General features: G+C 69.1%; 44 protein-coding genes and 1 riboswitch (1 of these 45 running past the window's edge). Of the genes, 28 read left to right on the top strand and 16 right to left on the bottom strand.

The window, feature by feature from the left end; genetic code table 11:
- Positions 1-766 (bottom strand): cytochrome ubiquinol oxidase subunit I (locus DID96_RS08675; protein ID WP_148094500.1); only part of this gene is annotated, 766 nt, incomplete at its 3' end.
- A gap of 451 nt (positions 767-1,217) precedes the next feature.
- On the opposite strand from DID96_RS08675, the gene fdhD reads away from it, so the two are divergent.
- The 5 genes from fdhD (at position 1,218) to moaD (ending at position 5,579) form a co-directional block, all read left to right on the top strand.
- The gene (gene fdhD, locus DID96_RS08680) at positions 1,218-2,072 is read left to right on the top strand and encodes a formate dehydrogenase accessory sulfurtransferase FdhD (protein ID WP_124598952.1); all 855 of its coding nucleotides are present in this window, start codon (positions 1,218-1,220) and stop codon (positions 2,070-2,072) included.
- Between the two features lie 6 nt (positions 2,073-2,078).
- Entirely contained in the window at positions 2,079-3,293 is a 1,215-nt protein-coding gene (gene glp, locus DID96_RS08685; RefSeq protein WP_124598953.1) for a gephyrin-like molybdotransferase Glp, read from the top strand.
- Positions 3,294-3,552: 259 nt separating this feature from the next.
- Positions 3,553-4,659, top strand: a complete 1,107-nt coding sequence (gene moaA, locus DID96_RS08690; protein WP_124598954.1) for a GTP 3',8-cyclase MoaA — start codon at positions 3,553-3,555, stop codon at positions 4,657-4,659.
- A gap of 56 nt (positions 4,660-4,715) precedes the next feature.
- Complete coding sequence (locus tag DID96_RS08695; protein ID WP_124598955.1) at positions 4,716-5,282, top strand: molybdenum cofactor biosynthesis protein MoaE; 567 nt, start codon at positions 4,716-4,718, stop codon at positions 5,280-5,282.
- A 39-nt stretch (positions 5,283-5,321) separates the two neighbouring features.
- Complete coding sequence (gene moaD / locus DID96_RS08700; protein ID WP_124598956.1) at positions 5,322-5,579, top strand: molybdopterin converting factor subunit 1; 258 nt, start codon at positions 5,322-5,324, stop codon at positions 5,577-5,579.
- A gap of 72 nt (positions 5,580-5,651) precedes the next feature.
- Here moaD and DID96_RS08705 read toward each other — a convergent pair whose 3' ends face one another.
- The 4 genes from DID96_RS08705 to DID96_RS08715 all read right to left on the bottom strand — a co-directional run bounded on the left by DID96_RS08705 (position 5,652) and on the right by DID96_RS08715 (position 10,398).
- Positions 5,652-7,076, bottom strand: a complete 1,425-nt coding sequence (locus DID96_RS08705; RefSeq protein ID WP_124598957.1) for a PLP-dependent aminotransferase family protein — start codon at positions 7,074-7,076, stop codon at positions 5,652-5,654.
- A 370-nt stretch (positions 7,077-7,446) separates the two neighbouring features.
- Positions 7,447-8,427: an NADPH:quinone oxidoreductase family protein gene (locus tag DID96_RS08710; protein WP_124598958.1), complete on the bottom strand. Its 981-nt coding sequence runs from the start codon at positions 8,425-8,427 to the stop codon at positions 7,447-7,449.
- On the bottom strand, positions 8,424-8,582 hold the full coding sequence (locus DID96_RS38215) for a hypothetical protein (RefSeq protein WP_185732202.1): 159 nt from the start codon (positions 8,580-8,582) through the stop codon (positions 8,424-8,426). The genes DID96_RS08710 and DID96_RS38215 overlap by 4 nt, the downstream gene beginning before the upstream one ends.
- On the bottom strand, positions 8,569-10,398 hold the full coding sequence (locus tag DID96_RS08715) for an acyl-CoA dehydrogenase (RefSeq protein ID WP_124598959.1): 1,830 nt from the start codon (positions 10,396-10,398) through the stop codon (positions 8,569-8,571). Before DID96_RS08715 ends, DID96_RS38215 begins: the two co-directional genes overlap by 14 nt.
- 528 nt (positions 10,399-10,926) lie before the next feature.
- Here DID96_RS08715 and DID96_RS08720 point away from each other — a divergent pair.
- From DID96_RS08720 to DID96_RS08775, 12 genes are all read left to right on the top strand, one after another.
- On the top strand, positions 10,927-12,258 hold the full coding sequence (locus DID96_RS08720) for an SWIM zinc finger domain-containing protein (protein WP_260463829.1): 1,332 nt from the start codon (positions 10,927-10,929) through the stop codon (positions 12,256-12,258).
- A complete protein-coding gene (locus DID96_RS08725; protein ID WP_124598960.1) occupies positions 12,258-13,838 on the top strand; it encodes a DUF5691 domain-containing protein in 1,581 nt (526 codons plus the stop codon). The genes DID96_RS08720 and DID96_RS08725 overlap by 1 nt, the downstream gene beginning before the upstream one ends.
- Entirely contained in the window at positions 13,835-14,926 is a 1,092-nt protein-coding gene (locus DID96_RS08730; RefSeq protein WP_124598961.1) for an AAA family ATPase, read from the top strand. The genes DID96_RS08725 and DID96_RS08730 overlap by 4 nt, the downstream gene beginning before the upstream one ends.
- Entirely contained in the window at positions 14,926-17,259 is a 2,334-nt protein-coding gene (locus tag DID96_RS08735) for a DUF5682 family protein (RefSeq protein WP_221624576.1), read from the top strand. The genes DID96_RS08730 and DID96_RS08735 overlap by 1 nt, the downstream gene beginning before the upstream one ends.
- A gap of 1 nt (position 17,260) precedes the next feature.
- Positions 17,261-18,421, top strand: a complete 1,161-nt coding sequence (locus DID96_RS08740; protein ID WP_124598962.1) for a VWA domain-containing protein — start codon at positions 17,261-17,263, stop codon at positions 18,419-18,421.
- Positions 18,422-19,179: 758 nt separating this feature from the next.
- Positions 19,180-20,208 (top strand): substrate-binding domain-containing protein, encoded by a 1,029-nt coding sequence (locus DID96_RS08745; protein ID WP_124598963.1) that lies wholly within the window; start codon positions 19,180-19,182, stop codon positions 20,206-20,208.
- 75 nt (positions 20,209-20,283) lie between these two features.
- On the top strand, positions 20,284-21,312 hold the full coding sequence (locus tag DID96_RS08750; protein ID WP_124598964.1) for an ABC transporter substrate-binding protein: 1,029 nt from the start codon (positions 20,284-20,286) through the stop codon (positions 21,310-21,312).
- A 16-nt stretch (positions 21,313-21,328) separates the two neighbouring features.
- Complete coding sequence (locus DID96_RS08755; RefSeq protein WP_124598965.1) at positions 21,329-22,153, top strand: ABC transporter permease; 825 nt, start codon at positions 21,329-21,331, stop codon at positions 22,151-22,153.
- A gap of 10 nt (positions 22,154-22,163) precedes the next feature.
- Positions 22,164-23,060, top strand: a complete 897-nt coding sequence (locus tag DID96_RS08760) for an ABC transporter permease (RefSeq protein ID WP_124598966.1) — start codon at positions 22,164-22,166, stop codon at positions 23,058-23,060.
- 12 nt (positions 23,061-23,072) lie between these two features.
- Positions 23,073-24,104 carry an ABC transporter ATP-binding protein gene (locus DID96_RS08765; RefSeq protein ID WP_124598967.1) on the top strand — a complete coding sequence of 344 codons (1,032 nt, stop codon included), beginning with the start codon at positions 23,073-23,075 and terminating at the stop codon, positions 24,102-24,104.
- 39 nt (positions 24,105-24,143) lie between these two features.
- Positions 24,144-24,968 carry a phosphodiesterase gene (locus tag DID96_RS08770; protein ID WP_124598968.1) on the top strand — a complete coding sequence of 275 codons (825 nt, stop codon included), beginning with the start codon at positions 24,144-24,146 and terminating at the stop codon, positions 24,966-24,968.
- A 161-nt stretch (positions 24,969-25,129) separates the two neighbouring features.
- Positions 25,130-26,335 (top strand): MFS transporter, encoded by a 1,206-nt coding sequence (locus DID96_RS08775; protein ID WP_124598969.1) that lies wholly within the window; start codon positions 25,130-25,132, stop codon positions 26,333-26,335.
- 22 nt (positions 26,336-26,357) lie between these two features.
- Here the strand turns inward: DID96_RS08775 and DID96_RS08780 are convergent, their stop codons facing one another.
- Positions 26,358-27,512, bottom strand: a complete 1,155-nt coding sequence (locus tag DID96_RS08780; RefSeq protein ID WP_124598970.1) for an EamA family transporter — start codon at positions 27,510-27,512, stop codon at positions 26,358-26,360.
- A 539-nt stretch (positions 27,513-28,051) separates the two neighbouring features.
- Here DID96_RS08780 and DID96_RS08785 point away from each other — a divergent pair.
- Positions 28,052-29,767 (top strand): methyl-accepting chemotaxis protein, encoded by a 1,716-nt coding sequence (locus tag DID96_RS08785; protein WP_124598971.1) that lies wholly within the window; start codon positions 28,052-28,054, stop codon positions 29,765-29,767.
- A gap of 128 nt (positions 29,768-29,895) precedes the next feature.
- Here DID96_RS08785 and DID96_RS08790 read toward each other — a convergent pair whose 3' ends face one another.
- The 3 genes from DID96_RS08790 to DID96_RS08800 form a co-directional block, all read right to left on the bottom strand.
- Positions 29,896-30,684: a molybdopterin-dependent oxidoreductase gene (locus DID96_RS08790; RefSeq protein ID WP_124598972.1), complete on the bottom strand. Its 789-nt coding sequence runs from the start codon at positions 30,682-30,684 to the stop codon at positions 29,896-29,898.
- Positions 30,685-30,707: 23 nt separating this feature from the next.
- A complete protein-coding gene (locus tag DID96_RS08795) occupies positions 30,708-31,340 on the bottom strand; it encodes a cytochrome b/b6 domain-containing protein (RefSeq protein ID WP_124598973.1) in 633 nt (210 codons plus the stop codon).
- Between the two features lie 136 nt (positions 31,341-31,476).
- Positions 31,477-31,779, bottom strand: a complete 303-nt coding sequence (locus DID96_RS08800; RefSeq protein ID WP_124598974.1) for a pentapeptide MXKDX repeat protein — start codon at positions 31,777-31,779, stop codon at positions 31,477-31,479.
- 187 nt (positions 31,780-31,966) lie between these two features.
- Positions 31,967-32,084: riboswitch (TPP riboswitch) on the top strand.
- Positions 32,085-32,165: 81 nt separating this feature from the next.
- Here DID96_RS08800 and thiC point away from each other — a divergent pair.
- From thiC to DID96_RS08825, 5 genes are all read left to right on the top strand, one after another.
- Positions 32,166-34,097 carry a phosphomethylpyrimidine synthase ThiC gene (gene thiC, locus DID96_RS08805; protein ID WP_124598975.1) on the top strand — a complete coding sequence of 644 codons (1,932 nt, stop codon included), beginning with the start codon at positions 32,166-32,168 and terminating at the stop codon, positions 34,095-34,097.
- Between the two features lie 235 nt (positions 34,098-34,332).
- The gene (locus tag DID96_RS08810; RefSeq protein WP_124599115.1) at positions 34,333-34,551 is read left to right on the top strand and encodes a glycine zipper 2TM domain-containing protein; all 219 of its coding nucleotides are present in this window, start codon (positions 34,333-34,335) and stop codon (positions 34,549-34,551) included.
- A 188-nt stretch (positions 34,552-34,739) separates the two neighbouring features.
- Positions 34,740-35,006, top strand: a complete 267-nt coding sequence (locus tag DID96_RS08815) for a hypothetical protein (protein ID WP_124598976.1) — start codon at positions 34,740-34,742, stop codon at positions 35,004-35,006.
- A gap of 144 nt (positions 35,007-35,150) precedes the next feature.
- Complete coding sequence (locus tag DID96_RS08820; protein WP_124598977.1) at positions 35,151-36,077, top strand: DMT family transporter; 927 nt, start codon at positions 35,151-35,153, stop codon at positions 36,075-36,077.
- 185 nt (positions 36,078-36,262) lie between these two features.
- The gene (locus DID96_RS08825; RefSeq protein ID WP_124598978.1) at positions 36,263-37,543 is read left to right on the top strand and encodes an EAL domain-containing protein; all 1,281 of its coding nucleotides are present in this window, start codon (positions 36,263-36,265) and stop codon (positions 37,541-37,543) included.
- Positions 37,544-37,576: 33 nt separating this feature from the next.
- Here the strand turns inward: DID96_RS08825 and arfB are convergent, their stop codons facing one another.
- The 4 genes from arfB to recC are packed head-to-tail and all read right to left on the bottom strand — an operon-like array spanning position 37,577 to position 47,302.
- Positions 37,577-37,981: an alternative ribosome rescue aminoacyl-tRNA hydrolase ArfB gene (gene arfB, locus DID96_RS08830; protein WP_124598979.1), complete on the bottom strand. Its 405-nt coding sequence runs from the start codon at positions 37,979-37,981 to the stop codon at positions 37,577-37,579.
- Entirely contained in the window at positions 37,978-40,233 is a 2,256-nt protein-coding gene (locus tag DID96_RS08835; protein WP_124598980.1) for an AAA family ATPase, read from the bottom strand. Before DID96_RS08835 ends, arfB begins: the two co-directional genes overlap by 4 nt.
- A complete protein-coding gene (gene recB / locus DID96_RS08840) occupies positions 40,230-43,967 on the bottom strand; it encodes an exodeoxyribonuclease V subunit beta (RefSeq protein ID WP_124598981.1) in 3,738 nt (1,245 codons plus the stop codon). Before recB ends, DID96_RS08835 begins: the two co-directional genes overlap by 4 nt.
- Complete coding sequence (recC, locus tag DID96_RS08845) at positions 43,964-47,302, bottom strand: exodeoxyribonuclease V subunit gamma (protein ID WP_124598982.1); 3,339 nt, start codon at positions 47,300-47,302, stop codon at positions 43,964-43,966. The genes recB and recC overlap by 4 nt, the downstream gene beginning before the upstream one ends.
- A 204-nt stretch (positions 47,303-47,506) precedes the next feature.
- On the opposite strand from recC, the gene DID96_RS08850 reads away from it, so the two are divergent.
- Together DID96_RS08850 and DID96_RS08855 are read left to right on the top strand one after the other, a co-directional pair.
- Positions 47,507-49,846 (top strand): FUSC family membrane protein, encoded by a 2,340-nt coding sequence (locus tag DID96_RS08850; protein ID WP_124598983.1) that lies wholly within the window; start codon positions 47,507-47,509, stop codon positions 49,844-49,846.
- A gap of 261 nt (positions 49,847-50,107) precedes the next feature.
- Complete coding sequence (locus DID96_RS08855) at positions 50,108-51,475, top strand: amino acid permease (protein ID WP_124598984.1); 1,368 nt, start codon at positions 50,108-50,110, stop codon at positions 51,473-51,475.
- A gap of 174 nt (positions 51,476-51,649) precedes the next feature.
- Here DID96_RS08855 and DID96_RS38220 read toward each other — a convergent pair whose 3' ends face one another.
- Complete coding sequence (locus tag DID96_RS38220) at positions 51,650-51,814, bottom strand: hypothetical protein (RefSeq protein WP_185732203.1); 165 nt, start codon at positions 51,812-51,814, stop codon at positions 51,650-51,652.
- A gap of 254 nt (positions 51,815-52,068) precedes the next feature.
- Between DID96_RS38220 and DID96_RS08860 the strand changes: the two genes are divergently transcribed.
- The 3 genes from DID96_RS08860 (at position 52,069) to DID96_RS08870 (ending at position 55,631) form a co-directional block, all read left to right on the top strand.
- Entirely contained in the window at positions 52,069-53,112 is a 1,044-nt protein-coding gene (locus DID96_RS08860) for a Fe(3+) ABC transporter substrate-binding protein (RefSeq protein ID WP_124598985.1), read from the top strand.
- Between the two features lie 61 nt (positions 53,113-53,173).
- The gene (locus DID96_RS08865; RefSeq protein ID WP_124599116.1) at positions 53,174-54,835 is read left to right on the top strand and encodes an iron ABC transporter permease; all 1,662 of its coding nucleotides are present in this window, start codon (positions 53,174-53,176) and stop codon (positions 54,833-54,835) included.
- A 4-nt stretch (positions 54,836-54,839) separates the two neighbouring features.
- Positions 54,840-55,631, top strand: a complete 792-nt coding sequence (locus DID96_RS08870; protein WP_124598986.1) for an ABC transporter ATP-binding protein — start codon at positions 54,840-54,842, stop codon at positions 55,629-55,631.
- 59 nt (positions 55,632-55,690) lie between these two features.
- Here DID96_RS08870 and DID96_RS08875 read toward each other — a convergent pair whose 3' ends face one another.
- Together DID96_RS08875 and DID96_RS08880 are read right to left on the bottom strand one after the other, a co-directional pair.
- Positions 55,691-56,161 (bottom strand): Lrp/AsnC family transcriptional regulator, encoded by a 471-nt coding sequence (locus DID96_RS08875; RefSeq protein ID WP_124598987.1) that lies wholly within the window; start codon positions 56,159-56,161, stop codon positions 55,691-55,693.
- Positions 56,162-56,418: 257 nt separating this feature from the next.
- Positions 56,419-57,671 carry the 3' portion of a mechanosensitive ion channel family protein gene (locus DID96_RS08880; RefSeq protein ID WP_260463830.1) on the bottom strand. It continues 1,237 nt past the right edge of the window, so the window shows 1,253 of its 2,490 coding nt (coding positions 1,238-2,490); the start codon falls outside the window, past its right edge — the gene reads right to left on this strand; its stop codon occupies positions 56,419-56,421.

The following is a 57,671-nucleotide window of genomic DNA, read 5'->3' on the forward strand; positions in this document are numbered from 1 at the left end:
TCGCCGCGATCTTCACTGGCTGGTATTCGCGCGTGTTGAGGCCGTGCGCGTCGCCGACGACGATCTGCACCGGCGCGAGCAGCAGCAACATCCACAGCGCCATCGAGAACGTGCGCTTGACGGGCTCGTCGCGGCGGCCCTTCAACAGATGCCATGCGCCGCACGCGGCGACGATGAAACCCGCGACGATGAACGCGGCAATGGTCATATGCACGAGCCGGTACGGAAACGACGGATTGAAGATCACCTTGAACCAGTCGACCGGGACAACGATGCCGTTCTGGATCGCGAAGCCCTGCGGCGTCTGCATGAAGCTGTTCGATGCGAGAATCCAGAACGTCGAGATCAGCGTGCCGACCGCGACCATCAGCGTCGCGAAAAAGTGCGCGCGCGGGCTCACGCGGTTCCAGCCGAACAGCATCACGCCGAGGAACCCGGCCTCGAGGAAGAATGCCGTCAATACTTCATACGTCAGCAATGGCCCCGTGATGTTGCCGGCGATGCGGGAAAACCCGCTCCAGTTGGTGCCGAACTCGTAGGCCATCACGACGCCGGAGACGACGCCCATCCCGAAGCCGACCGCGAAGATCTTCGACCAGAACTGGAACATCGATTTGTAGGCGGCGTCGCCCGTGGCGAGCCAGCGCCATTCGAGCACCGCGAGAAAGCTCGCCATGCCGATGCTGATCGCGGGGAACACGATATGAAAGGACACCGTGAACGCGAACTGCAATCGCGCCAGGTGAAAGGCGTCGAAGATTTCCATGACCGATATGTGCCCGTGATAGTGGAGACGTGCGTCCGATGCGGACCATCCCGCGACGGTCCGGCAGCCGCGTGGCGCGGCCCCGGCGACACGCGCATACATCGCATCCGGCATCGAAGCGTGATCGACGATAGCGCGATTCGAACGTCGCTCGCAATCAAACGCTGGCACCCGCGAACTGTGCTCGTGGCGCCCCGTTCGATGTGTACATCGAAACCGCGCGGGCGGCCGCCGCGGCCGTCAGCTGTACTGCTTTTCCGGTCGCCGCGCTGTGCACGCACATCGCGCGCGATCGCCCGTACCCTGTTGCCTGGTTCGGGTTCGCGGCAATCGGCGCAGGTCATCGACGCTCGTCGCCGCTCCCGTCATTCGCCGGCATAGCGCATCTGCTTCGGCATCTGCTGCGGCATCTGTTGTTGCGATGCACGCCGGCATCATCGCGAGGACACTCATGCAGCCACGCCCCATGCTGACCGAGCCGACCGGCAGCGTTGCGCGCGACGTCACGCGCCATCGTCCGGACGGGCTCGAACGGGTGGTCGACCGCGTCGTCGACGAATGCCCGGTCGCGCTCGTATTCAACGACATCTCGCATGCGGTGATGATGGCGACGCCGATCGATCTCGACGAATTCGGCGTCGGCTTCGCGCTCAGCGAAGGCATCGTCGAACGCGCGTCGGACATCTACGACATCGAAAGCGAATTCACGGCCAACTGCGCGGCCAACGGCGCGGTGGTGCGCCTCACCGTATCGCAGCGCGCGTTCGTCGCGCTGAAGGGCCGCCGCCGTGCGCTCGCCGGCCGCACCGGCTGCGGCGTGTGCGGGATCGAAAGCATCGCGCAGCTCGACCTGCATCCCGCGCGCATCCGTCATGCCGGCGCGGCGGCCGGGATCGGCGCGGAAGCGGTCGCGCACGCCGCGCGTGCGCTGCCCGCGCATCAGGCGCTGATGCGCGACACGGGCGGCATTCACGCGGCCGCGTGGTGCAACCGCGACGGTACGGTCGTCGAAGTTTTCGAGGACGTCGGCCGGCACAACGCGCTCGACAAGCTGATCGGCCGCCTCGCACGCGCCGGAACGGATACGCGCACGGGCTTCGTGTTCCTGTCGAGCCGCGCGAGCTACGAACTGGTTCGCAAGGCCGCGCGCGTCGATATCCCGATGATCGCGACGATCTCCGCGCCGACGGCGCTTGCGATCGACGTCGCGCGCGAAGCCGGCATCCGCCTGCTCGGCTTTTGCCGCGGCAGCGGTTTCGTCGAATACGTCGACGGCGTCGACGCCCCTGCAACCGTGGACGGATAACCGGCAATGATGCGCTCCATCGATTTCGACACCGCACAGCAGCACTTCGCGCACGCCTTCGCGCGATCGTTCGTCCGAACCTCCGTCCCGGTCGCCGATGCGGCGGGCCACATCCTCGCCGCGCCGTTGACCGCCGTGCTCGACCAGCCGCCCACCGACCAGAGCGCGATGGACGGCTATGCGGTACGCCACGCCGATCTCGCGAGCGGCGAGCCGTTGCGCATCGCGCAGCGCTGCTACGCGGGCGACGTGCCGCTGCCGCTCGATCCGCGCTGCGCGGCGCGCCTGTTCACCGGCAGCCTGATCCCGCCTGGCGCGGATACGGTGATCATGCAGGAGCACGCACGGGAGCAGGACGGGTACGTGAGCTTCGACGCGAGCACGCGTGCCGGCACGCACATCCGCCGGCGCGGCGAGGAACTGCGCGCGGGCGACGTGATGATGGCGGCAGGCACCCGCCTGCACGCCGCGCACGTCGGCATCGCGGCCGCGCAAGGCATCGCCCGGGTCGACGTGCACGCCGCGCTGCGTATCGGCATCCTGACGACCGGCGACGAGCTCGTCGCGTGCGGCGAGCCGCGGACGCCGCAGCAGATCTACAACAGCAACGCACCGATGCTGGCCGCGCTCGTCGCGGGCACCGGCGCCGTCGTCGCGCGGGCAGCGCACGCACGCGATACGCGGCACGCGGTCGACCACGCGCTGCGCGACCTGATCGCGCACTGCGACCTGCTCGTCTGCGTCGGCGGTGCGTCCGTCGGCGACAAGGATCTCCTGCGCCCGGTGCTCGCCGAGCTCGGCGCGTCGTTCGTGCTGTCCGGCGTTCGCATGAAACCCGGCAAGCCGGTCGCGCTCGCGCGGCTCGACGGCAAGCCGGTCGTGCTGCTGCCCGGCAACCCGGGCGCCGCGCTGACGACGTTCGCGCTGTTCGTGACGCCGCTGATCCGCTGCCTGCAGGGGCGCGACGAGCGCCTGCCGATCGCGCCGTCGCTGCCGTTCGACGCCGACATCGAGCCGGACGACACGCGCGACCGCTTCTTGCGGGTGCGCTGCCGCGTCGCAGCGAACGGGCAGCCCGTGCTCGACACGCTGCGGCAGCAAGGCGCCGGAACGCTGCAGTCGCTCGCGGACGCGAGCGGCGTCGTCCGGCTGCCCGCAGGCCGCGCGATTGCGCGCGGCGACGCGCTGCCGTACTACGATTTCGCGCGATGGCTCGCGTGACGGCGGCCGCACGCGTGGCCATGCTGCGGCGCGGCGCGATGCCGGCCGCTGCGTTGCACGGTTTTCGCGGTTCGCGCACCGCGTGCCGCGAACGAACTGTATTCCTGCAAATCGGCCGGGATTGTGCCTCTGCTTCGGCCACCCGGCGATCTATCCTCCGGCAAGGAGCCTGCCTCGGCCTGCGCCCGTCCCGTCCGCACGACCCGCGCACCGTCGGGCGCTCCGCTTTTCTCAACCTGCGCAGGCCAACGGAACGATCGTGAACGTCATCGATTTCGTCACGCCGACCGAAACCGCATCGAATCGCGGCGCGGCGGCAGTCGCCCTACCCGGCATCGCCGACATGCTCGAGCGTCCGCTGCGCGATCTGCGGCTGTCCGTGATCGATCGCTGCAATTTCCGCTGCACGTACTGCATGCCGCGCGACAGCTTCGACAGCGATCACGCGTTCATGCCGCCATCCGCACGCCTTTCGTTCGATGAACTGAGCAAAATCGCGCGCGCGTTCGTCGCGCTCGGCGTCGAGAAAATCCGCATCACCGGCGGCGAACCGCTGTTGCGGCGCGGGCTCGAAGCGCTGATCGAATCGCTCGCGTCGCTGACGACCGTGAGCGGCAAGCCTGTCGAAATCGCGTTGACGACGAACGGCTCGCTGCTCGCGGCGAAGGCGCGCACGCTGCGCGACGCCGGCCTCGCCCGCGTGACGGTGAGCCTCGACGCGATCGACGATGCGGTATTCCGCCGGATCAGCGACGTCGACCTCCCCGTGTCCCGCGTGCTGGACGGCATCGACGCCGCGCAAGCAGCGGGGCTCGCGCCCGTCAAGGTCAATGCGGTGATCGAGCGCGGCGTCAACGACAGCCAGCTGCTGCCGCTCGTGCGCGCGTTCCGGCACACGGGCGTGGCGCTGCGCTTCATCGAATACATGGACGTCGGCGGCGCGCAGTCATGGTCGGCCGACAAGGTGGTCACGGCCGCGCAGATGCGCGACACGATCGCCGCCGCGTATCCGCTGCTGCCGATCGACGATGCCGAACTGCACGCGGGCACCGCGATCCGCTATCGCCATGCTGACGGTGCAGGCGAAGTCGGTTTCATCGCCAGCGTGTCCCATCCGTTCTGCGGCACGTGCACGCGCGCCCGCGTGTCCGCCGACGGCCAGCTTTACACCTGCCTGTTCGCGACGCACGGCACCGATCTGAGGCCGTGGCTCGCCGACACCGTGCCGCTCGATCCGTTGAGCGCCGCGATCCGCGATCGCTGGCTGCGCCGCGACGACCGCTACTCGGCGTTGCGCGCGGCCCGGCCCGCGCGGCGGCCGGGGAAAGCGTATCCGACCGTGCGCATGTCGCTCGTCGGCGGCTGACACGCTGCCGAAGGATGCCGAGCGATGCAGGAAGCGCCGCCCTCTGGAGAACAATCATGACGTCATCGATCGATTCGCCCGCCGTACCGGACGACCCCGCGCATGCCGATCAACGCTGCGCCGACGACAGCACCGCGCGGCCCGTTCATGCGCCGCCGGCGATCGCCGCAGGCTTCGAGGTGCGCGTCCAGTACCCGCCGATCGACGTCGACGCGGAGATCATGCCGATCGCGCGCAACCCGCGCGTCGGCGCGGTCGTGAACTTCCTCGGCGTCGTGCGCCAGACCGGCGATTTCGACGACGTCGTCGCGCTCGAGATCGAGCACTATCCGGGCATGACCGAACGGTCGCTGTGGAGCATCGTCGAGGAAGCGTCCGCGCGCTGGACGCTCGAAGCGGTCAGGATCGTTCACAGGATCGGCCGGATCGCGCTCGGCGAGCCGGTCGTGCTGGTGGTCGTCGCCGCGCCGCATCGCGCATCGGCGTTCGACGCGTGCGAGTTCCTGATGGATTTCCTGAAGACCCATGCACCGTTCTGGAAAAAGGAAATCCGGCACGACGGCACGGCCGAATGGGTCGAGGCCAAGGCGCGCGACGATCACGCGATGCGACGGTGGGGCTGATACGCCCGCCGCCCTTTTTCCTTCCGGCAACGAGCCACCATGAGACTGACGATCAAGTACTTTGCGAGCATTCGCGAACAACTCCGCATCGACGAGGAAACCGTCGAGATCGATGCGACCGAACTCACCGTCGACGCGTTGCGCGACACGCTCGCCACGCGCGACGAGCGAACCGCCGACGCGCTGCACCGGGATCGCCCGGTGCGCGTCGCCGTCAACCACGAGATGGTGAACGGCACGTTCGTCGTGCACGAGGACAGCGAGATCGCGTTCTTCCCGCCCGTCACCGGCGGTTGAGCGACGCCGCGTTTCACGGTGTTCGTGGTGCGGTGTGCGATGCGCGCCGTGACGCGCATCGCCTTCCACCGTTCAGCGCGCGCAGATCGCCGCGAGCTTGCCGACGGTGATCACCGCCTGCTCGATCTGGCTCGACCACGGGCTGCTGTAGTTCAGCCGGATGAAATTCCGGTAGCTGTCGGAGATCGAGAACATATAGCCGGGTCCGATCGTGATCCCCTGCTCGAGCGCGAGCTGATACAGCCGCATCGCATCGACCTTCGCCGGCAATTCGATCCACAGCACGTAGCCGCCGGCCGGGCTCGAAATGCGCGTCCCCTCGGGGAAGAAGCGCGACACGATCGCGCGCATCAGGTTCGCCTGCTGCGCATACGCCTTGCGGATCCTGCGCAGGTGATGCTCGTAGCCGTCGCGCTCGAGATATTCCGCGATCGCGAGCTGCGGCAGCGACGGCGTCGCCAGCGTGTTCAGGAATTTCAGCTTTTCGACCTGGTCGCGGTAGCGGCCCGGCAATGCCCAGCCGATCCGGTACGCGGCGGTCAGGCTCTTCGAGAACGACGAGCAATGCAGCACGAGCCCCTTCCTGTCATAGGACTTCAGCGTGCTCGGATGCGAATCGCCGAAATACAGTTCGTTGTACACGCCATTCTCGATGATCGGCAGATCGGTCTTCGCTGCGAACTCGACCAGCTCGCGCTTACGCTCGTCCGGCATCTGGAAGCCGAGCGGGTTCTGGAAGTTCGGCATCACCATGCACGCGGCAATCGGCTGCGATTTCGCGATCGCCGCGAGCGCCGCGATGTCGATCCCGTACTCCGGATGCGTCGACACCTCGATCGCCTTCATCCCGAGACGCTCGATCGCATGCAGCATCGCGTAGAAGGTCGGCGACTCGACGGCGACCACGTCGCCGGGTTTCGCGACCGCCTGCAGGCACAGGTTGATCGCCTCCGTCGCGCCGACCGTGATGATGATCTCGTTCGGATCGACCGACATGCCGTTTTCCAGGTAGCGGCGCGCGATCTGGCGCACGAGCCGCGGATGGCCGGGCGGCAGCCCGTCCGTCACGCCCCACAGCGACTTGTCGCGGCCGGCCGCGTACGCATAGCGGTTCAGCTTCTCGAACGGAAACAGGCTCGGGTCCGGATACGGCGAGCCGAGCGGCACCGCGTCGTCGACGCCGATCGAACGCAGCGTCGACAGCACGAGGCGGCTCACGTCGACCGATGACGAAATCGCGATCGGCTTCGACGGGCGCAGGTCGCGCACCTGCCCGTTGCCGTCGTCGCGGCGCAGGTTGACGAAGTAGCCCGACTGCGGCCGGCTTTCGAGCAGGCCGCGGCTTTCGAGCAGCAGGTACGCGTGCAGGACCGTCGTGATGCTGAGCCGATGCTGCTGGCTCGCCTGCCGCACCGACGGAATCCGGTCGCCGTGCCGGTACACGCCCTGCCGGACCAGCCGCTCGATGTCGTCCGCAAGCTTTTCGTAGAGTTTCATCGTGCGCTCCCTGCCGCGGCGAGCGGTCGATGCGTGGCGATCCTTCCGTTCGGTTTTGCCTGTTCCATCATGGTGGGCTCTCGTGAAGATGCATCCGCAAGCCCGATCTCGCGGGACCTGCGGCGCTGTGCTTTAGATGATGGAAGAGTAAAAGCAGAACAGTCGGCCGCGAGCACACACATTCATCGTGCGTGCAAGAGTACAGTTTAGGCAAACGGCCGAGGTGTGTCCGAACTGTATGTCTTATGAAATACCCGGTGGGGTCGGATGAGGGGCCGGACGACTGGCGCGAGATGCGTCGGATGCGACGCGACAAAAAACAAAAACCGCGAGACGTCGCCGGCTCGCGGTTTCCGGGATCCGGCCGGCATCACGCGTCCGGCAGCACCACCACCTTGCCCTTGACCTGCCGGTTCGCGATCCGGGCGATCGCGTCCGCCGCGCCGGCGAGCGGCACGCGCTCGGTAATCACGGGGCGCACCTTGCCGGCCGCGAACCATTCCGCGAGCAGGCGCAGGTTGGCCGCATGCTGTGCCGGATCGCGGCGCACCGCGTCGCCCCAGAACACGCCGAGGATGTCGCGCTCCTTCAGCAGCGCGAGGTTCAGGGCAATCTTCGGAATCTCGCCGGCGGCGAACCCGACCACGAGGTAGCGGCCGCGCCATGCGGTCGCGCGCAGCGCCGTCTCGGTGTACGCGCCTCCGACCGGGTCGTAGACCACGTCGGCGCCGCGCCCGCCGGTCAGCTCGTCGACGCGGCGCCGCAAGTCTTCAGTCGCATAGTCGATCGTCTCGTCCGCACCCGCGGCGCGACAGAGTTCGAGCTTGTCGCCGCTCGATGCCGCCGCGATCACGCGCGCGCCGAGCGCCTTCGCGATCTCGATCGCCGCGAGCCCGACGCCGCCCGCCGCGCCCAGCACGAGCAGCGTCTCGCCCGCTTGCAGGCGCGCGCGCTGCTGCAGCGCGTGCAGCGACGTGCCATAGGTCAGCACGAACGCGGCGCCCTCGTCGAACGCCATGCCCGGCGGCAGCGCGGCGATCTGGCGCGCGTCGGCGACACACTGCTCGGCGAACCCGCCGTGTCCGGTCGATGCAATCACGGCAGCGCCGGGCTGCCATGCCGTCACGCCGTCGCCGACGGCGTCGATCACGCCCGCGAATTCCGCGCCCGGTGAAAACGGCAGCGCCGGTTTCATCTGGTACAGGCCCTGGACGATCAGCGCATCGGGAAAATTGAGCGCGGCCGCCTTCACGCGGATCCGCACCTGTCCCGCGGCCGGCTCCGGGACGGCGACGTCCTCGATCCGCAATTGGTCGATCGGACCGAAAGCGGTACATAACAAGGCTTTCATACGATGGTTTCTCCTTGTGCGGCATCACGAGCCGCGTCCTGTTCCTGCAACTGGCGCAACGGAATCCTGGCGCTGCCCGGCTTCGGCAGCGCATCCACGAAATCGACGAAATCGACGACGTCGACGACGCGCGGCGCCGGCTCAGAACCACGCATCGCGCATGTCGAGCGGCGTCGCATCGACACTCGCGAGCAGGTCGAGCTGCGCGTCCGTCTTCGGCAGCTCCCAGCGAAAGAAGTAGCGCGCGGCGGCGCGCTTGCCGTCGTGGAAGTCGCCGGTGCGCCCGTGCGTGGCGAGCGTCACGTCGAGCCATAGCCACGCGACGACCAGATGGCCGAACGCCTCCAGATAGACGCTCGCATTCGCGAGCCGCCGCTGCGGATCGTCGAGCGCGCCGAGCTGGCGCGTAACGTCGCCAAGCCGCCGCCAGCGCCGCAGCAGCGCATCGGCCTGCGCACACGCTTCGGCATCCGCGGCCCGCGCCCGCTCGACGGTCGCCGCGATGCGCGCGTCGAGCGAGCGCAGCGCCGCGCCGTCGTCCTGGCCGACCTTGCGGCCCAGCAGGTCGAGCGCCTGGATGCCGTGCGTGCCTTCGTGGATCGGATTCAGGCGGTTGTCCCGATAGAGCCGCTCGACCGCGTAGTCGCGCGTGTAGCCGTAGCCGCCGTGCACCTGGATTGCGAGGTCGTTCGCGGCGAGGCACCACTGCGACGGCCAGCTTTTCGCGATCGGCGTCAGGATGTCGAGCAGGCGCCCGGCGTCCGCACGCGCGGCCGCGTCGGGCTGCGCGCGCGCATCGTCGACGAGCCGCGCGCAGTACAGGATCAGCGCGAGACCGCCTTCGACGTAGGCCTTCTGAGCAAGCAGCATCCGGCGCACGTCCGGATGTTCGATGATCGGCGCCTGCGGCGCGGCGGCGTCCTTGCCGGCCGGCCCGAGCGGGCGCCCTTGCGGCCGGTTGCGCGCATAGTCGAGCGCATGCAGGTAGCCCGTGTAGCCGAGCGCCACCGCGCCCGCGCCGACACCGATGCGTGCTTCGTTCATCATGTGGAACATGTATGCGAGACCGTGGTTCGGCTTGCCGACCAGATAGCCGATCGCACCCGCGCGCCCCGCCGGACGATACCGCGTGCCCTCGCCGAAGTTCAGCAGGCAGTTGGTCGTTCCGCGATAACCCATCTTGTGGTTCAGTCCCGCGAGCACCACGTCGTTGTGCTCGCCGCTCGCGCCGCCGTCGGCTCCCGGCAGATACTTGGGCACGATGAACAGCGAGATGCCGTGCGTGCCGGGCATCAGCCGGCCGTGTTCGTCGGGAATCTTCGCGAGCACCAGGTGGACGATGTTCTCCGCGAGCTCGTGCTCGCCGCCCGAGATCCACATCTTGTTGCCGGTGAGCCGGTAGCGCGGGCCGAGCGGCGATTCGCACTCGTAGTCCGCGCGCGTCGCGATGTCGGACAGCGACGACCCCGCCTGAGGTTCCGACAGGCACATCGTGCCCAAAAAGCGCCCTTCGAGTTCGGGGCGCGCGAACGCGTCGATCTGCGCGGGGCTGCCGTGCGCGACGAGCAGGTTCGCGTTCGCGACGGTCAGGAACGGATAGGCCGCCGTCGCGATGTTCGCGGCCTGGAAGAACAGGAACGACGCCGCTTCGACGAGTTTCGGCAGACACATCCCGCCGAGCGCCTCGTCATGGCCCGCGGCGATCAGGCCCGCGTCGGCGAAGGCCCGCACTGCCGGCTCGACTTCGGGAATCAGCGTCACGCGCTCGCCGTCGAAGTGCGGCTCCTCGCGATCGCCGCGCGCCGCATGCGGCGCGAACAGGTCGGCCGCGATCCGCTCGCTGGTATCGAGCACGGCATCGAAGGTCTCGCGGCCATGCTCCGCATAGCGCGGCAGCGCCGCGAGCGCTTCGGCATCGAGCCATTCGTACAGCAGGAACGCGAGATCGCGGCGCGACATCAGCAAGCTCATCGCATTGCCCTCCTGCGCGCCTGGCCGCACACCCGGCCCGTTATCGTCCCTCGCCCGCGTGCCGTGCCGCGCGACGCGTGGCCCGCATGCGCGTGCCCGATCGATGCCTGCTCCATCACTTCTGTCTCCTGTCGGGCGGCACGATGCGCGCGGCCCGATGATTTCGTTTTGCGAAATTCGGTGAGCGATTCCTTCAGCGTCGAATGCTGGCGACATACTCATGCTGGCAAACAACGAACGCCGGCGAAAAATTTAGCACGGTCGTTCGCGAATCGCAACGCGCGATTCCATCGGCTCATGCGCGCGCGCCTCCGACACCGTCGCCCCGGTATCATCTGAACATTGGCCCGGCGGGAACACCGATGGACGAGCAGAACCTCGACGCCGTGGCAGAATCGCCGAAACGATCACACCGGATCAGAGTCATGCGTTGAAAGAGATTCGCCGAATGACGCCGGATCTCGCCGCGAGGCAATGCAGGCTGCCGCTCGCCGCGCTTTCAGCTCAGCCCTGATCGGACGCCGACACATGGATATGCAGCTAACCGAACAACAAGTCCTGGCGCTGGCGCCGGACAGCGGCTCGGCCGCGAATGGCAGGAAGCTGGCGCAGCCGAAGCAATGGCCGATGCTCGGGCGCAACGCGCGTGCGGTCTGGGGCGAATGCCAGGGCAGCGGCAAGAACCCCTATCAGGTGCGCGTGGACTTCGCCGATTTCGCGAGCAAGTGCTCCTGTCCGAGCTTCAAGTTCCCGTGCAAGCATGCGCTCGGCCTGTTGATCCTGGCCGCCAGCCAGCCCGCTGCCGTCGCCGACGCCGACGAGCCCGAATGGGTCACCGACTGGCTCGACAAGCGGGCGGACAACGTGGCCCGCAAGGAGGCGCGCGCGGCGGCCAAGGCCGACGCGCCGGTAGACGAAGCGGCGCAGCACAAGCGCGCCGAAAAGCGCGAGAACCAGGTGCGCGACGGGATGGCCGGGCTGCAGGTCTGGCTGGAGGACCTCGTGCGCAACGGCCTCGCGCGCTTGCCGGCGCAGGGGCCGGCCTTCTGGGAACAGATGGCCGCACGTCTGGTGGACGCGCAGGCACCCGGCCTGGCCGCGCGGGTACGCGCGTTGGCCGATATTCCGGGAAGCCGCGAAGACTGGCCCGAGCGGCTGCTGGCCGAGCTTGGCCGCCTCGCGCTGGCGGTGCGCGCATACGAGCGGATCGACCTGCTCTCTCCCGATCTGCAACAGCAGCTGCGGCAGCTGATCGGCTTCAGCGTGCGTGAAGAGGACGTACTCGCACACGGCGAAGGCTTGCGCGATCGCTGGCACGTGATCGGCCAGGCGGCCGACACGGACGAGCGCGTGCGGGTGCAACGCACCTGGCTCGTCGGCGAGGCCAGTGGCCGGTCCGCGCTGTTGTTGCAGTTCGCCGCGGGCAACCAGCCCTTTTCCGCCATCTGGCCGCCGGGCACGGCGTTCGACGGCGAACTGGCGTTCTGGCCGGGCACCGGATCGCGGCGCGCAATGCTCAAGGGTGCCGCCACCACGTTGCCGTTGCCTGCCGCGTTTCCGCGCGTGGATGACTACCCCGCTTTGCTCGACGAAGCGGCCAATGCACTGGCAGCCAACCCCTGGCACGACCGTCTTGCCACCGTACTCGACGCGATCGTGCCCGCGTACACGGGCAGCGCATGGCACGCGGTCGATTCGACCGGACATGGCCTGCCCCTGCACGGCGGCGACCATTGGCTCTGGCTGGCCGTGACCGGCGGACGGCCCCATCCGGTCGCCGTCGAGTGGGACGGACGCGCGCTTCGGCCGTTGGGCCTGTACATCGACGGACGCTATCAAGGCCTGGCAGGAGGCGCGTGATGCAAGACCTGATTCGCACCGCGCTGGTCGGCACGGCCAACGTGTCGCTCGACGCGCCGACGCTGGCAGAGATCGATGCGTTGTTGCCCGAAGGGACCAGGGAGCAGCGCCTGCTATGGCAGGCCGGCAGCCTTGCCGTCCATCGCGAAGCCGGCCGCCTGCCGCGGACAGCGTCACGGCCGGCCGCCGCGCCGGATGAAACCTTGCCGGAAACGCCCGCTGCGATCGCATCCGTGCTCGCAGCCGCTATCGCCGACGAGATACCGGGCCTGGGCGAATGGCTCGCGCCGCGTGTCGTGCAGGCTGGCTGCCGGCTGCCGCCCGCGCTGCTGCCGCTCGTTCTCGGCAAGGCCGCGACATTGACACGCTGGCGCGATGCGCTCGGCGAACGCGGGCGCTGGCTTGCGTCACACAACCCGGACTGGGATGCGCGCCTGAGGAAATTCACGCCGGGCGACCTCGACGAAACCGCACTGCTGCGTACCTGGGACGAAGGCGACACGAGCGCACGCGCCGACGCGCTCGTCGCGCTGCGTGGCATCGACGCGGCCGATGCGCGTGAACGGCTGGCCGCCGTCCTGCCGAAGGAAAAGGCCGACGCACGCCAGCAATTCGTCAGCGCGATGGCAGCGAACCTCGGCATGGATGACGAGCCGCTGCTCGAGAGCCTGCTCGACGACCGCGCACAAACGGTGCGCGCGGCAGCGGCGAGTCTGCTCGCCCGCCTTCCGGACTCCGCGCTCATGCGTCGCATGACGGCGCGTGCCGACGCGTGCGTCCGCTGGCAGGCGGCCACGCCCGCGAGCGGCGCCGTCGCCAGGTTCGCCGCCTTCCTGGGCAAGCGCGCCGCGCCGGTGCTGAGCGTCGACATTCCCGACGAACTGCCGAAGGACTGGACACGCGACGGCATCGTCGATGCAACGGCGCCCGGAGAAGGCAGACGCGCATCGTGGCTGCGCCAGTTGCTGTCGGTGGTGCCGCCCGCGCGCTGGAGCGATGCGGCGGGCGACGAAGCAGACGCGCTGATTCCGTTGATGGCGGACAGCGACTGGGCCGAATCCCTGCTGTCCGGCTGCGCCACCGCCGCGTGCCAGGCGGGCGACCCCGCGTGGTCGGCCGCGTTCCTGCGCTGCGCGCTGAGTCGCAGCAAGCCGCCGGCGCAGTTGAGTGCACTGATCGTCACGCTATGGAAGTCGTCGCTTCCCGTCGTTCGCGAAGGCGAGCTGTGCCGCCAGCTCGCGCTCGGCAATGTCGACATGGCGGCCATGCTCGCCCGTCACCTCGATGCGCCGTGGCCGCCCGAAGTCGTCCGCACCTTTGCGCGCACCTTCTTCGCCGACGACATTCAGCGCCGCACGCCGGAGGACCTGATGCAGCGCTATGACCTCGCCGAGCTCGCGCAGCTGGCCGTGCTGCGCACAGCCGATGCCGACCTCGCCGTGCTGTCGCCCATCGTCGAACTGTATGCCGGCTGGCTCGGCAACGCCTTTGCCGGCCCACCCCGAATGCTGGAGCGGGCGCGTGAAATCGTCACGCTCGTGCAAGCCAAACAAACCGTGATCAAGGAGATGCCGCTGTGAGCGCCAACCTCAACACCGTGCTGCGCCAGCATGCCGAAACGCAATATGCGGAAGAACTGGCGGAACTCGCGCGCCACGACGCGCGCGCGCGGCCCGCGAACTGGAAGCTGTCGCCGTGGGCGGTCAAGACCTACCTGCTGGGCGGCAAGCTCGACAACGGCTTCGAGGTCACGCCGAAATACATCGGCAGCGGCCGACTCATCGAGATTGCCGTCGCCACGCTGGCGACCGACCGCGCGCTGCTGCTCTACGGCGTGCCGGGCACCGCGAAGAGCTGGGTGTCGGAGCATCTGGCGGCAGCGATCAGCGGCGATTCCACGCTGCTGATCCAGGGCACGGCCGGCACCGACGAGACCGCGTTGCGTTACGGCTGGAATTACGCGCGCCTGCTGTCGGAAGGCCCGTCGGAGCAGGCGCTGGTGCCGAGCCCGATGCTCAACGCGATGCGCGAAGGCAAGCTTGCGCGGCTGGAAGAGATGACACGCGTGCCGAGCGAAGTGCAGGACACGCTGATCACGCTGCTGTCGGAAAAGACGCTGCCCGTGCCCGAGCTCGGCATCGAAGTGCAGGCGCAACGCGGTTTCAATGTGATCGCGACGGCCAACAACCGCGACCGCGGCGTCAATGAGATGTCGTCGGCGCTGATGCGCCGTTTCAACACCGTGATCCTGCCCACGCCCGACACCTTCGACGAGGAAGTCGCGATCGTCAGCCGCCGCGTGGCCGAGCTGGGCCGCGCGCTGGCGCTGCCTGCCGAAAAGCCGGCCCTGGAAGAAGTGCGCCGCGTGGTCGCCGTGTTCCGCGAATTGCGCAACGGCCTGACCGAAGACGGCAAGACCAAGCTCAAATCGCCGAGCGGCACGCTGTCGACGGCGGAAGCGATTTCGGTGCTCGGCCACGGCATGGCGGTTGCCGGCTACTACAGCGACGGCGTGTTGCGCGCAGCCGACCTGGCGGCCGGCCTGACCGGCGCGATCGTCAAGGATCCGGTGCAGGACAAGCTGGTCTGGATGGAATACCTGAAGACGGTGGCGAAGGAGCGTGACGGTTGGAAAGACTTCTACCGCGCGTGCATGGAAGTCGCCTGATGGCGGTTCGCTACTACGGCATCCGCCACCATGGCCCCGGCTGCGCACGGGCGCTGAAGGCCGCGCTCGCGGCGCAGCAGCCCGATATCGTGCTGCTGGAAGGGCCGCCCGAGGCGAACGAGGTGGTCGCGCTGGCCGCCGACGCCGCCATGCAGCCGCCGGTCGCGCTGCTCGTCTACCCGAGCGAAGCGGCGCGGCTGGGCGTGTTCTACCCTTTTGCGGAGTTCTCGCCGGAATGGCAGGCGATTCGCCACGCGACGGCGCACGACGTGCCGCTGTGGTTCATCGATCTGCCGGTCGCGCACGGTTTCGCCGAAACCCTCGCGCGGGAACAGGCTGCCGCCGAAGCGGCATCGGCAACCGATGACGGCGACGTCGGGTCCGCGGAACCGATCACTGCAGCCGATGACACCGAAGCCGATCACGTCGATGTCGATGCTGCGGAAGCGACCACGGAAGCCACCGAGCCGGAGACGCCGGACGACGCGCTGCCGTCGGGCTGGCGCATGGATCCGGTCGGCGAACTGTCGCGCGCGGCAGGCTATGACGACCACGAGCTGTGGTGGGAAATCGAAGTCGAGCAGCGACGCGACGCCGGCGAGCTGTTTGCCGCGATCGAGGAAGCGATGACGGCGTTGCGCGAACATGCGCCCGCGCCATCGTTGCGCGAAGCGCGACGCGAGGCCCACATGCGCACGCGCGTGCGCGAAGCCCTGAAGGCCGGCTACCAGAACGTCGCCGTCGTATGTGGCGCCTGGCACGTGCCGGCGCTGACGCAGGCTGCCAGGATCAAGGACGACACGGCGCTCCTCAAGGGTTTGCCCAAGACCAGGACCGAAGCGACCTGGGTGCCGTGGAGCGACGATCGCCTTGCCTTTGCCAGCGGCTACGGTGCGGGCGTGGAGTCGCCCGGCTGGTATCGCCATCTGTGGCAAAGCCCGGATCGCGCCGGTTTGCGCTGGGTGACCGAGGGCGCCCGCCTGATGCGCGCGGAAGGGCTGGACGCATCGTCGGCCAGCGTGATCGAAACGGTGCGTCTGGCTGACGCGCTCGCCGCGATGCGCGACCTGCCGCTGCCGGGGCTGGCCGAGCAGCGCGACGCGATGATGGCCGTGCTTTGCCGCGGCGAGGCCGAACCGCTGGCCCTGATCCGCCGCAAGCTCGAGATCGGCGACCGCATGGGCAGCGTCCCCGCGTCGGCCGTTGCCGCCCCGCTGCAACGCGACCTGGAAGCGTGTCAGAAGCGCGTGCGCCTCAAGCCGACGACGGAAATCAGGCAGATCGACCTCGACCTGCGCGAAGACGGCGGCCGGCAACGCAGCTTGCTGCTGCATCGGCTCGATCTGCTCGACGTCGGCTGGGGCACGCTGATGCGGGACAACAACCGCACGGGCACGTTCCGCGAAACATGGGAACTGCGCTGGCAGCCGGAGATGATCGTCGCGCTGATTGCCGCCAGCCGTTACGGCAACACGATCGAGGACGCGGCCACGCATCGCCTGTGCGAGCGTGCGCGCGCAGGCGCCGAGCTGCCCCGGCTGACCGGGATGCTCGACCAGGCCGTACTTGCGCGGCTGCCGGTCGCCATCGATGTGCTGCTCGGCTGTGTGCAGACGCAGGCGGCCGTCGCGGCCGATCTTGCGCACCTGATGACCGCGTTGCCGCCGTTGGCGCGTGTGGCCCGGTATGGCGACGTGCGAGGCACGGCGGCCGCCGACCTGCAGCCGATCGTCGAAGGGCTGGTCGAGCGCATCGTCGTCGGTTTCGCGGCCGCCGCGAGCCATATCGACGAAACCGCCGCCGCCGCGATGCTGGAGCACATGGATGGCGTGCAGCGCGCGCTCGATACGCTGGACACGGCGGCACTGCGCGACAGCTGGTTCGATTGCCTCGTCGACCTGACCGCCGACGCCGCCGTTGCGCCCGCGGTACGCGGCTTTGCATTGCGCCTGGCCTTCGACCGCCAGCGCGTCGGCGCGGACGAGCTCGCACGCCAGGCCGGCCTGGCGCTCGCCACCGCGATACCACCGGCCGAATCCACCGGCTGGCTTACCGGGCTGCTGCGCGGCAGCGGCCTGCTGTTGCTGCAGCACGATGCGCTGTGGCGTGTCATCGACGCGTGGCTTGCGGGCCTCGCGCACGACGTCTTCATCGAGCGTCTGCCGCTGCTGCGTCGCGCGTTCGCCGATTTCCAGGCCGCCGAGCGGCGCGAAATGGGCCGCAAGGTCCGCCGGCTCGACGCGCCAGCCGCTGCGGCAGCCGCTGCCGCCGAACTCGACCACGCACGGGCCGCTCGCGTGCTGCCCGTGCTCGCCGCCATCCTGGGGAAGTGAAATGAGCGTCAACGTCGATCTCGAAACCGACCGCATGCAGCGCTGGCGCCTGGTTCTGGGCAGCGAGGCCGACGAAAGCTGCGGCGCGACGTTGTCCGCCGAACTCGTCCGTGCCGACAACGCGCTGGCCGCGCTGTATGACAGCGAACGTACGGGTGGCCTGGGTGCCAGCAACCCGAACGTTGCGCGCTGGCTTGGCGATATTCGCGAGTTCTTTCCGACATCCGTCGTGCAGGTCATGCAGCAGGACGCGCTCGAACGGCTGAATTTGCGCAAGATGCTGCTGGAGCCGGAACTGCTCGAAGCGGTCGAGCCGGACGTCCATCTCGTCGCCAGCCTGATGTCGCTGTCGCGCGTGATGCCGGCCAAGACCCGGGACACCGCGCGCCGGGTGGTGCGCCGCGTGGTCGACGAGCTCGAGCGGCGGCTTGCCGAGCCGATGCGTCACGCCATACGCGGCAGTCTCAACCGTGCGGAGCGCAACCACCGGCCGCGCCTGAATGAAATCGACTGGCATCGCACCATCCGCGCCAATCTGTCACGCTATCTGCCCGAACAGCGCACGGTGATCGCGGAAAAGCTGGTCGGCTACGCGCGCAAGCGCTCGGCTTTGCGTGACGTCGTGCTGTGCGTGGATCAAAGCGGATCGATGGCCGCGTCCGTCGTCTACGCGGGGGTGTTTGCCGCCGTGATGGCGTCGCTGCGGGCCGTCCGCACCCGCATGATCGTGTTCGATACCCATGTCGTCGATCTGACCGACGAAGCGGGCGATCCGGTCGACCTGCTGTTCGGCGTCCAGCTTGGCGGCGGCACCGACATCAACCGCGCATTGGGTTACTGCCAGCAGGTCATCGACCGCCCCGAACAAAGCATCCTCGTGCTGATCACCGATCTGTTCGAAGGCGGCAATCAGCAGGAGATGCTGCAGCGCGCCGCCGCGCTGAAGGCCGCCGGCGTCAACGTCATCTGCCTGCTGGCACTGGCCGACAACGGCGCGCCCGGCTACGACCATCACAATGCGGCGAGTTTTGCTGCACTCGGCATTCCGGCGTTCGCTTGTACGCCCGACCGTTTTCCGGAACTGATGGCCGCGGCCATCCAGAAGCAGGATATTGCGCTCTGGGCAGCGCAGCAGGGGTTTGTCACGAATCGTGCTGAATGACCGGAGGGTTTCGATCGACGATTGCCGCCCAGGCCCGCACCCCGCATATCCCTGGATCGCACTCGCACCCGATGGAACACGACGGAAACAACAAACCCGCGAGCGCTTGATTTCTCGCGGGTCTTCGGGACTTCATGGAATTGCATGGAAGCGATCCTGGTGCCGGGGACCGGACTCGAACCGGCAAGCCAGTTAAGGCGGCGGATTTTCGTCACACTGCTTCTTTCGAAGTCGGCATCGTCTGAACGATGCCGTTCGTGCGCTGGACTATGCCTTCGCCATCGCGCGCGGGCCGCTGCCCGTGCGCCTTAGGCGCCCCCCGTCTAGTCTCTACACCTTCCTCGCGCGAGCCACGAGGCTTGGCTCGGCGTTGCCTCGATGCATCGCATCAGGGGTTTCGCCGAATTTGAAGGGTTCTGCACCGACCGTTTCCGGCCGGGCACTCAAACTTTTAAGTCCGCTATGTTTACCAATTTCATCACCCCGGCAAGGGCGGACGGGATTCTACCACTGCTCGCACGGGCATTCGTCATTTGAACCTGTCGCGCTACGCCGGATCGTCGGAGGCGCCGTCGCACCTGCCCCGTCCCGCCCACGACATCCGGTGCCGCCGTTACAATCGACACCCTGCAGCGCGGGCGTTTTCGTCGCACGATTGCGCGCACGGCCTTCCGATATGCCCCCATCACACGTCATCGGAAGGTCACAAACGTTTTCGATAATCAGGTCGCCGAAAACGTTTACATCGCGCTACCCTCATGACCCCGACCATCAAGGATGTCGCCGCCCTCGCCGGCTTTTCGATCGCTACCGTGTCGCGCGCGATCAATGCGCCGCACACCGTGAGCCCCGCGACGCTCGAAGCGATCCGCACCGCCATCGACACGCTGAAGTTCCGCCCGAGCCCGCTCGGCCGCCAGTTGCGCGGCGAGCGCACGCGGCTCGTCGGCGTCGTGCTGCCGACCCTCGCGAACCCCGTGTTCGCCGACTGCCTGCAAGGGATCGACGAACTCGCGACCGCGGCCGGCTTCAAGCTGATCCTGATGACGACCGAATACGACGCGGCGCGCGAGCGCCACGCGATCGAGACGCTGCGCGAGCAGCGCGTCGAAGGGCTGATCCTGACCGTCGCCGACGCGGACACGCATCCGCTCCTCGACATGCTCGATCACGACGGCTCGCATTACGTGCTGATGCACAACGACACGCAGCGCCGCCCGTCGGTATCGGTCGACAACCGCCGCGCCGCGTACGACGGCGTGCGGCTGCTGACCGCACGTGGCCATCGCCGCGTGCTGATGCTCGCCGGCTCGCTCGCCGCATCGGACCGCGCACGGCAGCGTCACCTCGGCTATGCGCAGGCGCTCGAGGAAAGCGGCGTCGCGCCGCTGCCGCCCGTCGAGATCGACTTCAATGCGCCCGAGCTGCCCGACGCGGTGCTCGCGCACCTGACCGCGCGCGCGACACGCCCGACCGCGCTGTTCTGCAGCAACGACCTGCTCGCGATGGTCGTGATGCGCGGGCTGCGGCGCGCAGGCTTCTCGGTGCCGAACGACATCTCGGTGCTCGGCTTCGACGGCATCGCGATCGGCGAACTGCTCGCGCCGCCGCTCGCGAGCGTCGCGACGCCGAACCGCGACATCGGCCGGCACGCGTGGGAGCGGCTCGTCGAATGCATCGCCGGCAAGCGCGTCGAGCGTGCATCGCTGATCCTGCCGCACACCGTGCGCGACGGTGCAACGGTCGCGTCGGTCGCGTCGGCCGACCTGCACGTGCGCGAAGCCTGACCGCGGCACGCCGGTCGCCGCTCAACCAGCCGCTCAACCACACGCTCACCCACACGCTCAACCGGAGACCCCAACGTGACCTTTCGCCTGTCGTCCCTGCTGCGCGCATTCGCCGCGCCGCTCGCCTGCGCTGCGCTCCTCGCCGGTGCGTCGTCCGCATACGCGGAAGACACCGCGATCTGCTACAACTGCCCGCCCGAATGGGCCGACTGGGCCGCGCAGATCGCCGCGATCAAGCAGAAGACCGGCATCCGCGTGCCGTTCGACAACAAGAACTCTGGCCAGGCGATCGCGCAGCTGATCGCCGAGCAGCAAAGCCCGGTCGCCGACGTCGTCTATCTCGGCGTGTCGTCGGCGTTCCAGGCGAAGGACAAGGGCGTGACCGCGCCGTACCGGCCCGCGCACTGGAACGACATCCCGGCGAACCTGAAGGACCCGCAGGGCTACTGGTTCGCGATCCACTCGGGCACGCTCGGCTTCTTCGTCAACAAGGACGCGCTCGAAGGCAAGCCGGTGCCGCGTTCGTGGGCGGACCTGCTGAAGCCCGAGTACAAAGGGATGGTCGGCTACCTCGATCCGTCGAGCGCGTTCGTCGGCTACGCGGGCGCGGTTGCGGTCAACCAGGCGCTCGGCGGCAGCCTCGACAACTTCAAGCCGGCGCTCGACTGGTTCCGCAAGCTGAAGGCGAATGCGCCGATCGTGCCGAAGCAGACCGCGTACGCGCGCGTGCTGTCGGGCGAGATTCCGATCCTGCTCGACTACGACTTCGACGCGTATCGCGCGAAGTACAAGGATCACGCGAACGTCGAGTTCGTGATTCCGAAGGAAGGCACGATTGCGGTGCCGTACGTGATGAGCCTCGTGAAGGGCGCGCCGCACGAAGCGAACGGCAAGAAGGTGCTCGATTTCGTGCTGTCCGACGAAGGCCAGAAGCTGTGGGCAAGCGCGTATCTGCGTCCGGTGCGCGCGCAGGCGATGAGCGCCGACATCGCGTCGAAGTTCCTGCCCGCGAGCGACTATGCGCGCGCGAAGGCCGTCGACTTCGGCAAGATGGCCGCCGGCCAGCAGGCGTTCGGCCAGCAATACCTGCAGATCATGCAGTGACGGCAGGACGCCCGCGATGCTCGACCTGACCTTCCCGCTGCGCTGGCGCATCGCGCTCGTCGCGCCCGCGCTCGCGGTGTTCGCCGCGTTCTGGCTGCTGCCGATGGTGGCGCTCGCGCAGGTGTCGGCGAACGGCGCATTCTTCACGCAATATGCGTCGCTGCTCGGCAACGCGCGCTACATGAAGAGTCTCGGCGAAACGGTCGCGCTGTCCGCGGCCGTCACGCTCGCGACGCTCGCGCTGTCGACGATCTCGGGCCTGCTGCTCGCGCGCCGCGAGTTCGCCGGCAAGCGCGTGCTGCTCGCGCTGCTGACGTTTCCGCTCGCGTTTCCGGGCGTCGTCGTCGGCTTCATGGTGATCATGCTCGCGGGCCGGCAAGGGCTGATCGGGATGCTGTCCGCGAAGCTCACCGGCGACAAGTGGGTGTTCGCGTATTCGGTCGCGGGGCTGTTCGCGGGCTACCTGTACTTCTCGATCCCGCGCGTGATCGTCACCGTGATCGCGGCCGCGTCGAAGCTCGACCCGTCGCTCGAGGAAGCCGCGCGCTCGCTCGGCGCGTCGCCGTGGCGGATCCTGTGCGACATCGTGCTGCCGGCGCTCGCGCCGGGCCTGATCGCGGCCGGCGCGATCTGCTTCGCGACCGCGATGGGCGCGTTCGGTACCGCGTTCACGCTCGCGACCGATCTGAACGTGCTGCCGATGACGATCTACACCGAGTTCACGCTGAACGCGAACATCGCGACGGCCGCCGGCCTGTCGATCGTGCTCGGTATCGTCACGTGGGCCGTGCTCGCGCTCGCACGCCAGTTCACCGGCCACACCGCGGCTGCGGCCGCCTGAGGTTCACCCGATGCATTCGCTTTCCGATTCTTCCGCGCCGCCGCCCGCCCCCGCCCCCTCCCGCGCCAACGGTGCCGCGCGGCGCACGCCGCGCGTGACCGGTGCGCGTGCGATCGCCGCGCTGCAGTGGCTCGTCACGTTGCTGCTGTGCGCGTTCCTGATCGTGCCCGTCGTGATGTCGGTGCTCGCCGGGCTGACCGTCAACTATTTTCGCGGTCTGTCGAGCGGCCTCACGCTGCGCTGGCTCGAACAGGTGTGGGAGCAGTATCACGGCTCGGTCGCGCTGTCGCTGTACGTCGCATTTGCGACGCTCGCGATCGTGCTCGCCGTCGGCGTGCCGGCCGGCTATGCGCTTGCGCGCAGCAAGAACCGCGCCGCGCGCGTGATCGAGGAAGCGCTCGTGCTGCCGGTCGCGCTGCCGGGGCTCGCGTCCGCGCTTGCTCTGCTCGTCGTCTACGGCGGCTTCAGCGCGTTCCGGATGAGCCTGTGGTTCATCGTCGCCGGCCACGTCGTGTTCACGCTGCCGTTCATGGTGCGCGCGGTCGCGGCCGTTGCGGCAGGGGCCGACCTGCGCACGCTCGAGGAAGGTGCGGCAAGCCTCGGCGCATCGTTCGTCACGCGCTTCGTCACGATCGTGCTGCCGAACCTGCGGCCCGGCATCGTCGCGGGCGCACTCGCGGTGCTCACGCTGTCGATCGGCGAATTCAACCTCACGTGGATGCTGCATACGCCCGACACGAAGACGCTGCCCGTCGGCCTCGCCGATACCTACGCGTCGCTGCGTCTCGAAGTCGGCAGCGCGTACACGATCCTGTTCCTGCTGATGACGCTGCCGCTCCTCGTCGCGATGCAATGGCTCGGCGTCGATCCGTCGGGCACGCGCACACCGAAGCGCCGCAAGCGCTGATTTCGTATTCCTATGAAACTCGATTCGATCCCGATCACCCTGACCCGCTGCGCGAAGACGTTCCGCGGCACCCGCGTGCTCGAGCCGCTCGACCTGACGATCGGCGCGGGCGAAACGCTCGTGCTGCTCGGCCCGTCGGGCTGCGGCAAGACGACCACGCTGCGCCTGATCGCGGGCCTCGACACGCCCGATGCCGGCGGCACGATCGCGTTCGGCGACGACGACGTCACGCTGCTGCCGATCGAACGCCGGCAGGTCGGCATGGTGTTCCAGAACTACGCGCTGTTCCCGAACCTGACGGTGCGCGGCAACGTCGGCTACGGGCTGAAGATCCGCAAGACCGAACCGCGCGTGCTGCGCGAGCGCGTCGACGACCTGCTCGCGATGATGCGGCTCGACGCGCACGCGGACAAACCGGTCGACCAGCTGTCCGGCGGCCAGCGCCAGCGCGTCGCGCTCGCGCGCGCACTGGCGGTGCGGCCGCGCGTGCTGCTGCTCGACGAGCCGCTGACCGCGCTCGACGCGAAGCTGCGCGACGCGCTGCGCTGCGAGATGAACGCGCTGTTGCGCGAACTGGGCGTGACGACCGTCTACGTGACGCACGACCAGGCCGAGGCGATGGAGCTCGGCGACCGCATCGTCGTGATGAGCGCGGGCCGCATCGAGCAGATCGGCACGCCGCGCGACATCTACTACCGGCCCGCGAACCGTGCGGTCGCGCAATTCATCGGCACGCTGAACCGGGTTGCGGGAGAATGGCGGGACGGGGCGCTCGTGACGACGGGCGGCAGGCTCGTCACGCCGCACGCCGCCGACGAATGGTTCTTCCGTCCCGAGGACGCGCAGCTCGCGGACCCAACGCACGCGCCGCTGCGCGGCGCGGTCGGCGCATGCGCATTCCTCGGCGAACGCACCCGGCTCACGATCGAGCACGCGGCGCCCGACGCGCTCGTGATCGACGTGCCGGGCCGCGTCGAACTCGCACGCGGCACGGCCGTCGGCATCACGGTCGCGCCCGAAGGGCTGATCGCGCTCGCTGCGTGACGCACGCCCCACGATAACCATTCGATCCGAGGAATGACGATGCTGCTTGCACACATCAGCGATCTCCACATCAAGCGGCCGGGCCAGCTCGCGTACCGGCGCGTCGACACGGCCGCCGCGCTCGCGCGCTGCATCGCGCGGCTGAACGCGCTCGAGCCGCGCCCCGACGCGGTGCTCGTCACCGGCGACCTGACCGATTTCGGCCACGACGACGAATACCGCCATCTGCGCAACCTGCTCGCGCCGCTCGAGATTCCGTACTACCTGATGGTCGGCAATCACGACGATCGCGCGGCGTTGCGCCGCGTGTTCGCCGACCGGCCCGAATGGCAGGACGGCGAGTTCGTGCAGTACGCGCTCGACGTGGGCGCGGTGCGCGTGATCGCGCTCGATTCGCAGGTGCCGGGCACGAGCGCCGGCGACCTGTGCGACGCGCGCCTCGGATGGCTCGCGGCGCAGCTCGACGCCGCACGCGAGCGGCCCGTGATCGTCGCGCTGCATCACCCGCCGTTCGCGTCGGGGATCGGCCACATGGATGCGCTGCGGCTCGCGCCCGAGGCCACCGCGAAGCTCGATGCGCTGCTGCGCGGCCATCCGAACGTCGAGCGCGTGCTGTGCGGCCACGTGCACCGGACGATGTTCGCGCGCTTCGGCGGCACGATCGCGTCGGCCGTACCGGCGCCCGCGCACCAGGTCGCGTTCGACCTGCGCGACGGCGGGCCGTCGGCGTTCCGGCTCGAGCCGCCCGCGTTCGCCGTGCATCGCCATACGCCGGATGCGGGCCTGGTCACGCATCACGTGTACGTCGACGAAGGCGACGGGCCGTATCCGTTCTACGAACCGACGGGCGAGCTCGTCGACTGATCGGGCAGATCGTTGCGTGCCGCATGCGTCCGCATCGCCGCGCGCCCGGCAGGATTCACGACGCTCCGGTATGATCGGCACCCTCGATCGATGCCTGGCGGGCGCGGCCGTCCGCGACCGCTCCCGCGCACGCGTCGCCCCCTCGACTGCCCGGTACCGCCATGTCCGCCGCTGCCACCGACCAACCGACCCACGACGCCGCGTCGCCCCACTACTCGCGCAGCCTGCTGTTGCTGCTCGCGACGATCGCGGGCGTGTCGGTCGCGAACATCTACTACAACCAGCCGCTGCTCGACAGCTTCCGCGAGGCGTTTCCGGACCGCGCGGCGTGGATCGGCGCCGTGCCGACCGCAACGCAGCTCGGCTATGCGGCCGGCATGTTCCTGCTTGCGCCGCTCGGCGACCGCTTCGACCGCCGCCTGCTGATCCTGCTGCAGCTTGCCGGCCTGTCGGTCGCGCTGATCACGGCAGCTGCCGCGCCGTCGCTCGCCGTGCTCGCGGCCGCGAGCCTCGCGATCGGCGTGCTCGCGACGATCGCGCAGCAGGCCGTGCCGTTCGCCGCCGAAATCGCGCCGCCCGCCGCGCGCGGGCAGGCGGTCGGCACCGTGATGAGCGGGCTGTTGCTCGGCATCCTGCTCGCGCGCACGGCGGCCGGCTTCGTTGCCGAGTATTTCGGCTGGCGCGCGGTGTTCGGCGCGTCGGTTGCCGCGCTCGTCGCGCTCGCCGCGGTGATCGTGCTGCGGCTGCCGAAGAGCTCGCCGACGTCGACGCTGCCGTACGGCAAGCTGCTCGGTTCGATGTGGCATCTCGCGATGGAATTGCGCGGGCTGCGCGAAGCGTCGCTGACGGGCGCCGCGCTGTTCGCCGCGTTCAGCGCGTTCTGGCCCGTGCTGACGCTGCTGCTCGCCGGCGCGCCGTTCCATCTCGGGCCGAAGGCGGCGGGCCTGTTCGGCATCGTCGGCGCGGCCGGCGCGCTCGCGGCGCCGTATGCGGGCCGCTTCGCCGACAAGCGCGGGCCGCGCACGATCATCTCGTTCGCGATCGCGCTGCTCGCGCTGTCGTTCGTGATCTTCGCGCTGTCCGGCACGAGCATCGTCGGGCTCGTGATCGGCGTGATCGTGCTCGATGTCGGCGTGCAGGCCGCGCAGATCTCGAACCAGTCGCGCATCTATGCGCTGAAGCCCGAGGCGCGCAGCCGCGTGAACACGGTGTACATGGCGTGCTATTTCATCGGCGGCGCGCTCGGCTCGTCCGTCGGTGTCGCCGCGTGGCGCACGTTCGGCTGGATCGGGATGTGCGCGACGGGCCTGCTGTTCTCCGCGCTCGCGGGCTGGTGCCACTATCGCGGCGGCAAGCGCGGCGGCTGAACGCGTGCCGCGCGTGCCGCCGTCATGCGTCGGCGGCCGGGCGCACGGATGCCGACGTGGCGGTCGCTGCGGGCGGCCGGACGTGGGTTGGCGTGGAGGTCGGTTCGGACGCTGACATCGGCGTCGTTGCCATCGTCGGCACGGATGTCGTGGCAGACGTCGGCTTTGGAGCCGACATGGATGGCGCTGCGGTCGCCGGCGCGGACGCCGACACCGACGTCGAAGCACGCGCTGCAGCCGCTTGCGACACACCCCGGCGCGCGGGGTCGAACACGAACGACAGCCCGACGCTGCCTAGAATCGCGAGCGTCGCGACCACCGTCGCCATCGTCACGGGTTCGCCGAGCATCAGCGCGCCGAGCGCGACCGCGACGATCGGGTTCACATACATGCAGCTGCTCGAGATGATCGGGCTCGTGTGGCGGATCAGGTAGCCGTACGCGACGTACGCGGCCATCGTGCAGAACACCATCAGGTACACGAACGCGAACACCGGCGTCACCGCGAGATGCTCGATGCGCTCGCCGAGCAACCACGCGACGAGCGTCGACATCAGGCCGCCGAGGCCGATCTGCAGCGACGTCGACAGGAACAGGTCCGACGGCAGCTTGAGCCGCGTCGACAGATGCGCGCCGCCCGCCCAGAACAGCGCGCCGGCCAGCACGGAGATCGTGCCGAGCGCCGAATTCGTCTCGGCCGCACCGCCCGAATTCAGCACGACGATGCCGACCATTCCGAGCGCGACGGCCGCCCACTCGCCCTTCGTCACGGGCCGCCCCGCGACCGCGGCGATCACGGTCGCGAACAGCGGCACGGTGGCGACCATCACCGCGGCCGAGCCGCTGCTGACGGTCCGCATCCCGAGCGCGATCGTGCCGGACGACAGCGCGACGAGCATCGTGCCGATGATCGCCGCATTACGGACTTCGACGAGCGTCGGCCATTCCGGCTTGCGCCGCAGCGCGAAGATGAACAGGCCGATCCCGCCGAGCAGGTTGCGCAGCCCCGACAGCAGCAGCGGCGGAAACGACTGCAGCGCGAAGTGCAGGCCGCTGTAGGTCGAACCCCAGACGAAATAGATGAACACGAGCGCCAGCGCGACGCGTCCGCCGCGGCTTTGCGGCAGCCGGATCGGATGGCGGGCGAAGAAATCGAGGAGCCGGTCGAGCGGGGTCATCGTTCAGCCTGCCCGCACGGCGTGTCGCGTGCCCCGTTGAAGAACGCCGGAACAACCGGCAAACGGCCCGGACGGGGCCAGGACGGCGGGGGCAAACGTGCGGAACGACATGACAGTGCGAACGGCGACGAAGTAAACCGGCTGGGCCGGCGGCAGACGGACATGAAAATGTGCGCAACCGCTGCGGCTGCGCACGTTCGGCATTATGGCACCACGGATTCGAAAGGATCTTCAGACCTTGCTGAAAGGTGAGCGACTGACGTTTCGACGCGACAGTTTCGGTGCGGCCGGCGAGGTGTGGCCGGCGAGGTGCGGCCGGCGAGGTGCGGCCGGCGAGGTGCGGCCGGCGAGGTGCGGCGCAACCAATCGAAGCCCCCGAACATTTTTATCCGCGCGGTCCATTTCCCCCTCAAGGTCGCGTCCGCACCTGCCGTTTACCCTCCCATAACCCTGATCGCAATATGGTTTTGTCAGACGAAAAGATTCGTCGCGAGCGTTCCGGGAAAGCGGGTTTCTCGTTTCGATATGGATGACAGGGTATGGGCAAACTGACTGGCACAATCAGGTTCAAGATCACGCTCGCGTTCGGCGCGTGCGTGGTCGTGATGGTCGCGATCGGGCTGATGGGAATGCGCGGACTCTCGACGTTGAGTTCCGACATGAGTTCGATGTATACGGAAGGCGCCGTGCCGCTCGAAGATCTGGCAAGCGCTCAAACAGCGTCGCTGCAGATGCGCGTCGCGCTCGACGAGCTTGCCGCGCAAACCGATCGGACCGCCGCGAAGCGCACCGCTGATCACATCCGCGAGCTCGACAAGAAGCTCGCCGCCGCGTGGAACGATTACTACCCGTCGCGCGTGACCGCCGACGACGAGCGCAGGATCGCGGACCGGATCGCGGGCCGCATCGGCGAATTCCGGGCGCTGATCGGCACCGCGCTCGCATCGGCGGATACGGGCGCCGTCGACGCAGCCGGCGCGACGCTCGACAAGATCCGCCCCGTCGGCGAAGCACTCGCCAGCGGCATCGGCGAAGACATCGAGAACAACGCGAACCAGATCAAGGACGCCGCCACGCAAGGCAACGACACGTTCCGCCGGCTGCTGTGGGCGTCGATCGGTGTGCTCGCCGTCGGCGTGGCCGCCGCGACCGGCGCCTGGCGCTACCTGCTGCGCGCGATCACGCAGCCGCTCGACGCCGCGATGAACGCAGCCCGGCGCATTGCGGACGGCCAGCTCGAAACCGGGCTCGACATCCGCTCGAACGACGAATTCGGGCACCTGCTGATGGCACTGCGCCAGATGGACACGCAGCTCGCCGACATCGTGCGCGGCATCAAGGCGTCGAGCGAATCGATCCTCGTCGCGTCGGCCCAGATCGCGGCCGGCAACATGGACCTGTCGTCGCGCACCGAGGAACAGGCCGCGTCGCTCGAAGAGACGGCGGCGAGCATGGAAGAGCTGACCGCGACGGTCAAACAGAACTCGGACAATGCGCGCCAGGCGACGACGCTCGCGACGAGTGCATCGCAGGTCGCGGACAACGGCAGCGAAGTGGTCGAGCGGATGCTCGCGACGATGGCTGAGATCAGCGCAAGCTCGACGAAGATCGCCGACATCACCGGGCTGATCGAGAGCATCGCATTCCAGACCAACATCCTCGCACTGAACGCGGCCGTCGAGGCCGCGCGCGCGGGCGAACAGGGGCGCGGCTTCGCCGTCGTAGCCGGCGAGGTGCGCAGCCTCGCGCAGCGCGCGTCGAGCGCCGCGAAGGAAATCAAGGACCTGATCCAGCGCTCGGTGGCGACCGTGCACGAAGGCTCGACGCAGGCGGAGGCGGTCGGCCGCACGATGGGCGACGTCCGGCAGGCGATCCGCCGCGTCGCGGACATCAACGCCGAGATTTCGGCGGCGTCCGACGAGCAGAGCCGCGGCATCGAGCAGGTGAACACGGCGGTCAGCCAGATGGACGAAGTGACGCAGCAGAACGCGGCGCTCGTCGAAGAGGCGTCCGCGGCCGCGCAATCGCTCGAGCAGCAGGCCGCGGAACAGAAACGCGCCGTCTCCGTGTTCAAGCTTTCCGGCGACACCGGCACGGCTGCGCCGGCGGCCCCTGCCGTGCGCAAGGCGGCGCCGCGGCCCGCCGCACGCCGCGTCCCGGCCCGGCCGACGCCCTCGCTTGCACCCTCGCCCGCTCCAGCGCCGGCGCTTGCGGCGACAGGCGCCTCCGGCTCGACCGACTGGGAGACGTTCTGACGTGCAGCGGGCAGGACGGTGCCGCCCTGCCCGCCGCGTCGCGATACGACGGCGACACCGCGGCGGCGCCTACGAACCGCCGAGACCGGGAGTCATCCTGACGCGCGGCGGGCACTGAGCAGCGCCGCCTACGACCCACCGAACCAGTTGTACCCCTGGTCGACCCAATACCCGCCCGGAAACGTATTGGTCACGAAGATTTCCATGATGTGCTTCGGGTTCTTGTAGCCGAGCTTGGTCGGCATCCGCAGTTTCATCGGGAAGCCGAATTCCGCCGGCAGCCGCTGCCCGTCGTATTCGAAGGTGAGGAGCGTCTGCGGGTGCAGCGCGGTCGGCATGTCGATGCTTTCGTAGTAGTCGTCCGCACATTTGAAGCCGACGTATTTGGCGCTCGTGTCCGCGCCGACGCGCTGCAGGAACGCGCCGAACGGCGTGCCGCCCCAGCGGCCGATCGCGCTCCATCCTTCGACGCAGATATGCCGCGTGATCTGCTCCGCGTGCGGTAGCGCGTACAGCTCGTCGAGCGTCCACACGCGCTTGCCGGTCACGAGGCCTGACAGCGCGAGCCGGAAAGTCGACGCATCGACGTGCGGCACCTCGTCGATCCCGTAAAACGCGTTGAACGGAAACGGCCGCGTCAGGTCGGCCTCGGTGTAGGTCGGCGCGAGACGCTGCGGGCCGAACAGCCAGCCCTGCACGCGGTCGTTCATCCGCGACACTTTCTCGAGAAACGCGTTGACCGACGCGTCGTCCTGCAGCGTGCAGCCCGTCAGCATCGCGAGGCCGCCAAGCGTCAGGATGCGCCGGTTGAACAGCCGCCGCGACGGCATCGCGAGCTCGCGCCGCACGTCGAGCGCCAGCGACTGCCGGTCGAGCGTCCAGCGCGGACGCGCGCGCGCGTCTTCGGGTTTGGACATGATGATCTCCTTCGGCCCGCAGGCTAGTGTCCGCGCAGCATCGCGAGCAGCGAGCGCGGCACCAGCAGCGCCATCGCGACGTGCACGACGAAGAACGCGACGAGCACCGACATCGCCCAGAAATGCACGACGCGTGCGTTGTCGTAGCCGCCGAGCAGCATGCGCAGCAGCGGAAACTGCACCGATTTCCAGATCACGAGGCCGGACAGCACCAGCACGATCAGATCGACGATCGCCGTCAGGTAGGCGATGCGCTGTACCGCGTTGTAGACGCTCAGGTCTTCGTGCGCGAGCTTGCCGCGCAGCGCCGCGGCCAGATCGCGCAGCACCGCCACCGGTGTGACCGGAAAGAACTTGCGCGCGATGCGGCCGGTCGCGATCGCCATCGTCAGGTAAAAGAGTCCGTTGCCGGCCAACAGCCACATCGCCGCGAAATGCCATTGCAGCGCGCCGCCGAGCCAGCCGCCCAGCGTGATGCCGTGTGGAAACATGAACGGCGGATAAATCGGCGACGCATCGTAGATGCGCCAGCCGGACAGCACCATCACGATCGCCGCGAGCGCGTTGAGCCAGTGGCTCACGCGCACCCACAGTGGATGGATCGCTCGCACGGGCGGCTTCACGGCCGCGTGGTCGGAGACGGGAACGGCGGGCATCACGCACCTCCTCGAATGTGTCTGCATGCGCTAACCACACGACGGCAGGCCGAGCGCCTGCACGACGTCGCCCGTCACCGTGTCCTCGACGAACGCGGCCGCGCCCGTCCGCGCGGCGCGCGCACGAACAATACGTTCAGTACGACATCTTGTTCGACTTGTCGTCGTTCGTCGGCTTGCCCATCGAGTCGTGCGACATCGCGCCCTTTTTCTTCATCTCGTGTTTGGCCATGCCGCCCTTCTTCATGCCGTTGTCCTTGGACATCTCATCGTGCCCCATCGCGTCCTTCGACATCGACGGCTGGTCCTTCGACATCGGTGCCTGGTCCTTCGACATCGACGGCTGGTCTTTCGACATCGCGTCGTTCTGCGCGTATGCACCCGTGGCGGCAAACGCGAAACCGGCGAGGCAAGCGGCGATCAACAGGTTCTTTTTCATGACATCACTCCTTCGTGGGTGGGATTTAGGAGTCGAATAGTCGGGCGAGGCGACGCGACATGACAGCCGCCTCACAAAACATTTTAGTTTTCGCGGCGCACGATCGCGTGGCGCATTCGGCGCTCGCCGCCGCGCCTCTCATCTGCCCCCGGTTGAAACCGCCGCGAACCCGGTGTATCGTGTGCGCTTGCTAACGCGGGGGTCCTGCAATGAGCCCGGTCAACAAACCGGCAATTGCGGGTGAGAAATACCCTTTGAACCTGATCTGGATAATGCCAGCGCAGGGAAGCGTACGGGCTTCGCCGCCATCCCTCTGACGAAACCCGCCGCCTCACGAATCTCGTCTCCTGCTTAGCTAGCGCCCCACATCAGGAGAAGGAGATCGCATGAACGCCAATCCGAAGTTTCTGTCCGCCGACGCTCACGTCGACGCTGCTGCCGTCGCGCCGCTGCCGAATTCGCGCAAGGTCTACGTGACGGGCTCGCAGCCCGACATCCGCGTGCCGATGCGCGAGATCACGCAGGCCGACACGCCGACCGGCTTCGGCGGCGAAAAGAATCCGCCAATCTACGTGTACGACACGTCGGGCCCGTACACGGATCCGGACGCGAAGATCGACATCCGCGCGGGCCTGCCGGCGCTGCGCCAGCGCTGGATCGAAGCACGCGGCGACACCGAGACGCTCGCCGGGCTCACGAGCCAGTATGGCCTCGAACGCGCGGCCGACCCGGCCACCGCCGACCTGCGCTTCCCGGGCCTGCACCGCAATCCGCGCCGTGCGCAGGCCGGCAAGAACGTCTCGCAGATGCACTACGCGCGCCAGGGCATCATCACGCCGGAAATGGAGTACATCGCGATCCGCGAGAACCAGCGCCGCGCCGAGTATCTGGAAAGCCTGAAGGCGAGCGGCCCGAACGGCGCGAAGCTCGCCGCGATGATGGGCCGCCAGCATCCGGGTCAGGCGTTCGGCGCCGCGGCGTTCGGCCCGAACGCGCTGACCGAGATCACGCCGGAATTCGTGCGCTCGGAAGTGGCATGCGGCCGCGCGATCATCCCCGCGAACATCAACCACCCGGAATCCGAGCCGATGATCATCGGCCGCAACTTCCTCGTGAAGATCAACGCGAACATCGGCAACTCGGCCGTCACGTCGTCGATCGGCGAGGAAGTCGACAAGATGACGTGGGCGATCCGCTGGGGCGGCGACACGGTGATGGACCTGTCGACCGGCAAGCACATCCATGAAACGCGCGAGTGGATCATCCGCAACAGCCCGGTGCCGATCGGCACGGTGCCGATCTACCAGGCGCTGGAAAAGGTCAACGGCAAGGCCGAGGACCTGACCTGGGAAATCTTCCGCGACACGCTGATCGAACAGGCCGAGCAAGGTGTCGACTACTTCACGATCCACGCAGGCGTGCGCCTGCAGTACGTGCCGCTCACCGCGAACCGGATGACGGGCATCGTGTCGCGCGGCGGCTCGATCATGGCGAAGTGGTGCCTCGCGCATCACAAGGAAAGCTTCCTGTACGAGCACTTCGAAGAGATCTGCGAAATCATGAAGGCGTACGACGTGAGCTTCTCGCTCGGCGACGGCCTGCGCCCCGGCTCGATCTACGACGCGAACGACGAAGCGCAGCTCGGCGAGCTGAAGACGCTCGGCGAGCTCACGCAGATCGCTTGGAAGCATGACGTGCAGGTGATGATCGAAGGTCCGGGCCACGTGCCGATGCAGCTGATCAAGGAGAACATGGATCTGCAGCTCGACTGGTGCAAGGAAGCGCCGTTCTACACGCTCGGGCCGCTGACGACCGACATCGCGCCGGGCTACGACCACATCACGTCGGGCATCGGCGCCGCGATGATCGGCTGGTTCGGCACCGCGATGCTGTGCTACGTGACGCCGAAGGAGCACCTCGGCCTGCCGAACAAGGACGACGTGAAGGAAGGGATCATCACGTACAAGCTCGCCGCGCACGCCGCCGACCTCGCGAAGGGCCACCCGGGCGCGCAGGTGCGCGACAACGCACTGTCGAAGGCGCGCTTCGAGTTCCGCTGGGAAGATCAGTTCAACCTCGGCCTCGATCCGGACAAGGCGCGCGAATTCCACGACGAAACGCTGCCGAAGGATTCGGCGAAGGTCGCGCACTTCTGCTCGATGTGCGGCCCGCACTTCTGCTCGATGAAGATCACGCAGGACGTGCGCGAGTTTGCGGCGCAGCAAGGCGTGTCCGAAACGGAAGCGCTGAAGAAAGGGATGGAAGTGAAGGCTGTCGAGTTCGTCAAGACTGGCGCCGAGATCTATCACCGGCAATAAGCGTCCGATCAAGCGTCGGATCAAGCGCCCGATCGCTCCGCGATGCACGAAGCCCGCTTTCGAGCGGGCTTTTTTGCGCATGCCGCATGCCCGCCGGGTTGCCAGGAAACAATTGATTACGAACGTCGATCACTTTAACAAGTCCTTACAGCAACCGGCCGATGCGGCGCGTAACTTGGGTTTGTGCGCGGGACCGATCCGACGCGCGACTTTTACGACTTCAAGGACAACGATCATGATTTCGATTCGACGTATTGGAGCAAGCGCATTGATCGTCGCAACGATGGCGAGCCTGTCGGCTTGCGACTCGATGACCACGCGTCAGCGCGATACGGCAATCGGCGCGGGCGTCGGCGGCATCGCCGGTGCGGCGATCGGTGGCAATACGCTGTCGACCCTCGGCGGCGCGGCCGTCGGCGGCATCATCGGCAACCAGGTCGGCAAGAAGCATTGACGGCCGGCCCCCGTCCGGGGGCGGCCTGACACGATCGGACGGCGCTCTCCGCTTCGCGTGAGCGCCGTTTCCGCAGTGGTTTCCGAAGCGGTACGCGAAATGATCCGTTACCGTTTTGCACGTCGTATCACGGCCGTGCGGCGTAAGCTTAAGAATCGGCTCACTGCCCTCCTTGCCGGGGACGCATCATGAACAGAACGCTCGTCGCGGCAGCCGTTGCATGCGCGACGCTTGCCGGCTGCTATTACCCGTACGGCTACTATCCTTCCGACTATTACGCGGCGGCGCCGGTCCAGCCCGCGCCGGTGTATGTCGCACCCGCGCCGGCCTACTATCCGGCATATCCGGCCTATCCGGCGCCCGGTTACTACGCGCCGGCCTGGGGCGGCTGGTGGGGGCCGTCGCTGTCACTCAATTTCGGCTTCGGCGGCCGCGGCGGCCGGCATCACCACTGACCGCGTGCGCCGCCGGTCGCCGGCGGGCGCCGGCGGGCGCACGGCTCTGCCGTTTCTTGTCGTTTCATCCGATCGTGAAACGTCGGCCGGGTAGCGCGGTGTAAGATTCGTCGCACCCCCTCCCCGCCTTCCGGCCCGCGATCGATGTCACCGAAAAACGCCTCCCTGCTGACCGTGCTTGCCGCCCTGTGGGGCGCGTCGTTCCTGTTCATCCGGATCGGCGTGGCCGAGTTCGGCGTCGCGCCGCTGATGGCGCTGCGCGTCGGCATCGGCGCGCTGTTCCTGACCGGTCTCGCGCTCACCCGTTTCAAGCCCGCCGATCTCGGCACGCAACTGCGCCGTCATGCATGGCCGCTGTTCGTCGTCGGCGTGCTCAATTCCGGCGCGCCGTTCTGCCTGTTCGCGTTCGCCGAACTGACGCTGTCGGCCGGCGTGACGTCGGTGATCAACGCGACGACGCCGCTCTGGGGTGCGCTCGTCGCATACCTGTGGCTGAAGGACAAGCTGTCGCTGCCGCGCGCGCTTGGCCTCGTGATCGGCTTCGCGGGCGTACTGACGCTCGTCTGGAATCAGATCGCGAGCGCACACGGCGATACCGGCGCCGGCGCAACCGCGCTCGCCGCCGCCGCGGCGCTCGGCGCGACGCTGCTGTACGGCATCGCGGCCAACTACACGAAGCGCAAGCTGACCGGCGTCGACCCGCTCGTCAACGCGACCGGCAGCATGATCGGGTCGACCGTGCTGCTGCTGCCGTTCGCGATCGCGACGTGGCCCGCGGCGCCGGTCAGCGCGCACGCCTGGGGCGCCGTGCTCGGGCTCGGCATCGCATGCACGGGTATCGCTTATTTCATCTTCTTCTACCTGATCGCCCACGTCGGGCCCGCACGCGCGATCACCGTGACGTTCGTGATTCCGGTGTTCGGCCTGTTGTGGGGCGCGCTGTTCCTGAGCGAGCGCGTATCGGCCGTGATGCTCGAAGGCTGCACGATCGTGCTCGTCGGCACCGCGCTCGCGACCGGCGTGATCAAGCGGCTGCCGGGCATGCGGCCGCGCGGCGGCGAGACGGCCTGACGAAGAAGTTCGTCAGTGTGGAGTTACCCTGATACGCGATCCGCGCGGATCTCGCTACACTCGGATTAATTATCCGCAGGAGCCGGTCAAGATGGGCCACGTACTTCCGCGCCTGCCTGCGCGTGCGATCGCTGCGGCGACGCACTGTGAAGCCGCGTCGCCGTCCGCCTCCGGACGTCGCTGACATGCCGCAGACTCGCGACCTTTCACTCGAATCCCTGCTCGAACGCCTTACGCCCACGCCGGCCGGCTGGCTCGCCGACTATCGCGGCGTGACGTTGCGCAGCGTGTACCAACCCGTGCTGTCGATCACGCACAAGCGCGTCGTCGGCTACGAAGCGCTGCTGCGTGTTGCCGACGCGAACGGCCGGGCCATTTCGCCCAGCGCGCTATTCGACCGCGCACGCGGCGAGGCGGAAGCGCTGTTGCTCGACCGCCTCGCCCGTTGCCTGCATACGGCCAATTTCGTCGCGCAAGGCATCGGCGACGGCTGGCTGTTCCTGAACGTGACGCCGCGCGTGCTCGACTCGGGCCTCGTGCAACGCGAGTTCGTCGAGGCGCTGTGCCATCACTACGCACTGCCACCAAACCGCATCGTGCTCGAAGTCGTCGAGCAGCCGTCGCGCGACGAAGCCGAACTCGCGCGCACGATCGACATGATCCAGCATCGCGACTTCCTGATCGCGATCGACGATTTCGGCACCGGGTTCTCGAACTTCGACCGCGTGTGGCGTGCGAGGCCCGACATCGTCAAGCTCGATCGTTCGCTGATCGCGCGCGCGACCTGGGCGGCCGAGGATCGCCGCATCATCCATCACCTCGTATCGATGCTGCATCAGGCGGGCGCGATGGTGCTCGCCGAAGGCGTCGAAAGCGACGACGCGCTGCAGGCGCTGATGGAAGCGGACATCGATTTCGTGCAGGGCTTCCGGTTCGGTCAGCCCGATCCGTCGATCGCGCGCGCGAGCGCGTCAGTGCCCGCGATGCTCGACGCCGCGTGGTCGCGCTTCATCGCACGCCATCACACGCCGGCGTCGGCCGTGCAACCGGGCTTCGACGCGATCGAACGGCTGGTGCTCGCCGGCGCGGCCGCGTTCGCCGCGACCGGCAACCTGCAGGACGCCGCGCAGCGCGTGCTCGTCGTACCGTCCGCGCGCCGCGTGTTCGTCACGGACGAGATCGGCGAACAGTTCCTGCCGTCGATCAGCGCGCCGGCCGCCAACCAGAGCACGGCCGCCACCCGTCTCGCCCCGCTGTTTCCGGAAACGCACAGCAACTGGTCGCGTCGCCCGTACTTCCAGCGCGCGATCGCCGCGCCCGGCCGCGTCGCACTGATGGGGCCGCACTTCTCGCTGACGGAAGGCCGCGACTGCTACACGGCCGCCGTCGCCACCCGTGCGCACGATCGGCTCGTCGTGTTCTGCGTCGACTTCGTGCTCGACAGTGCGGGAACGGTGATGCGCTGATGCAACGGTGTCGTCCGGCGCAACCCGCCGGCGTCAGTCGACGACCTTCCCGCGCCCGGATTTCACCGCGCCGCGGCGCGCCTTGTGCTCCAGCCGCCGCTCCTTCGATGCGCGTGTCGGCCGCGTCGCGACGCGCGCACGCGGCGTCACGGCGACGCTGCGGATCAACGCGTCGAGGCGCGCCAGCGCGGCGTCGAGATTCTTCTCCTGCGTGCGGTGTTCCTGCGACTTGATCACGACGACGCCGTCGCGCGTGATGCGCTGGTCCGACAGTGCAAGCAGCCGCTCCTTGAGCAAATCGGGCAGCGACGACGCGCGGATGTCGAACCGCAGGTGAATCGCGCTCGATACCTTGTTGACGTTCTGCCCGCCCGCGCCCTGCGCGCGCACCGCGGTCCATTCGATCTCGGCCGGGTCGAGCGTATAGCGGACCATCATCGCAGTTCCTCCGCACGGCGCCGCGCGAGCGCCTCGTCGATACGCGCGGACAGCCCCGAATCGCGCTGCGTGCGCGTCGCGACGGCCTGCGCAAGCACGCGCCGCGTGCCGATCACCTGCACGCGCGTGCGCGCGCGCGTCACCGCCGTATACACCAGCTCGCGCGTCAGCACGCGGCCGAACGTCGCCGGCAATACGAGCGCCGCCTCGTCGAACTCCGAGCCCTGCGACTTGTGGACGGTCAGCGCGAACGCAGTCTCGTGTGGCGGCAACGCGGCCGGCGACACCGCGCGCGCCGTGCCGTCCGCGCGCTTGAACCACACGCGCAGCACGCCATGCGCATCGGGCAGCGCGATGCCGATGTCGCCGTTGAAGAGCCCGAGCGCGTAATCGTTGCGCGTCACCATGATCGGCCGCCCGGTGAACCAGTGTGCGCCGACCGCGAGCGGCACGCGTGCGGCGCGGCGCACGTGCGCTGCGACGAGCGCATTGACGTGCTCGGCGCCGCGCGACCCGCTGCGCGTCGCGCACAGGATCCGGAACCGGTTGAGCGCGTCGAACAGCGGCAATGGATCGGGCTCGCGCGCGGCGAGCGCGTCGCGCAACGCATCGAGATAGGTGGAGAAACGCTGCGCGAGGCGCTCGACCGTCGCCGCGGCGAGCATGTCGCCGGCATCTTCGTGGAACGACGCAGCGGCCGCGTCGCTCGCCGGCAACGCGTCGAGTGCGTGCTGCACGTCGCCGCGGCGAATCGCGAGCGACAGGCGGCCGATCGGCGAATCGAGCCCGAAGCGGTAATTGTGCTCGAGCCACACCACGCAATCGGCGAGCGGCGCACGCGCATCGGCGGCCAGGGGCACGTCGGCCGCCGGGATGATCGCCGCGGCCGCACACTGCGCATCGCCGCTGTCGAGCGGCGGAACCGCGGCTTCATCGAGCCACGCGAGTTCGTCGGCCTCGATCCATGCGGGCGCGTCGGCCGCGTCGGCCACGTTGGCCGCGTCGCGCGCGATGTCAGCCGCGAACGCGGCGTCCGTCGCCGCGTCGGCGTTGTCGGCGTTGTCGTCAGGCAGCATGTCGAACAGCGACGCTTGCCGGTCGTCCACCCGCGCGCGAGCGGCCGGCCTGCGCACGACTGCCGCGGCAACCGGCGTCGCCGGCGTCGCTGGCGCCGACACGGGTTCGGGCACCGGAAGCGCCGCGGCGAACGCCGCTTCGTCGATGCCGAGCGCCTGCGCGATGCGCGCTCGCGCGGCCGCGCTGAACGACGGCCGCGCGCTCAGCTCGGCAAACACGGCGCCCGCCTCGACCGCGGCAAGCTGGTCCTTGTCGCCGAGCAGCACGAGCCGCGCGCCCGGCGCGAGCGCGTCGAGCAGATGTGCGGCGAGCGCGACGTCGATCATCGACGCCTCGTCGACGACGATCAGGTCGTAGGGCAGCGGGTTGTCCCGATGATGGCGGAAACCCGCCGCACCGCCGCCGCCCAGCAGCCGATGCAGCGTATACGACGTGTCCGGCAGGCGCGCGGCGAGTTCGGGCGGCAGGTCGCCCGCTCGCGCGTGCAGCGCTTCCTGCATCCGCTGGGCGGCCTTGCCGGTCGGCGCGGCGAGCGCGATGCGCAGGCCTGGATGCGCGTCCAGCAGGCATGCGAGCACGCCGACGACCGTGGTCGTCTTGCCGGTGCCGGGGCCGCCGCTGACGATGGTCACGCGGCCCGTCAGCGCGACGATCGCCGCGACGCGCTGCCAGTCCACGTCACCCGTCGCCGGCCCGAAGTAGCGGGCAAGGCGTTCGCGCAATGCGTCGGGCGCGAGCGCATCGTCGGCCACGGCGGTGTCGGCTTGGGCGACCAGTGCATCGGCGAGCCGCCGCTCATAGTCGAAATAACGCGCGAGATAGAGGTGGCCGTGCCGGTCGACGATCAGCGGACGCTCGTCGCCGCGCTCGAGCGTGCCGAACGCGACGACGCCACTCGCCGCGAGCGCCGCGCGCACGTCGGCGAGCGGCTCGTCGTAACGCTGCGCGAGCGCACCGAGCGACACGCAGACATGCCCGCCCGCGGTCGCCCGGCTGGCCGCGAACGCGGCCCGCGCGGCCCAGCGTGCGGCCGCGGCCGGCGCGCCCGCGCGGCGCGCGAGTTCGCCGATCCGGCGCGCGAACCCTTCCGCCAGCGCGATGCCGAAATCAGCCGGTTCGGGCAGGCGTGCGACGAGGCCGCCGGTGAACGCGAGCGTATCGTCGGGCGTGCTCATGCGCGGCCTCCTTCCATCATCCGGTCGAGCGCGTCGACGAGTTCGCGCGCGGGCCGCCGCGCATGCACGCCGGCCGGCGCGCCATCGCTGCGCCACGCCGGCCGCACGCCGCGCACGAACAGGTACAGATAGCCCGCGATGTGCGTGTCGTAGTCGTAGTCGCGCACACGGCCGCGCAGGTAGCGATGCAACGCGACCGTATAGAGCAGCGCCTGCAGGTGGTACGCGTGATCGGCCATGGCCGCGTCGAGCGCGCGCGGGCCGTACGCATCCGGCGTACTGCCGAGATGGTTCGATTTCCAGTCGACGATCCAGAACCGGCCGTCATGTTCGACGATCATGTCGATGAAGCCCTTGATGAAACCGGCGAGCACGCTCGCGTCCAGCGCGACGTCCGGATAACCGTGCGCGACGAGCAGCCGCCGCAGCGCGGTCAGGTCCAGCGACGGCGCCGGAAACAGGAAGCCCATTTCGTCGAGCCGCTTCGCCGGATCGAGATCGGCAAGGCGCATGCCTGGCACGAGTTCCGTGCGCACGACGTCGTCGACGAGCCGCGCCATCATCGCCGGCAGCCGCTCGCCGAGCTCGGGCTCGGCCTCGACGGGCCGGTCGTGCAGCGCGCCGAGCGCCGCCGCATGCCACGACGCCGGATCGGTGAAGTCGCTCAGCTCGAACAGGCGGTGCAGGCACTCGCCGGCCGCCGCGCCGCGCGGAAACACGAGAATGTCGTCGTCGGGCGGCACCACCGCCTGCCACGCGTCGACGGCGTCGCCATCGGGCGCGAACGCGGCGAGCGCATCGTGGTCGGGCCGCAGCTCTTCATCGGGCACGGCCGCGACGCCGGCCTCCTCGCGCGCCATCGTCGCAGTCAGCGAACTGAAGCTCGCCATCCGCCACGCATCGCGCAGCACGCGCGACGCGCGACGCGCAGCGAGCGTCTGCGTCGCATCGTGTCCGGCGGCAAGACGCTCGCGATGGGTCGGCACCGGCAACGGTCTGACGCTGACCGGCCCGCCCGCGAGCGCACGCCAGGCCTGGTCGAGCGCGGCATCGTCCGGCGGCTCGTCGAGCCATGCGTCGAATGCGTGGCCGGCGCCGGCCACGAGCCAGTTGAGCACGCTGCGCCGCGCTTCGCGCGTCGAGCGTGACGACACGTACGGCCCCGCGACGAGATAGCACCGGTAGACCGCGCGCGTCAGCGCAACGTAGACGAGCCGTGCGCGCTCCGCCGCCTGCTCGCGCATCACCTGCCGCGCCGCATGCTCGGCGGCCTCGTCGTCGCAACCGTAGTGCAGCACCGCGTCGCCCGCGTCGTCGTGATACTCGCGCGCGTCCGGAAGACCGGACGCCGGCGGCTCGCGCAGCCCGCCATCGTTCAGGAACGGACAGAACACGATCGCGTATTCGAGGCCCTTCGACTTGTGCACGGTCACGATCTGCACGAGATTGCGATCCGACTCGAGGCGCAGCTGCGCTTCCTCGCCGCCGCCGTCGAGCCGCTGCGCGGCGAGCCAGCGCAGCGTCGGCGCGATGCCCGGCTGCGCAGACGCGCGCGCCTGCGTCAGCTCGGCGAGATGATTCACGTCCGTCACGCGGCGCTCGCCGTCGGCGCCCGCCATCAGCCGCTCGGCGATCCGCAGCTCGCGCGTGAACGTGCGCCACATCACCGCGAACCCGCGCTCGCGCCACAGCAACCGATAGCGCGAAAAACGCTCGACCCAGCTCATCGCGTCGGCGCCGTCCATCGACGCATCCGCTGCCGCGCCGCGCGCATCGCCTCCGCCGGCGTCTGCGTCGCCCTGCTCCATCCGCCACAGCGCGCCCGCGTCGAGGCCGAACCAGTCGGACGCGAGCGCCGCACGCAGGCGCCGCAGGTCGCCTGGCGCATCGATCGCCGCTAGCACGCGTTCGAGCTGCTCGGCATCGCCGGTCGAGAATACCGATGCCTGTGCGAGCTCGACACTGCCGATGCCCCACGTCGCCAGCACGCGCTTCACGAGGCTGCCCTGCCGGTGCGTCTGCACGAGCACCGCGATATCGCCCGGCGACAGCGGCGTGTCGCCAAGCCGGACGCGGCCGTCGCGCGCGCCGCGCATCAAGCGCGCGATCTCGGCCGCGCACGCCTGCGCGGCCTGCGCTTGCGCATCGCGCTTGAGCCGCGTGTCGTCACCGCCCGGCAGCGTCCAGATCCGGAAGTCGCCGGGCTGGCCCGACTGGTCCGTATCGGTCTCGTCGGCGAGCGGCGCGCGCACGCGCGTGCCCGCGCGCACCGGGTAATAGTCGAGCCCGTCGAGCACGAACGCGCGCGGGTTCGACAGGAAGAACCGGTTGCATGCGTCGACGATCGCCGGCGTCGACCGCTGGTTGACCGCGAGCGTGTAGCACGCGCTCGCCCGCGCGCGCGCCGCCAGATACGTATGCAGATCGGCCGCGCGGAAACTGTAGATCGCCTGCTTCGGATCGCCGACGAGGAACAGCGGCCCGCCGGGCGCGAAGATCCGGTCGAAGATCGCGAACTGCAGCGGATCGGTGTCCTGGAACTCGTCGATCAGCGCGGCCGGATAGCGCGCGCGCAGCGTATCGGCAAGCCACGGGTGCGCGTGCAATGCGTCGTGCAGGTTCGCGAGCAGGTCGTCGAACGACACGACGCGCCGCGTGCGCTTGCGTTCGGCCAGCTCGCGCGGCGCGTCCTCGAGCCATGCGGCGATCAGCGCGAGCCAGCGCGCGCGCTGCGCGGCCTCGGCGGCGGCCACCGCCGCATCGAGCGCGTCGGCGACGTCGAAGAACGGATGCCCGGGTGTCGCGCCGCCTTTCTTCGTCGCCTTCACGAGTGCCGTGCGCGTCAGCTTCAGTGCGGCTTTCGGCAACGCGGCGCTTGCGTCGGACTGCGCGAAATGCGCAGCCCACGCGGCGAGCGCGTCGGCAACCGCTTCCGGCTTGTGCGAGCGCTGGTTGAGCGCAGGCTGCGCGGCGCGCAGCAGCGCGTCGATCGCGTCGCGTTCGGCGGACCAGATCCGAGCCGCCTCCGCAAAGCACTCGGCCGCCGCCGCTTCCGCCGATGCGTCAGGCTCCGTGACGCCGTCCCAGCGCAGCGCGGCGAGCGGCTTCTTCAGCCGGCGCGCGAGCTGCGCGTCGAGCGCGGCGGGCCCGGCGCCCGATTCGACAAGCCACGCTGCGAAGCCCGGCCAGCGTGCGGCCATCGGCTCGACGCGCGTGCGCCAGAAATCCGCGGCGAGCTCGAAACGCAGCGACGCGTCGTCGGCTTCCATCTCGAACGCGAATGGCATCGCGGCCGCGAACGGCGCCTCCTGCAACGCGCGCTGGCAGAACGCGTGGATCGTGTGGATCGCGGCCTGGTCGAACGCCCGAAGCGCGCGCCGGATCCGCTTCGCGGCCGTCTCCGGATCGAGCATGCCGCCGTCGCCGAGCGTCGTTTCGACGAGGCGCGCGATGAACGGATCGCCGCCGTCGTCGCCCGTGTCGAGCGCATGCGCAAGCTGCGCGAGGCGGCCGCGGATCCGCTCGTGCAGCTCGGCGGTCGCCGCTTTCGTGAAGGTCACGACGAGGATCTGGTCTGCGCCGAGATCCTTTTCGAGCAGCAGGCGCACGTACAGCGCGCAGATGTTCCACGTCTTGCCGGTGCCCGCCGACGCCTCGATCTGGTTGACGCCGTCGAGCGGACACGCGAACACGTCGAGCTCGAGCGCCGCGAGCGGATGCGATGTACCGCTCATGACGCGTCCCTCAGATGTTCGACGAGCGGCTCGAACACGAGCCGGGCGAGCGTGCCGAACGGTTCGTCGAGCGACGGGTTCGCGCCGCGCCACGCGATCGCAATGGCGGGATCGTCGGCTTCGCTCACGACCCGGTCGTTGATCCAGACACTTGCCGCCTTGGCCTCGCTGTCGGTCACCCGGGCCCACGCGCTGCGCGGGAAGAAGCGCAGCGGCATGCGCCGGCCCGCGCGGAACAGCGCGGCAAGCGGCGCGAGGTGCGCGAGCGGCGCCGCGACGGGCGTGAGCTCGAATGCGCCGCCGCTGCCGAACCACAGCGTGCGGCGCGGCCCGTCCGGCACCACCGCGCAATAGACGAGATGCGCGAGCCACGCGGACAGGTAATCCCGCGCGCTCGGCCGCGCATAGCGGTAGATGACCTGGCCCGCGGCCGTCAGCCGGTTCAGCGTGCCGTGCAGCGCGAGCGGCGCGCTCACCGCATCACGCGCGAGCGCCGCATCGTCGGCGCCGAACAGCGGCTGCTCCGTATCGGGCCAGACCGGCGTGACTTCGAGCGAAAACGGCAGCCGCTCAGCGCCGTCGGCAAGCGCGCGCCGCACGTTTGCCGCCAGTTGCGTCAGCGACCCGAGCGCCTGGTCGCGCCAGACCGCGCCCGTCGCGCCGCCCGGCAGTTCCGGGCTCGCGTCCGCGATGCGCAGCGCGTGATCGCGCGCGGCCGCTTCGCCCGACTCGATCAGCAGCGGCAGCACGCGCTCGGCGAGCGCGTCGCTGCCCGCGAAGTCGAGCGCGAACGGCTCGGTGTCGAGCAGCTCCGCCTGCGCATCCGCGAGCACGATGCCGAGACGCTCGCGCAGCAGCGCGCGCGCCGGGTGGCGCCAGAAGCGCTCGAAGTCGGCGAACGCGACCGGCTCGACGGGCTCGGCCGGCAACGGCCGCGCGAAAAACGCCGCGTCGCGCGCGCCGCCGCCCGGCTGCTCGGCCGCCAGCAGCGTCGCGAGCGACGCCCGTTCCGCGTCGTACGAGAACAGCGGCCCGTCGGGCTGGAAATAGGCGGCCGCGAACGGTTGCAGCGGATGCTCGACGACGAACGAACGGCGCGCGGCGTCAACGTCGTCCGGCGCGGCGTCGGGACCGGCCGCGACGAGCGCGAGATGGTCGAGCAGTTCGTCGACGAGCGCGGCCGGCGGCAGCGGCGCGTTGTCGCGAATGCTGCGCCCCGTATAGGCGATCAGCAGCCGGTCGCGCGCGCCGAGCAGCAGGTCGAGGAACAGGTTGCGCTCGTCGTCGCGCCGCTGCCGGTCGCCGAGCTTCGGCAGCACGGCCATCAGGTCGAACTCGTCCGCGCGCGCGAGACTCGGCAGCACGCCGTCGTCCATCCCGAGCAGGCACACGACCCGGTACGGCAGCCCGCGCAGGCTCGTCAGCGACGAGAACGTCACGCCGCCCCACGGCACGCCGCCGCGGGCCGGATCGTCGAGCGCGGCCGCGAGCCCCGCGCGCACGACCGCGGCGGGCAGCGCCTGCTCGGGCGCGCCTTCCGCCATCGCGGCCAGCAGCGCGTCGAGCGCGTCGCGCACGCCCGCGAGCGCATCGGCATGCGCGGCGCCGGAATCGAAGAAGCGTGCGAGCGTGTCGGCAAACAGCTCGCTCCACGCACGCGGCGCGTGCGGCTCCCCGACCCGCCTCGCGAAGCCGTCGAGATCGTCGGTGAAACGCGCGAGACGGCCGAGCAGCTCGGCCTCGCTGCCCGTCGCCGCCTCGATCGGCAGCCATGCGCCGACCGGCGCCGCGCCGTCGGGCATCGCGTAACCGAGAAAGAGGCGCGCGAGCGCATCCGAAAACGTGTGGCGCGGCTGCGGCACCGCCGCGTCATCGCTCGCTTGCGGCGCAAGCCCGCGCCGCGCGCCGGCGGCCGCGAGCCAGGTCTGCACCGTTTCGAGCGCGGCCGCGTCGATCCCGTAGCGCGCGGCCACCGCATCGACGCGCAGCCATTCGATCAGCTCCGGCGCGCCGACCTGGCGCTCCGGCAGCGCGAGCCAGTCGAGCAGCACGCGCGCGACGGGGTTCGCCTGCGACGGCGGCAGGCCCGTGATCCGGTACGGCACGCGCGCGCCGCCCGGGCCGGCCGTGCCGAATACCGCGTCGATCAACGGCCCCGCCGCCGCGAGGTCGGCCACCGCGACCAGCACGTCGGACGGCCGCAGGCTGTCGTCGGCATCGAACCATGCAAGCAGGCGGTCGTGCAGCACCTCGAGCTGGCGCGCGAGGCTGTGGCAGATGTGCACTTCGATTCCGTGTTCCACGGGCGGTGCGCCGAGATCCGCTTCGGGCTGCAGGTCGAGGATCGCGTTCTGGATCCGCGCGAGCCAGGTCGGCGCGGGATTCCCGACGTAGTACGACGCATCGCCCGACGCCGCGCTTTCGGTCAGCTCGTGCAGCATGTGCAGTTGCGCCTGCGTCTGGCGGCCCCATTCGGCGAGCAGCGGATGGCCGACTTCCTGGTAGTCGAGCCGCCCGGCCGCGTCGAGCGCCTCCGCGTGCGCGGCGGTCACGATGTCGAACCAGAACTCGCGGCACGGGTTGAGCGCGTAGATCCGCACGTCGATCCAGCGCGACAGCTCGCGCAGCAGCGCGACGTGCAGCGGCGGCATCGTCGGCAGTGCGAACACGCTGACCGATTCCGGCCAGTCCAAGCGCGCGACCGTGTCGAGATCGAGATGGCGCGCTTCGCCGAGAAAGCGGTGCGCGGGCGGCGTGCCGCTGTCGCTCAGCTCCGCGAGCAGCGCACGCCACAGCGCGGCCTGCCAGCGCTCGTCGTCGCGCGCCGCATCGCTGACGCCGCGCGGCGCACCGTCGCCCGCGAGGACCGAGTCGCCCGCCTGCCACGCGGCCAGCCACTCGGGACGATAGGTCAGGTAGTGATCGAGCACCGTCGCGACGCGCTGCGCGAGTTCGTAGCGCATCGCGTCGTCGGACGCGGACAGATACGCGGCGAGCCGCGGCGACGCAAGCCACGGCGCGTCGCCCTGCCCGCCGGCAAGCAGCCGGTAGCAGCGCCATACGAGGCGCTCTGGCGCGAACGGCGAACGCTTCGGCACCGTCATCACGCGGCCGATCTGCGCCCACAGCCACTGCGCGAGATAGGTGAACTCGACGTTCGCGCACACGCCGTGGCGCTCGGCGATGTCGAGTTCGAGACGGCGGCGCAGCGCCGCGCTTGGCACGATGATCTGCTGCGGCGCCCACGGCCCTTCGCGGGCCGGGAATGCGGCGAGATCGTCGAGCAGCGCATCGGCCAGCGTTTCGTGACGGTTCGAATAAAAGAGGTGGAGCATGAAACTGACGTCGAAGCGTCGCGCCGGCCGGGCCGGGCGAACGGAAGCACCAAGGATAGCAAACGACCGCCGCCGCGCGTATCCGCCGAACGGCCAGGGTCGGCTCATCTACGGGAGGCAAGGTCTTCGGCAGCGCGAAATACGATAGACTCGTCGCCAGTCCGGACGCCGCCCTGGCGTCGTCGTCAGCCATTCAGCCCATCGATGCGCTATTCCGTCGAAATCAGAAAGTTTTTTTACAGCCAGTATTTTTTCGGCGGCCTGCGGATCGCGGTCGGCGTCTCGTTGCCGGCCGTGCTGTGCCTGATCGTGTTCCACAACCGCGAGCTCGGCTTCACGATCTCGACCGGCGCGCTCGGCGCGTGCGTCGTCGACATGCCGGGCCCGCTCAAGTACAAGCACAACGAAATGCTCGCGTGCAGCGTGATCGGCTTTCTCGCCGCGCTCGCGACGGGGCTCGCTACGCCGAACATCTTCGCGCTGTGGCTGACGATCGTGCCGCTCACGTTCGTGCTGTCGCTGATCGTCGTCTACGGCAATCGCTGGCCGCAGATCAGCTTCGCGACGCTGTTCATGATGGTGATGACGCTCGAGGAGAAGCTCACGCCGCTGCAGGCGTTCATCAATGCGGGCTGGATTCTCGCGGGCGGCCTCTGGTACACGTACTGGGCGACCGTCGTGTCGCAATGGCAGGCACGCCGGATCGAGCAGCAGGCGCTCGCCGAGAGCCTGTTCGCGTGCGCCGACTACCTGCTCGCGCGCGCGGCGTTCTACGACCTCGACGCCGATCTCGACGAGTGCTACCGCAATCTCGTCGCGAAGCAGATCACTGCGGTCGAGACGCAGGAAACCGCGCGCGACATCGTGCTGCGCAACCTGCCGAAGCTGCGGCGCGGCAAGCTCGACCCAGGCCGCGTGACGATGTACAACCTGTTCATCAACAGCGTCGACCTGCACGAGCTGTTCGTCGGCGCGCACACCGACTACCCGCTCGTGCGCAACACGTTCGGCGGCTCCGATCTCATCATTTTCTATCGCGACCTGATCCGCAAGGCGGCCGCCGACCTCGAGGAGATCGGCCTCGCGGTGCTCGAGAACCGCGCGCCGCATTCACGGATCAGCGTGAAAGCCGAATTGCGCGCGATCGAGTACGAGATCGAGCTGATGCGCAAGAAGAACTTCCCGACCACCAACGCGGAAGCATACGCGGCGGTGCTTGCGACGTTCCGGCGCATCTGGAGCGCGACGCGCCTGATCGAGCGGATGCGGCGCAACCTGTCCGGCCGCGCCGATCCGCAGCAGACCGAGCTGAAGATCGACAAGGCGCTCACGCGCTTCCTGCAGCGCCGCCGGATGTCGCCGCTGCTGATCTTCTCGAACCTGAACATGCGCTCGCCGAGCTTCCGGCACGCGCTGCGCGTGACGATTGCGGTCGCGGTCGGCTTCTGGCTCGGGCGACTGCTGCCGCTCACCAATGCCTACTGGATCGTGATGACGAGCATCATCATCCTGAAGCCCGGCTATTCGCTGACCAAGCAGCGCAACGTGCAACGTATCGTCGGCACGCTGATCGGCTGCGCGGCGAGCCTCGCGCTGATCTACACGGTCAAGAATCCGCACCTGCTGATCGTGATGATGTTCGGCTCGATGGTGATGAGCTACAGCCTGCTGCTGTTCAACTACGCGGCGAGCGTCGTGTTCACGTCGTCGTACGTGCTGCTGATGTTCCACCTGCTCGCGCCGGGCAACATGCGCATCATCGGCGAGCGCGCGATCGACACCGTGGTCGGCTGCATGATCGCGATCGCCGCGAGCCGGCTGTTCCCGTACTGGGAGTACCGGCTGATGGGCAAGCTCGTCACCGACGTGCTGAGCTCGACCCGCAAGTACTTCGAGGCCGCGTGGCGCGTCGGACGCAGCGGGCGCGCGCCGGCCGTGTCCGAGGCCGCGATGCGGGGCCCCGACGGCGCGGCCGTCGTGCCGGTCGTCGCGGCCGCGGTCGAGGTGCCCGCGGCCAGCCTCGATAGCGACTACCCGTATCGCCTCGCGCGCAAGAACGTGCACATCGCGTTCGCGAACCTCGGCCAGGCATTCCAGCGGATGATGATCGAGCCGAAGGCGCACCAGCGTTTCGTGCCGGAGCTGAACGACCTGCTCGTGCAGACGCACGTGCTCGGCGCGCAGATCACGGCCGCCGCGCCGCTGATCCGCAATGCTTGCTCGGCCGACGGCGGCCCGGCCAATCCGGCCAATCCCGCCGTTCCAGCCCCGAACCACGCGGACGCGCTGCAGCGCGGCCTCGCCGCCGTGCTCGACAACCTCGAGAAGGCCGAGGCCGGCGAGCCGCCGCCCGCGCACCAGCTCGAGGCGACCCGGCAGATCACGCGCGATCTCGACGCGATGGTCGTCGCCGCCGAGCAGTCCGGCTCGGTAAGCGCCGAGCGCACGCACGACCTGAAGGTGCTCGCGCACCAGTGCAAGCAGATGCTCGCGTCGTCGCTGCTGATCCGCAAGGATGCGAGCGTGATCCGCTTGCCCGCATGACGCCGCGGGGGCCCGCGGGCGCCCGCTTGCCCCCGCGCCTCTGTTCCGACGGACCGCAACCATGCATCGCACCGGGCGGCACGCCGCCGCCCCGCTTCCCCTTGCCGCTTCCGCGCGTTGCGCCAGTCAGGGATTCCCTGATTCCGCGCGACGCGCGTCGCTTGGTATCATTCGTCCGATTTCAAGTTGTATAGACAACTTCGATTCGACCGGACCGGCCCCGCTCGCCCGGTCCATCGCAATAACCATATCGGAGACTCGATGAAGAACTTGCAGCGCCACCTGAGCGCGCGGCACATCCGCTTTCTCGCGCTGGGCTCGGCGATCGGCACCGGCCTGTTCTACGGCTCGGCGTCCGCGATCCAGCTCGCGGGCCCGGCGGTGATCCTCGCCTACATCCTCGGCGGTGCAGCCGTCTACATGGTGATGCGCGCGCTCGGCGAAATGGCCGTGCGCGAGCCCGTCGCCGGTTCGTTCGGCCATTACGCGACCGAGAACCTCGGCCCGTTCGCGGGCTTCGTCACCGGCTGGACCTATACGCTGGAAATGGTGATCGTCGCGATCGCGGACATCACCGCGTTCGGCATCTACATGGGCTTCTGGTTTCCGGGCGTGCCGCAGTGGATCTGGGTGCTCGGCGTCGTGACGGTGATCTGCGGGCTGAACCTGTGCCACGTGAAGGTGTTCGGCGAGCTCGAGTTCTGGCTGTCGATCATCAAGGTCGGCGCGATCGTCGCCATGATCGGCGGCGGCGTCGCGATCCTCGCGACCGGCATGCATCTCGGCCACGCGGCCGACGCGCCGTCGCTCGCGAACCTGTGGAACCACGGCGGCTTCCTGCCGAACGGAATCGGCGGGCTGATCGCGTCGCTGTCGGTCGTGATCTTCGCGTACGGCGGCATCGAGGTGATCGGGATGAGCGCCGGCGAGGCGAAGGACCCCGAGCGCGTGATCCCGCGCGCGATCAACGCGGTGCCCGCGCGGATCCTGCTGTTCTACGTGCTGACGATGATCGTGCTGATGTCGATCAGCCCGTGGACGGGTGTCGGCAACGACGGCAGCCCGTTCGTGCAGATCTTCTCGGCGCTCGGCGTGAAATCGGCTGCGACGATCCTCAACCTCGTCGTGATCAGCGCGGCGATCTCGGCGATCAACAGCGACATCTTCGGCGCGGGCCGCATGATGTTCGGGATGGCGCAGCAAGGCCAGGCGCCGCGCGTGCTGATGTCGACGTCGCGCCACGGCGTGCCGTGGGTCACGGTGCTCGTGATGGCCGGCGCGCTGTTCGTCGGCGTGCTGCTCAACTACCTGATGCCGAAGGACGTGTTCCTGGTGGTCGCGGCGATCGCGACGTTCGCGACGGTGTGGGTGTGGCTGATGATCCTGCTGTCGCAGGTCGCGATGCGGCGGCGCCTGCCGGCAGCCGAAGTCGCGGCATTGAAGTTCAAGGTGCCGCTGTGGCCGGTCGCGCCGGCGCTGACGATCGCGTTCATGGGCCTCGTGATCGTGATGCTCGGCTGGTTCGACGACACGCGCATCGCGCTGTATGTCGGCGCCGCGTGGCTCGTGCTGCTCGCGGCCGTCTTCTTCGTCCGGATCCGCCCGAAATTCGCTCCTGCGTCACGTTGACGCAAACGCGCGGCGCGCCGACTCCGGTGCCCGCGCGTCGCTTCTGTCGGGGCCGGACCGGTCCCGGGCACGCGAATCCCGCCGCTCCCGGCCGGATTCGCGTTGTTGTTTCGGTGGTCCGGTAGCCCGACAGTCCGGCGGCTCGACGCGTCTCGCGCGTGCGCCGCCGCGACGTCAGTGCGCGGTCGACGCGCTCGTCGCTTCGGCCGGATGGGCCTCGTCGTACGCGCGCTTCTCCGAGATCGCGTTGTACAGGATCGTCCCGATCACGATCGACACGGCCACGACGATCAGGATGCCCACGTTGCGTACCGGATTCTTCTTGCGCTGATCGTTCATGGTGCGGCCCTGCTCCGTCAAATTCATCGAAGCGGGCATTTTACGCGCTTGCGCGCACCTTGCCGAAACTCTCCCTTCGCGCTCCGTCCCCCCTTCTACACACGCCTGCCAGGGCTCGCCGCAAGCTTTCATTTGATAATCGTTCCCATTTCGATCTAGAATCCGAAATCTTTCATTGTGTAATGTTCCGGGTTGCTCGAGCGGCAGGCGCGCCCCGGAACACCCATTAGCCCGCCTGCCTCATCGGAGCCTCCATGTCGCCTTCGCGCACCCGCCTGCTTCCGCTCGTCAGCGCCCTCGCCGTGTCCACCGCCGCGTTCGCGCCGCTTGCCCATGCCGCCGACGAAGTCAGCCTGTACACCACCCGCGAGCCGAAGCTGATCCAGCCGCTCATCGACGCGTTCACGAAACAGAGCGGCGTCAAGGTCAACACCGTGTTCGTGAAGGACGGCCTGCTCGAACGCGTGAAGGCGGAAGGCGGCCAGTCGCCGGCCGACGTGCTGATGACGGTCGACATCGGCAACCTGCTCGACCTCGTCGACGGCGGGCTCACGCAGCCGGTCCGCTCGAAGGCGCTCGACGACGCGATTCCCGCGAACCTGCGCGGCGCGCAGGGCGACTGGTACGCGCTGTCGCTGCGCGACCGCGTGCTGTACGTCGAGAAGGACCTGAAGGTCGACGCGTTCCGCTACGAAGATCTCGCCGATCCGAAATGGAAAGGCAAGGTGTGCATCCGCTCGGGCCAGCATCCGTACAACACTGCGCTCGTCGCCGCGATGATCGCGCACGACGGCGAGGCCGCCACCGAGAAGTGGCTGCGCGGCGTGAAGGCAAACCTCGCGCGCAAGGCGACAGGCGGCGACCGCGACGTCGCACGCGACATCCTCGGCGGCATCTGCGACGTCGGGCTCGCGAACGCGTACTACGTCGGCCACATGAAGAACGCCGAGCCTGGCTCCGACGCGCGCAAATGGGGCGACGCGATCAAGGTCGTGCGGCCGACCTTCGCGAACGAAAAGAGCGGCGGCACGCACGTGAACATCAGCGGCGCGGCGGTCGCGAAGCACGCGCCGCACAAGGCCAACGCGGTCAGGCTGCTCGAATACCTCGTATCGCCCGACGCGCAGACGCTGTACGCGCAGGCGAACTACGAGTATCCGGTGCGTGCGAACGTGAAGCTCGACCCGGTCGTCGCGAGCTTCGGCCCGCTGAAGGTCGATCCGCTGCCGCTCGCGGAGATCGCGAAGTATCGCAAGCAGGCAAGCCAGCTCGTCGACAAGGTCGGCTTTGACAACTGACACAACTGGCCCGACTGCCCCAACTGCCCCGACCGACGCGTCGTTCGCGCGCGCGCGTCGCCTGCGGCGGGCGCCGCGCGTGAAGGGCGGCATCTGGCTCGTCGCGGCGCTCGTGATCGCCGCGGCAGTCGCGGCGCCGCTCGCGACGCTGATCTGCGCCGCGCTCGACGCAGATTTCGCACACTGGCGTCACCTCGCCGAATTCGTGCTGCCGCAGGCGCTCGCGAACACGCTGCTGCTGCTCGCGGGCGTCGGCGCGATCGTCACGGCCGTCGGCACCGGCTGCGCGTGGCTCGTCACCGCGTACGACTTCCCGGGGCGCCGCGCGCTGACCTGGGCGCTGCTGCTGCCGCTCGCGGTGCCGACCTACATCGTCGCGTTCGCGTATCTCGACCTGCTGCACCCGATCGGCCCCGTGCAGGGCGCGATCCGCTGGCTGCTCGGCTTCGACAGCCCGCGCCAGTTCCGGCTGCCCGACCTGCGCTCGCTGCCCGGCGCGATCTTCGTGCTCGGCTTCGTGCTGTATCCGTATGTCTACCTGAGCACGCGCGCGATGTTCGTCACGCAGTCCGCGAGCCTGCTCGAAGCCGCGCGCACGCTCGGCGCGGGACGCGTCGCGACGTTCTGGCGCGTCGTCGTGCCGCTCGCGCGGCCCGCGATCGCGGTCGGTGCGAGCCTCGCGCTGCTCGAGACGCTGAACGACATCGGCGCGTCCGAGTTTCTCGGCGTGCAGACGCTGACGGTATCCGTCTATACGACGTGGATCACGCGCTCCGATCTCGCCGGCGCCGCGCAGATCGCGCTCGCGATGCTCGCGATCGTCGTCGGCATGATCGCGCTCGAACGCTACGGGCGCCGCCGCCAGCGCTATACGCACGGCCGGCGCATGCGGCCGATCGCGCCGCGCCGCCTGACGGGCCCGGCCGCGTGGAGCGCCGCCACGCTCGGCTGGCTGCCGGTGCTGCTCGGCTTCGGCGCGCCGGCCGCGTATCTCGCGGTCGAAACGGCCAAGCGGCTCCATCTCGTCGGCGGCGTGTCCGCGCAGTTGCTGACGGGGCTCGCGAACACGCTGACGGTCGCGCTCGCCGCCACCGCGGCGACGCTCGCATGCGGGCTGATCGTCGCTTGGGCCGCGCGCACACAACGTGACAGCAGCGGCAGCGGCGGTGGCGCGGGCACAGGCCCGGCGCGCGTCTGCGCACGGATCGCGAGCCTCGGCTACGCGGTGCCCGGCACCGTGCTCGCGATCGGGCTGCTGCTGCCGTTCGCGGCCGCCGACCGCGCGATCGGCGCGCTGCTCGGCCGCGACGGGCTGATCCTGATGGGGTCGGTCGGCGCGCTCGTGATCGCGTACACGGTGCGCTTCCTCGCGATCTCGGCGGGCAGCATCGAAGCGGGCCTCGCGCGCATCCCGCCATCGCTCGAACAGGCGGCCCGCTCGCTCGGCGAGACCGCGGGCGGCACGCTGCGGCGCGTGCACCTGCCGCTGCTGCGGCCCGCGATGACGACGAGCGCGCTGCTGGTGTTCGTCGACGCGATGAAGGAATTACCGGCGACGCTGCTGCTGCGCCCGCTGAACTTCGACACGCTCGCGACCTGGCTGTACGCGGAGGCCGCGCGCGGCACCTACGAGGAAGGCGCGGTCGCCGCGTTCGCGATCGTGCTCGCGGGGCTCGTGCCCGTGATCCTGCTCGCCCGCACCCGTCACAAGATCGGATCCTGACATCATGAACCTGCTCGAACTCGACGCCCTCTGCGTCGCCTACGACACACCCCACGGCCGCCGCACGGTGGTCGACGCGCTGAGCCTCGCGCTGCCCCGCGGCGACATCGGCTGCCTGCTCGGCGCGTCCGGCTGCGGCAAGACGACCGTGCTGCGCGCGATCGCCGGTTTCGAGCCGGTGCGCGCGGGCCGCATCGTGCTCGACGGCGCGCCCGTCGCGTCGCCGTCCATCGACGTGCCGCCCGAGCGGCGGCGCATCGGCATGATGTTCCAGGACTACGCGCTGTTCCCGCACCTGAGCGCCGCGGACAACGTCGCGTTCGGCCTGCGGCGGCAGCCGGCCGCCGAACGGCGCGCGCGCGTCGCCGAGATGCTCGAACTCGTCGGCCTCGCCGATGCCGCGGGTGCCTATCCGCACGAACTGTCCGGCGGCCAGCAACAGCGCGTCGCGCTCGCCCGCGCGCTCGCGCCGTCGCCGGAACTGCTGCTGCTCGACGAGCCGTTCTCGAACCTCGACGTCGATACGCGCGAGCGGCTCGCGTTCGAATTGCGCGACATCCTGAAGCGCACGGGCCACACGGCGATTCTCGTCACGCACAACCAGGCCGAAGCGTTCGCGATTGCCGACCGGATCGGCGTGATGCAGCACGGGCGGCTTGCGCAATGGGACACGCCGTACGCGCTGCATCATCATCCGGCGAGCGCATTCGTCGCCGACTTCGTGCGCCGCGACGCGCTCGCCGACGAACGCGCCCGTGCGCTCGCGCGCGGCGCCGAAGCCGCACTGCACCGCTGACGGTGCCCCGCACGCCGCAGGCGAGGCACCGCGCACTGCGGCAGCCATCACACCGCGCGCTATGCGGGTTCGGCAACGTCGCGCACGGGCAGCGCGGTCGAATACTTGATCTGCTCCATCGCGAACGACGAACTGACGTCGAACAACGGCACCGCGCGGATCAGCTGCTTGTACACGCGATCGTAGTCGTCGATGCCGGCCACCACGACGCGCAGCAGGTAATCGGTCTCGCCGCTCATCCGATAGACCTCGACCACTTCCGGCATGTCGCGCACCGCCTGCGTGAAGCGCTGCGCCCACTCCTCGGTGTGCTGATTGGTGCGCACGGCGACGAACACCGTCGTGCCGACGCCGAGCTTGCGCGGATCGCAGAGCGCCACCTGCGCGCGGATCGCGCCGGTTTCCTTCAGCCGCTGCACGCGCTTCCAGCACGGCGTCTGCGACAGGTTCACGCGTTGCGCGAGCTCCGCGATCGGCAGCGTGGCATCCGCCTGCAGCAGCTCGAGCAGCTTGCGATCGATGGCATCCATTTCCCCGGCCCCTCCTGGATAGAAAATTGTTCTATGCATAGCACATCCCGGGGAACAATATGGAATCCGTGTCTTCGCGTCGACCGGTATAAATACCAATCATGCGTGTGCGTTTCCGTCACGTGCCCGACAACGCAAACGAGAACACGATGCGAACGTCAGCCGCCCTTTCCGTGACCGTGCAGCGCGGCGGGCGAGGCCGCGGCCGTGTCGCTGCACGTGTATGGCGGGTCCGGCGAACGGATCGCGACGATGCGTCAGGCCGAACTGCCGTCTCGCGGCGACGAAACCGAAACCGGCCCCGCGTGGTCTGCGGAACGCGCCGACGCGGAAACCGCCGCAGCGACCGGCACAAGCGGCGCAGCCTCGCTGGCCACCGGGGTCTCGCTGACGTCCGCCACCGGCTCCCCGTGCATTGCCCACGGCGCCCCGACCACCTGCATCTGCGGCACCGGAATTTCGATGCCCGCGGCTTCCATCCTCGCCTTCACGCGCGCGTTGAACGCCCGCATCACGGCCGCCTGCTGCTGCGGTTGCGTGCGGATCTGGCCTTTGACGATCAGCCAGTTCGGCTCGAAGCGGTCGAGCCCCCACACCTCGACGCCGCCGAGCATCAGGCGCCGCACCGTGAAGTCGCTCCACAGGTCGGCGCCCGCGTCGCGGATCAGGTGCGTGAGTGCGTCGACGTCGGCGGACAGCGGCGCGCGCACCTCGAACACCGCGCAGCCGAAATCGCGCGACAGGTTCTTCACGATCTTGATCTGCGAGAACGGAATCGCGTGCAGCGCGCCCTGCCCGTCGCGCAGCCGCACGGTGCGGATCGACAGGTGTTCGACGGTGCCCGCATGCCCGCCGTCGACGTCGATCCAGTCGCCGACCGAGATCGTGTCCTCGACGATGATGAAAAGCCCCGTGATCAGGTCCGACACGAGCGACTGCGCGCCAAAACCGACCGCGAGGCCGATCACGCCCGCACCGGCGAGCAGCGGCGTCACGTTGATCCCGAGGTTCGCCGCTGTGACGACCGCGGCGATCGTCAGGATCGTCATGAACACGACGTTGCGCACGAGCGGCAGCATCGTGCGCGCGCGCACGCTCGGGTTGCGGCCGCGGCGCGCGGCGGCAGCATTGAGCGCCTCGAGAATCGCGGTGTCGACGATGATCCACGTGAGCCACGACACGAACCACGTGACCACGATCGCGGTGACCGCCTGCGCGATCCCGCGCGCGGCGACGCTGTGCTCGACGATCCGCGCGATCGAGATGCCCCACAGTCGCGACGTCAGCTCGACGTAGCCGAGCCAGATCAGCAGCGTCACGAGCGAGCCGGCGAAGCGCACGAGCCGCGCGATGTACGCGGACTGGTTGCGCCGCACGCGGCGATGGGTCGGGTTCGGGCGCGTGATGCGCAGCACGACCGCCGACAGGAAGAACGCGAGCACGAGCAGCAGCGCGGTGACGACCGACGTCTGCAGCAGGTTCGACGACGTGCTGCTGCCCGCGAGCGTGC

This window comes from Burkholderia sp. Bp8963, assembly GCF_003854275.1.
GTDB lineage: Bacteria > Pseudomonadota > Gammaproteobacteria > Burkholderiales > Burkholderiaceae > Burkholderia.

Bases quoted from the DNA above. Each gene is read 5' to 3' on its own strand.
- fdhD (WP_124598952.1), top strand. From the start codon at position 1,218: ATGCAGCCACGCCCCATGCTGACCGAGCCGACCGGCAGCGTTGCGCGC.
- glp (WP_124598953.1), top strand. From the start codon at position 2,079: ATGATGCGCTCCATCGATTTCGACACCGCACAGCAGCACTTCGCGCAC.
- DID96_RS08695 (WP_124598955.1), top strand. From the start codon at position 4,716: ATGACGTCATCGATCGATTCGCCCGCCGTACCGGACGACCCCGCGCAT.
- moaD (WP_124598956.1), top strand. From the start codon at position 5,322: ATGAGACTGACGATCAAGTACTTTGCGAGCATTCGCGAACAACTCCGC.
- DID96_RS08705 (WP_124598957.1), bottom strand. From the start codon at position 7,076: ATGAAACTCTACGAAAAGCTTGCGGACGACATCGAGCGGCTGGTCCGG.
- DID96_RS08710 (WP_124598958.1), bottom strand. From the start codon at position 8,427: ATGAAAGCCTTGTTATGTACCGCTTTCGGTCCGATCGACCAATTGCGG.
- DID96_RS38215 (WP_185732202.1), bottom strand. From the start codon at position 8,582: ATGCGTGGTTCTGAGCCGGCGCCGCGCGTCGTCGACGTCGTCGATTTC.
- DID96_RS08715 (WP_124598959.1), bottom strand. From the start codon at position 10,398: ATGAGCTTGCTGATGTCGCGCCGCGATCTCGCGTTCCTGCTGTACGAA.
- DID96_RS08720 (WP_260463829.1), top strand. From the start codon at position 10,927: ATGGATATGCAGCTAACCGAACAACAAGTCCTGGCGCTGGCGCCGGAC.
- DID96_RS08725 (WP_124598960.1), top strand. From the start codon at position 12,258: ATGCAAGACCTGATTCGCACCGCGCTGGTCGGCACGGCCAACGTGTCG.
- DID96_RS08735 (WP_221624576.1), top strand. From the start codon at position 14,926: ATGGCGGTTCGCTACTACGGCATCCGCCACCATGGCCCCGGCTGCGCA.
- DID96_RS08740 (WP_124598962.1), top strand. From the start codon at position 17,261: ATGAGCGTCAACGTCGATCTCGAAACCGACCGCATGCAGCGCTGGCGC.
- DID96_RS08745 (WP_124598963.1), top strand. From the start codon at position 19,180: ATGACCCCGACCATCAAGGATGTCGCCGCCCTCGCCGGCTTTTCGATC.
- DID96_RS08755 (WP_124598965.1), top strand. From the start codon at position 21,329: ATGCTCGACCTGACCTTCCCGCTGCGCTGGCGCATCGCGCTCGTCGCG.
- DID96_RS08760 (WP_124598966.1), top strand. From the start codon at position 22,164: ATGCATTCGCTTTCCGATTCTTCCGCGCCGCCGCCCGCCCCCGCCCCC.
- DID96_RS08765 (WP_124598967.1), top strand. From the start codon at position 23,073: ATGAAACTCGATTCGATCCCGATCACCCTGACCCGCTGCGCGAAGACG.
- DID96_RS08770 (WP_124598968.1), top strand. From the start codon at position 24,144: ATGCTGCTTGCACACATCAGCGATCTCCACATCAAGCGGCCGGGCCAG.
- DID96_RS08775 (WP_124598969.1), top strand. From the start codon at position 25,130: ATGTCCGCCGCTGCCACCGACCAACCGACCCACGACGCCGCGTCGCCC.
- DID96_RS08780 (WP_124598970.1), bottom strand. From the start codon at position 27,512: ATGACCCCGCTCGACCGGCTCCTCGATTTCTTCGCCCGCCATCCGATC.
- DID96_RS08785 (WP_124598971.1), top strand. From the start codon at position 28,052: ATGGGCAAACTGACTGGCACAATCAGGTTCAAGATCACGCTCGCGTTC.
- DID96_RS08790 (WP_124598972.1), bottom strand. From the start codon at position 30,684: ATGTCCAAACCCGAAGACGCGCGCGCGCGTCCGCGCTGGACGCTCGAC.
- DID96_RS08795 (WP_124598973.1), bottom strand. From the start codon at position 31,340: ATGCCCGCCGTTCCCGTCTCCGACCACGCGGCCGTGAAGCCGCCCGTG.
- DID96_RS08800 (WP_124598974.1), bottom strand. From the start codon at position 31,779: ATGAAAAAGAACCTGTTGATCGCCGCTTGCCTCGCCGGTTTCGCGTTT.
- thiC (WP_124598975.1), top strand. From the start codon at position 32,166: ATGAACGCCAATCCGAAGTTTCTGTCCGCCGACGCTCACGTCGACGCT.
- DID96_RS08810 (WP_124599115.1), top strand. From the start codon at position 34,333: ATGATTTCGATTCGACGTATTGGAGCAAGCGCATTGATCGTCGCAACG.
- DID96_RS08815 (WP_124598976.1), top strand. From the start codon at position 34,740: ATGAACAGAACGCTCGTCGCGGCAGCCGTTGCATGCGCGACGCTTGCC.
- DID96_RS08820 (WP_124598977.1), top strand. From the start codon at position 35,151: ATGTCACCGAAAAACGCCTCCCTGCTGACCGTGCTTGCCGCCCTGTGG.
- DID96_RS08825 (WP_124598978.1), top strand. From the start codon at position 36,263: ATGCCGCAGACTCGCGACCTTTCACTCGAATCCCTGCTCGAACGCCTT.
- arfB (WP_124598979.1), bottom strand. From the start codon at position 37,981: ATGATGGTCCGCTATACGCTCGACCCGGCCGAGATCGAATGGACCGCG.
- DID96_RS08835 (WP_124598980.1), bottom strand. From the start codon at position 40,233: ATGAGCACGCCCGACGATACGCTCGCGTTCACCGGCGGCCTCGTCGCA.
- recB (WP_124598981.1), bottom strand. From the start codon at position 43,967: ATGAGCGGTACATCGCATCCGCTCGCGGCGCTCGAGCTCGACGTGTTC.
- recC (WP_124598982.1), bottom strand. From the start codon at position 47,302: ATGCTCCACCTCTTTTATTCGAACCGTCACGAAACGCTGGCCGATGCG.
- DID96_RS08850 (WP_124598983.1), top strand. From the start codon at position 47,507: ATGCGCTATTCCGTCGAAATCAGAAAGTTTTTTTACAGCCAGTATTTT.
- DID96_RS08855 (WP_124598984.1), top strand. From the start codon at position 50,108: ATGAAGAACTTGCAGCGCCACCTGAGCGCGCGGCACATCCGCTTTCTC.
- DID96_RS38220 (WP_185732203.1), bottom strand. From the start codon at position 51,814: ATGAACGATCAGCGCAAGAAGAATCCGGTACGCAACGTGGGCATCCTG.
- DID96_RS08860 (WP_124598985.1), top strand. From the start codon at position 52,069: ATGTCGCCTTCGCGCACCCGCCTGCTTCCGCTCGTCAGCGCCCTCGCC.
- DID96_RS08870 (WP_124598986.1), top strand. From the start codon at position 54,840: ATGAACCTGCTCGAACTCGACGCCCTCTGCGTCGCCTACGACACACCC.
- DID96_RS08875 (WP_124598987.1), bottom strand. From the start codon at position 56,161: ATGGATGCCATCGATCGCAAGCTGCTCGAGCTGCTGCAGGCGGATGCC.